Consider the following 56,392-nt stretch of genomic DNA (forward strand, 5'->3'; position numbering starts at 1 on the left):
CGCAGGCCGGCCTTGGCCAACGCCTTGCGCGTGGCCGGTGCAGGACCGGTGAGCATGATGGTGGGATCGGTGCTGGTCACCGCCGTGGCGACAATCCGCGCGCGCGGCTGCAAGCCGAGCTCGCGCCCTTTGGCCTCGGAGCCAATCAACATCAAGGCAGCGCCATCGACAATCCCGGAGCTGTTGCCCGGTGTGTGCACATGCTGGATGCGTTCCACTTGGCTGTGGACCCGCAACGCGGTGGCGTCGAAGCCCATCTGGCCGATCATTTCGAAACTCGGCTTGAGCTTGCCGAGGCCTTCGAGGGTGGAGTCGCCACGGATAAATTCGTCATGGTCGAGCAGCACAATGCCGTTCTGGTCCTGCACCGCGATCAGCGACTTGTTGAAGGATCCGTCTGCTCGTGCCCTGGCGGCTTTCTGCTGGGACTGTAGGGCAAAGGTGTCCACGTCCTGGCGGGTGAAGCCTTCCAGGGTAGCGATCAGGTCGGCACCAATGCCCTGCGGCGTGAAGTGGCTGTGCAGGTTGGTTTGCGGGTCGAGAACCCAGGCGCCACCGTCGCTGCCCATTGGCACGCGGGACATGGACTCGACGCCGCCAACCACCACCAGGTCCTCAAAGCCGGAACGCACTTTCATCGCCCCGAGGTTGACGGCCTCCAGGCCCGAGGCGCAGAAGCGGTTGACCTGCACGCCGGCAACGCTGATGTCCCAGTCCGCTACCAGTGCGGCGGTCTTGGCGATATCGGCGCCCTGGTCGCCCACTGGGGTGACGCACCCGAGCACGATGTCATCCACCTGACGGGTGTCGAGGTCGCTGCGTTGCGCCAGCGCCCTGAGCAAACCGGCGACCAGATTGACCGGCTTGACGCTGTACAGGGCGCCGTCGGCCTTGCCTTTGCCTCGGGGCGTGCGTATCGCATCAAAGATCAAAGCTTGGGTCATGATGGCCTCGAACCACAGTGGGTGTAGGCCCCTACCTTAAGCCCGATTGACACGGTTTCAATGACGGATGCGCTCATTGCTTTTGACCCCCTCGCTCGGACGAACGGTAGGCAGCTACGGGAAACCCTGGGTTAATCGTTTTAGCTGTCTAGCCTCGGGGTTGGCGCCAAGATGGCACTACGCCTCATGCCGTTTTAAGCGGATAAAGTGCTTAGCTGATATGAAATGGATCTATGCGCCGAAGAACGACGGCTCTAAGGTTGAATCTGTAAGAAGCTGCTGCCGGGTTTTGCTGGAGCGGTTGTAAGAAAAGTTTCACGCCAGGTCGCGATACTGGATCAACCGGTACGCATTTGACGTTCAGGAATAACAACAAAAGGCAGTCAGCCATGTTCAAACATTCGAAAGTACGTCAGGCGGGACTTATTTTGTTCGCCACCACACTGATTCTGATCTTGCCCAATTTAACCAAGGTTATCGGGTGACGACTCGACCTAATTATTCCGTGCGTACACAGCATCGGGATTACAGCGTTTGGCAGCACCTGCCGGGGCATTGCGTATAGCCGTCCTGTTGCAGGGGCTGTCTTTTTGCGCGCAGATTTGCGCTATCGTAGTTCTCCCGTCCCCTCGAAACGGCCTGCCCTTTGAAATCTATCCTCGCCTTGCTCGCGCTGTTGCTGACCCTGCCCGCTTCGGCGGCGCAACTGACCATCGAACTGGACCACGCCAGCAAGACTTGGCAGACGGCGGAGCTACTCAAGCACCCGGATGCGCGGACGGTGCAGATCGTCGATGACGTTTCCTACAAGCGCACCATGACCTACCGCGCAGTGCCCTTGGCGAGTCTCCTACCGGGCCTGAAACCTGCGAGCCATGTGCAAGCGGTGGCCCTCGACGGTTTTGCCGCCGAACTCGCCGTCGCGCCACTGTTGGAAAACACCGGCGCTCGCGCCTGGCTGGCGGTGGAAGACCCGGCCCATCCATGGCCTGCGCTGGGAGATGGCAAACCGAGCGCGGGGCCGTTCTACCTTGTGTGGACCGATCCGCAGGCCGGGCATATCAGCCCGGAACAGTGGCCGTTTCAGATATCCAGCATCAAGCAGCTGCAGACCGTTGTCGAGCGCTTTCCGGCGCTGCTGCCTGATCCGAAACTGGCCGCAAATAGCCCGATCAACCAAGGCTTCGCGGTGTTCCAGAAAAATTGCCTGGCCTGCCACCGCCTAAACGGGGCGGGCGATGCGCAGATGGGGCCGGACTTGAATATCCCGTACAGCCCTACCGAGTATTTCGGTGGTGATTTTCTCAAGCGTTACATTCGTGACCCTCAGAGCCTGCGACGTTGGCCGCAGGCGAAGATGCCGGCGTTCTCGGCCAGTGTGCTACCGGACCATGAGTTGGATTTGCTGGTGGGATATTTGCAGCATATGGCGGGGCGCAAACAGCAGCCTTGAGGCTCGCGCAGATCAGAAGTGGGAGGGGGCTTGCTCCCGACAGCAGTGTGTCAGTCAGCTTATCGGTAACTGACACACCGCCATCGGGAGCAAGCCCCTCCCACATTTTGGATTGAGTACAGTCAGTCGGCCCGGCGCACGGCAGGCCGCATTGCAAAACCTCCTGAAACAACACAGCCCCCTCCCACACTGGGATTGGGTTGTATTTAAGATTATTGCTGCTGCACGGAAACCACCGGCGTCGGTGCGACAAACACCTTGGCATGCATCTGCTCATGCCCTCCCCCACGGCGCATGCCCCGCACCGGGCAGGCGTCCAGGTAGTCCAGGCCCACGGCGAGTTTCAGGTGCCGCTCCGGCCGGGCCAATTGGTTGGTCACGTCAAAACTGTACCAAGCGTTATCCAGCCAGGCTTCGGCCCAGGCATGGCTGGCCAGGTGCGCGCTGTCTTCGGTGTACAGATACCCTGATACGTATCGCGCCGGGATGCCCAGGCTGCGCGCACAGGCCAGGAACGCATGGGTATGGTCCTGGCACACGCCCGCGCGGCCGGCGAAGGCCTCGGCAGCGCAGGTGTCGACGTCCGTGGCGCCCGGCGTGTAGACCATCGATTGGTTAAGGGCATGCATCAGGTCGATCAGTGCCGTGCGGTCGCGACGCTGGTGGCAGTGTTGCTGGGCAAAACCGCGCAGGGCTTCGTCGGGCTCGGTCAGGCGCGTGCCGCGCAGGAACGGAAAGGCCGACTGGCTCTCGTGTTCAGCCTCACTCAATTCGTCGATATCCACCTGGCCACGGGCGCCGATGATGATGGCGTCGTGAGGTTCGTCCAGGGTCAGCACATGCAGGATGTTGCCGAATGGGTCCACTTGCGCCCGTACGGGGCGCGGCAGATCGAGCTGCCAGCTCAGCACACGCTGACGCTCGCTGTCGTGGGGCGTCAGGCGCAGATATTGGATGCTGGCGCGCACCTGGTCTTGGTAGTGGTAGGTGGTTTCGTGGCTGATGGAGAGTCTCATGCCGCCTCCAGGTAGGAGCTGTAGATGGCGTCGCCCAACTGGCGGACCAAGGGGATAAAGTCGGTCAGCCAGGCGTGCAGGCCTTCCTCGAGGATTTCATCGATGGCGGTAAAGCGCAGACGCGCGTCCATCTCGGCGGCCAGGCGCTGGGCCGGGCGACCGTTGAGGCCCGGCAGGCTGGCGAGGATCTGGTCGATCTCTTCGCTGCAGGCCCGTAGCGAGCGCGGAACATCAGCGCGCAGCAGCAACAGTTCGGCGACTTGCCGGGCGCCCGGCGCATCCCGATAAATCTCGGTATAGGCCTCGAACGACGACAATGCCCGCAGCAACGCACTCCATTGATAGTAGGCGTGGGCCGTGCCATCGCTGACCGTTGCAGCCTGGTCGCCGGCCATTTCGTAACGCGCGTCCAGCAGGCGCAGGGTGTTGTCGGCGCGCTCGATGAAGGTGCCCAAGCGGATAAAGCGAAACGCATCGTTACGCATGATGGTGCCGTAGGTGGCGCCGCGGAACAGGTGCGAGCGCTCCTTGACCCATTCGCAAAACCGGCTCATGCCGTAGCGGCTCAAGCCCTGTTGGGCGATATCGCGAATATCCAGCCAGGTAGCGTTGATGTTTTCCCACATGTCGGCGGTAATCCGCCCACGTACCGCATGGGCGCTGGCCCGTGCGGCGCCAAGGCAGCTGTAGATGCTGGCCGGGTTGGCAGCGTCCAGGGCGAAAAAGTGCAGCAGGCGTTCGGCATGCAGTTCACCGTGGCGCTCGTGGTAATCCTCCAGGGTGCCGGTGATCAACAGCGGCATGGCCAATTCGTGCAGACCATCGCCGCGCCCGTCCTGGGGCATCAGCGACAGCGAATAACTGACATCGAGCATGCGCGCGAGGTTTTCCGCGCGCTCCAGGTAGCGCGACATCCAATACAAATCCGAGGCAGTTCTACTCAACATGTGTCAATCCTCGACCACCCAGGTGTCTTTGGTGCCGCCGCCCTGGGACGAGTTGACCACCAGCGAACCTTCGCGCAGCGCCACCCGGGTCAGGCCACCGGGCACCACGCGGGTTTCCTTGCCCGACAGCACGAACGGGCGCAGGTCGATATGCCGCGGGGCAATGCCGTTTTCGACGAACGTCGGGCAGGTGGACAAACACAGGGTTGGCTGGGCGATGTAGGCGTGGGGCTTGGCCTTGATGCGTGCGCGGAAGGCTTCGATTTCCGCCGCGGTGGACGCCGGGCCCACCAGCATGCCGTAGCCGCCGGAGCCTTGGGTTTCCTTGACCACCAACTCGGGCAGGTTGGCCAGTACGTGGGACAATTCATCGGGCTTACGGCATTGAAACGTCGGAACGTTCTGCAGGATCGGTTCTTCATCCAGGTAAAAACGGATCATCTCGGTAACGAATGGGTACACAGACTTGTCATCCGCCACCCCGGTGCCGATGGCATTGGCCAGCACCACGTTGCCCGAGCGGTAGGCGGCAAGCAGGCCCGGTACGCCGAGCATGGACGCCGGATTGAAAGCCAGCGGGTCGAGAAACGCGTCGTCGAGACGGCGATAAATCACGTCCACCGCTTTGGGGCCGTCGGTGGTGCGCATAAACACGCGGTCATCACGCACGAACAAATCGGCGCCTTCCACCAGCTCCACGCCCATTTCCCGGGCGAGGAAGGCATGTTCAAAGAAAGCACTGTTGAAACGCCCAGGGGTCAGCACTACCACGCTGGGGTTATCCAGGGGGCTGGAACTCTTCAGGGTGTCGAGCAACAGGTTGGGGTAATGGTCAATCGGCGCGATACGCTGGGCCGCGAACAGCTCGGGAAACAGGCGCATCATCATCTTGCGGTCTTCAAGCATGTAGCTGACGCCGCTCGGCGTACGCAAGTTGTCCTCCAGCACGTAGTAAGTGCCGTCGCCATCGCGTACGAGGTCTACCCCGGAAACGTGGGAATACAGATCACGGTGCAGGTCCAGGCCCTGCATTGCCAACTGGTATTGCTCGTTGGCCAGTACCTGTTCGGCGGGGATGATCCCGGCCTTGATGATGCGTTGTTCGTGGTAGAGGTCGGCGAGGAACATGTTCAACGCCTTGACCCGCTGGATACAGCCGCGCTCGACCATGTGCCATTCGCTCGCCGGGATGCTGCGGGGGATGGTGTCGAAGGGGATCAAGCGCTCCGTCCCTTGCTCGTCGCCATACAGCGTGAAGGTGATTCCGGCACGATGGAACAGCAAATCGGCCTCGCGTCGACGCTGGGCCAGCAGTTCGGCAGGGGTGTCGGCCAGCCAACGGGCGAACTCGCGGTAATGGGGACGAACCTGCCCTGCCCCATCGTACATTTCATCGTAATAAGTGCGGATCATGCCGTACTCCTTGTCACCCGGACGACAGACCCTTCGCAAGGCCCGTGCCAGCGGCATAAACACTTTCAAATCAAAGGATTGGATAAGCCCCGAATTCCCCTCGCACCGTCCTGGTGCGCGAAATGACAGCAGCCCTGCCACACGCCTCATCGTAATGCGGCGTTGGACTATCAACAGCATAGTCAGCGTTGATTTCATTGCCCGCGCACTTCTGCGGATAATCGCGCTCATCAGCTGAACAGGACATGTCTTACAGCTAAACCTTTTGTACAACCAGTAACGTGCCAGCTCGTGTGATCGGCTCCTCGATCTTCCCCTTCAGCCACCCTTTCGGGTGGCTTTTTTTGCGTGCAGGAAAGTGCACGTTCCGAACATGTTTGCCGAGCCCAAACAAAATCGGCCGACCCAAAAGGTCAGCCGATACGCTGTGTTGCTCATAAACGCTACATGGGTAACCCACGCACCTCCTGCTTGACGCCCCAGCCTTCGATAATTCCGCCCAACGGCTCCACCACTGCCTCAAAGTCCTGCTCGAAGTCTCCTATGCCGTCGTACGTTGCAGACATGATTTTGCTCAGTTCCAGGTACCAGGCACCGTCGTCGCGGGCGCTGACCTGGGCGTTCAGGGATTCTCCGCGAAATCGACCCGCAGCCCTGCGCGCCCGTTCTTCATCCGGGAAAATCGCGTAGAACTCGATGGGGTGAAAACGTGAAAAGTCAAAGCCGCCTTCTTTCATGCGGCGCAGAACGTTGGTGCTGATGTCTTCTTGATAGGCTGTGCTCATGAAACGTCCTCCTCAGACTGATGGATAGACTTTCCGTGCTTCCTGAAACCCGCGCGCTGCTGGCGCGGGCACCACGGCAATAACGACACCGCAGGAAAACAAGCATGTAGCTGACAAGACCAGACCTTAGCGATTCATTCGCTGATCTCGATTGCAGAGTAACGCGAAGCTATCACCTCTACCAGAGGTGCATGGATCGCTTACAGGGAATATTCAGGCGCAGGGTTCGACCTTGAGGTCTTTGATACCATTTTGATCGTGCAAGCTCTTGACCGTGGGATCAGGGACACGATCGGCAAGATCGTTGAGGTCCAACTTTTCCAATACCGGCGACACACGCACGCGCACCAGCTGTGCAGCTTCTTCCAGCGTCGGCTCATGATCGCAGTCAAACTGCTCGACTTCCGGCTCGCCACGGTCATTGATGAAAGAAATGTTCCACTTCGGCATCGGTGCCTCCTCGATAAAACCCATGTGTGGGCTCACATCTATCTGGACCTTGAGGCTTCACCAAACGTTCCACTCAAGGCAGGAGGCACCGGATCGGCCGCGTTTACTTCTCGGCGTGTTCCTTCAGCGCTTTGAGCGTGTTGAACGGTGCTTCTACCACGAACTTGTTGGCCAACCACGACGGCACGCTGCCGCCGGGCTCGGTGTGCACCTGGTAGGTCACTTCGGTCTCGTTGGCGCCTTTGGGCACCAGCTTCCAGAAACCTTCCACCTGGGCGACCCGGACATAGCCTTTTTCTTCCGGCTTGTACGTCGGCACCCCTTGCAACGTGCGGGTAACGCTACCGTCAGCGGCCTTGGTGGTGGTGACATGGATATACGAATCGCGATCCGTCACAGGGAACGGTGCCTTGAATTGGGTGTAGGTCCAGGCCTCATCGCCTTTCTTGTCGACCAGTTTCTGGGATTTGCACTCATGGATCCACGAGCAGGCGCCAGCGACATCTTCCTGCAGGGCCTGGATCTTCGCCACGGGCGCCTTGATCAGAGCCACACCGCGATAGGCCTTGTACTTGGAGCCGGCCACTTCGCTCAGGGACACCTTGATGCCGTCCTCATTCTTGGCGTCTTGCCAATCCTCAGCCTGGGCAGCGCCAGCGAACATCATCGTAAAACCGCATACCACAGCCATTCGTTTCAGCGAACCCATCGTTGTATTCCTTGTTGTTGAAGTTCCGATAGTAAAGCCCATCAAGCCGCCGTCATCTGCTCCCACCAACCGATCAGGCGGATCGCATCGGCCTGGTCGTTGCCGCAGACTTCGATATCTGCCTTGAAATCACTGCACACCGCTGGCCGCTCCGCTTGGCCGAACAGTTGGCATAGCTGTTCGACCGACAAGTGCAGGCAGCGTTCGCCCGCAGGTTTGCCGTGGGGCATTCCCGGTAGGGGCGAACTGATGGAGGGGGCAATGCAGCAAGCGCCACAGCCTTCACGGCATTTCATGACCAACAGGTCCTCGACGACTCAATGGGATGGCCGGGCTAGAGTACGCCCTTAAACAGCCGTTTTAAAATGGTCCAACAGGGGTTTTTCGTACAAAACAGAAGTGACCGACCAGTCTACGACCGGTGGTCAGTGGCGCGGCTCACTGATGATCGTGGGTTTATTGCTTGAATTCAAAATCCAGCGCGGCACCTTCCACGTCACGTCGCTCTTCGTTGCGCAACTGCAGCTTCATCTCGTTGCTGAGCAAGCGGCCGTTGATCTGGAACGCGCTGTTGTCGGACGGTTTTTCACTGAACATCGGCGGCAATAACGGCACGCTCTTGGGTTTGGGCATGGTGCCGATGGGTTGCAGCAGCCTGACCATGTCCGAGGGCAGGGACAGGTCCAACTGTGCCGGTGGCAGCTTGGTCTGGGCGACTTCGTGGGCAGACTTGGACTTGCTCGCAATCGGTGCGCGCTTCTTTACCTTGGCGGTTTTTTTCTTCGCCTGCGGTGCCGGCTTTTTCGCAGCGGTCTTCTGTTCGACGCTTGCAGCAGGCTTGGTGTCCGTCACAGGCGCGGCCGCCAGCGCAGTGCCGACGTTGCATAGACTTATCAAGCCAACCATCCAGACAGCGCGAAAAATAGAGGTCATATCGCCAACAGCATTAACGGCAGAAGGCCATATGCTCGCTTGTTGTGCGTGGCATGACAAGCACAGAGATCAATCTTGTCCCCCTTTATGCCCCTCAAAGGCCCGCCGCCGTCTCCTGGCATAACTGGCTGGCAAGCATCCCCAGGGTCATCAGCGCACGCTCTGCCTCGCGGTTCCACGGGGTGCCGCAATTGAGACGGATACAGTGGTTGAACTGTTCCGTATTACTGAAGATCAGCCCCGGCGCGATACTGATGCCCTGTTGCAGGGCACGCACATGCAGTTCCTGGGTATTGACCCGTCCCGGCAAACTGACCCACAAAATGAAGCCGCCGGTCGGACGGGTCATCTGAGTGCCTTCGGGGAAATATTGCTGCACCGCCAGCTGGAAAGCGCTGAGGTTTTTGCGGTATTCCTGGCGAATGTAACGCAGGTGCCGGTCGTAACCACCGTTCTCCAGGTACGCAGCAACGCCCATCTGTGTGACGCTGCACGCAGAGTGGGTGCTGAACATCTGCAAACGCTGGATTTCCTGCTGATACTTACCGGCGATCATCCAGCCGATGCGCACGCCGGGGGATAAGGTCTTGGAAAAACTCGAGCAGTAGATGACCCGGTCAAGACGGTCATAGGCTTTCAGGGCCTTGGTGCGGCCCAGTTCGAACATCAACTCGCCGTAGATATCATCCTCGACAATTTGAATATCGAAATCCGAGGCCAGGCGCAGCAACTGTTTCTGCCGCTCTTCGGGCATGGTGCCGCCCAAGGGGTTGCTCAGGCGCGTGGTCAATACCAGCGCCTTGATCGACCACTGGTTGGCGGCCAGTTGCAAGGCCTCCAGGCTCATGCCGGTGGCCGGGTCGCTGGGAATCTCGATGACCTTGAGGCCCAGCAGGTCGGCCAGTTGCAGCAAGCCGTAGTAGGTCGGTGACTCAGCGGCGATCAGGTCACCGGGGCGCGTCAGCACGCGCAGCGACATCTGTAATGCATCGACGCAGCCGTGGGTGATCACCACTTCGGACGGGTCCACCACCACGCCGGCATCGCGCATGCGAATCGCCACCTGGCGGCGTAGCGGTTCGAAACCGGGGCTGAACATGTAACTGAATGCACGCGGGCTCTGGAAACGCGTGACCTTGGCCAACTGCTGGTGCAACGCCCGTACCGGCAGGTAATCCACACTCGGCACCGCCGCGCCCAAGGGAAATACGCCTTCACGGCGCGACTCGACCAGCACTTGCTGGATGATGCTGCTGCGGGTGACCAACCCCGGGCGTTCAACCCGCGCAATGTCTGGGGTTGGCGCCGTGAGTGCCGGCGTCTGGTGCACGTAATAGCCCGACTGCGGGCGCGCCCGGATCAGCCCCTGGTCTTCCAGATTGGCGTAGGCCTGCAGCACCGTGGCATGGCTCACGTTGAGCTGAGAGCTCATCTTGCGCACCGAAGGCACACGCTCCCCCGGCTGATAAACACCACGCCGAATATCCTCAGCCAGTTGCTGGGCGATACGTTGGTAGAGCAACAGATTGGTCATGACGCAGCACTCGATTTCACGGGTATTTTATTTTTGTGTGAAACATACCGGCACAGTTTAGAAGTGTACGGGGACAGTTGCCACAATAGTCGAGCGCGGGAAGGAGTGACAGAAAAAACTGTAGGGGTCGTGAATAGAATTTTCAGGTGTATACAGAAAAATGTGGGAGGGGGCTTGCTCCCGATAGCGGTGGTTCAGTCAACACTTCAGTGACTGACACTCTGCCATCGGGAGCAAGCCCCCTCCCACATTTTGAGTTGCGCCAGACTTCAGCGAGCGGCGCCCAGTTGGCCTTTTTCGTCGGAGAACACAATTTCCACGCGGCGGTTCTGCGCGCGGCCACGTTCGGACGCATTGGCCTCCACGGGGTATTTGTCGCCATACCCTTCGACCTGAATGCGTTTTTCGTCGATGCCCAGGTCAATCAGCACATCCGCCACCGATTGCGCGCGGTCATGGGACAGGGTCAGGTTGTCGTGCTCGCCCCCGGTGTTGTCGGTGTAGCCCTCGATGCGCACCGTGCGCCTGGGGTTCAGTTGCAGGAACTGCACGATCTTCAACACCGTGCGGTTGGCCGAGTTCTGCAACTCGGCTTCGCCGGTATCGAACAGTACGTCGCCCAGGGTCATCACCAGGCCACGGTCGGTCTGGGTGGTCAGGCTGGCGATTTGCTGTTCGACCCACTTGCCCTGCTGCTGCACGCTGGCCAGCTTGCTCTCACGCAAGGCCAGTTGCAGGCGTTGGCGCTCCAACTCGAGTTTGGCCAGGCGCTCGGCGTTAAGTCCCTGCTCGGTGTGTTCACGGGCAATGGCACTGTAGCGTTGGCTCAGGTAGGCGTAGTGCACCACGTCGGCGCCGCTGCCCCAGTAGCTGGACAGGCGATCGGCACGCGCCAGGGACTCACCGGCGCGGATTACATCCTTGGGCGCGAAACGCAATACATTGGCGTCTTCCTTGACCCGCTGAAAGTCACTGCTGGCCTGTTGCAGTGCCTGCTCACCAGTGGGCTGGCTGGCGCAACCGCCCAACGCTACGCTGCTCAGCAGCAATACAGCGCTCAAACCACGCATCGTCGGGCTCATTGGGCTTCTCCCAGCTGCAACTGCTTGCGCAGGCGGGCGATGCGGGTGTTGACCACGTTCAATTGCTCCTGGCTCTTGCCGGTCAGCACCTTGGCCTCGGCCAGGCGCGCATCCAGCTCAGCCTGCTCGGCCCGCATGCGCGCGTGTTTGTAGGACTGGTCGGCCATGTCGGCCCTGGCTCTGGCAAATTTGTCTTCGGCTTGTTTCAGCTCGGTCGATTCATCGGCATTGGCGCCGACTGCGCTGGCTTGCTCCAGGGCTTGCTGGGTCAGGCGCATTTGTTCGGTCGGCGCAGGATCGGTGGCGCATCCCGCCAGAGCGACAACGGCAAAGGCCGCGAAAAGAGGTCGAAGAGTCACTGAAAATCCCTACTTTGTTGGGGTGCCGACGGCTTGTTGCAATTGCGCCTTCCAGCGCTCGAGATTGCGCTGCAACGCGGTTTCCGCCACACCGGACGCGGGCAATTCTGTCATCTTTTTGGCCAGCTGTCCGCGCAGCCACGGATCATTGCAGGCGGAATTGTGGGAAATCGCCAGGTACAGGCCGGGCTGATCGATCGGTATGTCGCGCGCCACCAGGTCATCGCTCATACCCAGGCTCTGGGCCATGGCCATGCCGGAATAGCGGCTGGCGAGCACATAGTCCACCTCCCCCAGCAACAGTTTCTGGAACGCCGGCGTCAGGCCAGGCAGACGCTGCAGGGTCAATTGCTGGCTGGCAACGGTTTCGAACCCGGCACTCAAGCGCGCGCGCTCCGATACGGCCCCCTTGTGGCCCTGCAAGTCGGCAGCGGTGCTATAGACCAAAGACGAGTCCTTGCGCGTCCAGACCAGGTAATCGATCTGCATCAAGGCCGGGTGTATGTAGTCGAGGGTTTGCAACTCGCCGAGGTTCAACGGCGCATCGGCGAGCACATCCATGCGTCCGCTGCGCACTTCATCCAGAGCCAGGGAGCGCTTGCCGCCGTAAAGCAGGTCGATTTTCAGGCCGAGGTCCGTGGCCACCTGTTGCAACACATCGGCGGTGGCGCCGATCAGGTGGGTCGGGTCCTGCGGGTCGCGCCACAGCAACGGCGGTGCGTCCGGGCTGCCGGTGATTACCAGGCGCTCGCATTTGCCGGCCGCCAGCGACAATGTCGGCAGCAGCGTAAGGCCCAGTAGCAGGATCAAAGGACGCAATTGCATGGCGAGGTGCTCCCACACGTCAAAAAAAACCCGGTCACAAGACCGGGCTCTTTATAAGTGAAGCGACTGGATTAGACCAGCTTCTCCAACTCGGGGATGGCTTCGAACAAGTCCGCCACCAGGCCGTAATCAGCCACCTGGAAGATCGGTGCTTCTTCGTCCTTGTTGATCGCAACGATCACCTTGGAGTCTTTCATACCGGCCAAATGCTGGATCGCGCCGGAAATACCGACGGCGATGTACAGCTGGGGTGCCACGATCTTGCCGGTCTGGCCGACCTGCATGTCGTTGGGTACGAAGCCTGCGTCGACGGCCGCGCGCGAGGCGCCGACCGCCGCGCCCAGCTTGTCGGCCAGGGCGTACAGGTGCTTGAAGTTGTCGCCGTTCTGCATGCCGCGCCCACCGGAAACGACGATCTTGGCAGCAGTCAGTTCCGGACGATCGGACTTGGCCAGTTCCTCGCCAACGAAGCTCGAAGTGCCAGCGTCGTGGGCGGCGGCAACCGCTTCAACCGATGCCGAACCACCTTCGGCGGCAACCGGGTCGAACCCGGTGGCGCGTACGGTGATGACTTTGATCGCAGCGTTGGACTGTACGGTAGCGATGGCGTTACCGGCGTAGATCGGGCGCTTGAAGGTGTCGGCGCTCTCAACCGAGATGATCTCGGAGATCTGGTCAACGTCCAGCTGCGCGGCAACGCGTGGCAGGATGTTTTTGCCGTTGGACGTGGCGGCGGCCAGGATGTGGCTGTAGCCAGCGCCCAGCTCTGCAACCAGAGGGGCAACGTTTTCCGGTAGCTGATGCGCGTAGGCAGCATTGTCAGCGTTCAGGACTTTGCTCACACCGGCGATTTTCGCGGCGGCTTCAGCCACGGCGCCAGCGCCCTGGCCTGCTACCAATACGTGGATGTCGCCACCGATTTTAACGGCTGCGGCCACGGTGTTCAGGGTGGCCGGGGCCAGCACTTTGTTGTCGTGTTCTGCGATTACCAAGATAGTCATGGTTAGATTACCTTCGCTTCGTTTTTCAGTTTCTCGACCAGTTCAGCCACCGATTTGACCTTGATGCCCGCGCTGCGTGCAGCCGGCGCTTCGACTTTCACGGTCTTGTTGGTAGAGGCGGTGGAAACGCCCAAAGCGTCTGGAGTCAGCACTTCAAGAGGCTTCTTCTTGGCTTTCATGATGTTTGGCAGAGACGCATAGCGCGGCTCGTTCAAACGCAGGTCGGTGGTGACGATGGCCGGCAGGTTCAGGGAAACTGTCTGCGCGCCGCCGTCGATTTCACGGGTCACGGCAACCTTGTCGCCGCTCACTTCCACTTTGGAAGCGAAGGTGCCCTGGCCGTAACCGGTCAGTGCAGCCAGCATCTGGCCGGTCTGGTTGTTGTCGCTGTCGATGGCTTGCTTGCCAAGGATCACCAACTGAGGCTGTTCCTTGTCGACAACGGCCTTGAGCAACTTGGCCACGGCCAGGGAGGTCAGCTCTTCAGCGGACTCGACCAGGATGGCGCGGTCGGCGCCCAGTGCCAGGGCGGTACGCAACTGTTCCTGGGCAGTGGTCGGGCCGATGGAAACCACGACGATCTCGGTCGCCACGCCTTTCTCTTTCAGGCGTACGGCTTCTTCCACGGCGATTTCACAGAATGGGTTCATCGACATCTTGACGTTAGCCAGGTCGACGCCGGAATTGTCCGCCTTGACGCGAACTTTCACGTTGTAATCGACAACGCGTTTGACAGCTACAAGAACCTTCATGGATTCCTCGTTACTCTCCGGTGAAAAGAAAGTCGCCTAGGCAAGCCTGGCGGTTGATGCTCATCGGCACACAAGGGCACCTCCAAAAACGTCAGCGGATGACTCGGCGATGGAAAAATGATGACCGTTCGTCAGGGGTGACTGAGAAGTCATTCTTTATCGCAGTGTGTAAACTGCGCGCCAGCATACGGCGCGCGTCACCTGTGGTGCTTTTGGACGTGCTCTTGAAACCTGCAGTCTGCCTACGGTAAGCGCAAAACCGACCGTATATTGACCGGAACGCCTATTCTGGTCAATACGGCAAAATGGTCAGTCATAAGCCGCGTTGCTTTGATTTACCTAGGCTGCGGGCAATTCAAACAAACGTTTGTATTGGACGCTGCCAGTGGTGTAGATATAATGCGCCACCCAGAGAGAAAGGTGGGTCTTGCCGTTGCTGCAGGGCCGTACCGAACCTCCACCCATTAGAAAAAAAGCCTGTTGAGCCTTGAGTAGGAGATAGCCTGTGGAACGCGAATACATGGAATTCGACGTGGTCATCGTCGGCGCCGGCCCGGCTGGCCTGTCCGCCGCCTGCCGACTGAAGCAGAAGGCCGCCGAAGCCGGTAAGGAAATCAGCGTCTGCGTGGTCGAGAAGGGCTCCGAAGTGGGCGCACACATCCTCTCTGGCGCGGTCTTCGAACCGCGCGCGCTGAACGAACTGTTCCCGGACTGGAAAGCTCTCGGCGCCCCACTCAACACGCCGGTGGTGCGTGACGACATCTATGTACTGCGCAGCAGCGAGACCTCCACCAAGGTTCCGGACTTCTTTGTGCCCAAGACCATGCACAACGAAGGCAACTACATCATCTCCCTGGGCAACCTGTGCCGCTGGCTCGCCCAGCAGGCCGAGAACCTGGGCGTGGAAATCTACCCGGGCTTCGCCGCCCAGGAAGCGCTGTTCGATGAAAACGGCGTGGTGCGTGGCATCATCACCGGCGACCTCGGCGTCGACCGCGAAGGCAAGCCCAAGGAAGGCCTGTACACGCCGGGCATGGAATTGCGCGGCAAGTACACGCTGTTCGCCGAAGGCTGCCGCGGGCATATCGGCAAGCAACTGATCCAGCGTTTCAACCTGGACAGCGACGCTGACGCCCAGCATTACGGCATCGGTCTCAAGGAAATCTGGGACATCGACCCGGCCAAACATCAGCCAGGCCTGGTGGTGCACACCGCCGGTTGGCCGCTGGATATCATGGGCAACGAGAACACCGGTGGCTCGTTCCTTTATCACCTGGAAAACAACCAGGTGGTGGTCGGCCTGATCGTCGACCTGTCCTACAGCAACACCTTCCTGTCGCCGTTCGATGAATTCCAGCGCCTCAAGCACCACCCGGTGCTGGCCCAATACCTGGAAGGCGGCAAGCGTGTCAGCTACGGCGCCCGCGCTATCGCCAAAGGCGGGCTGAACTCGCTGCCGAAGATGATCTTCAAGGGCGGCGCGCTGATCGGGTGCGACCTCGGCACCCTGAACTTCTCCAAGATCAAAGGCAGCCACACCGCGATGAAGTCCGGCATGCTCGCCGCCGACGCCGTGGCCGACCGCCTGTTTGCCGAATCCGAAGGCGGTGATGAACTCACCGGGTATGTCGACAGCTTCAAAGCCAGCTGGCTGTACGAAGAACTGTTCGCCAGCCGCAATTTCGGCGCAGCGGTGCACAAATACGGCGCCATCCTCGGCGGCGGCTTCAACTGGCTCGACCAGAATATTTTTGGCGGCAAGATCCCCTTCACCCTGCGCGACACCACGCCGGACTACGCCTGCCTCAAGCTGGCCAAAGACAGCCAGAAGATCGACTACCCCAAACCCGACGGCAAGCTGAGCTTCGACAAGCTGAGCTCGGTGTTCATCTCCGGAACCAACCACGAAGAAGAACAGCCGTGCCACCTGAAACTCAAGGACCCGAGCATCCCGATCGGCACCAACCTGCCGCTCTACGATGAACCGGCGCAGCGCTACTGCCCGGCCGGCGTGTATGAAGTCGTGACTAAAGAAGACGGTGAGAAACGCTTCCAGATCAACGCCCAGAACTGCGTGCACTGCAAGACCTGTGACATCAAGGACCCTTCGCAGAACATCACCTGGGTGACACCGGAAGGTGCGGGTGGGCCGACTTACCCGAATATGTAAGCCAAAACGAGGCTCCCCAAGTGGGAGCCTTTTTTATGGCCAACATCAATTAAAAATGTGGGAGGGGGCTTGCTCCCGATGGCGGTGGATCAGTCAGCCAATTTGTGACTGATACACCGCTATCGGGGGCAAGCCCCCTCCCACATTTGGATCCCGTTGAGCCAGGGAGAATCAGGCAGCCCGCTCTTCACCAGGATTGCGCAGGAAGTAGCGCTTGTACTCGCGACTGAACTGCGAGGTGCTCTGATAACCCACGCTGTGCGCCGCCTGCGCCACGCCCATGCCGTCGACCAGCAACAACTGCTGCGCCTTCAGCAGCCGCAGGCGCTTGAGATACTGCACCGGCGACAACAGCGTGCAGCGCTTGAAGTGTTCGTGAAAGGTCGATGCGCTCATGTGCGCATAACCGGCCAGCGTCTCGATGTTCAGCGGCTCGGCGTAATGGGCATGCAGGTGGTTCAAGGACGTGGCAATCCGCGAAAACTGCCCCTGCTGTTCCACCAACGCACGCAACACATCGGCCTGGGGCCCACGCAACGCCATGAACAATAATTCGCGCACCCGCGCCGGGCCCATGATCCGGCTCTCCAGCGGATCGTGCAGGCACTGCAACAGCCGTTCGACGCACCCGCGCATGGCGTCATCGAGCACCACCGAACTCATCGACTCCAGGGTCTGCGCAGCCGGCGGCGGCCCGGCTTGCATGCCCATGGCCATCACCAACTCACCCAACACCACCCGATCGATACCCACTGTGACGCCCAACAGCGGCGCGCCGGGCGCCATGGCGAAGGTCTCGCATTCGAACGGCACGGGCATCGCCTGGATCAGGTAATGCCCGGCGCCATATTCCAGGGTACGCGGGCCCAGGTAGGCGACCTTGCTGCCTTGGGCCACGAACATCAGGCTCGGCTCGTAGATCTGCGGCCCGCGCGCCACATCGCAACTGGCGCGCAGCACTTGCACGCCAGGCAGATGGGTTGGGGAAAAACCGTCGCGGGACGCGAGCCCCTCAATCAAGGAAACCAGCGTGGCGTTGGCGTCGACGTGGCGGGTCAGCAGCATGGCAAAAAACTTCGCGAAAAAGGGATGAGAGCATCATCGCAGGTCTGGCTGCGGATGCATCCAAACACTGGGCACTCCCGGACGAATAGGCATGAGACTCGGAGCAATCGCCATGGCCGCTGATTCGGTCGACAGGGAGAATGGCCCGCCTCACTGTTCATTGCTTTTTGCGAGGTTTCTTCATGTACACCGCCATCGGTTACGCCGCCCAGTCGGCCACTACTCCCCTCGCCCCCATGTCGTTCGAGCGCCGTAGCCCGCGTGCCGATGACGTGGCTATCGAGATTCTCTACTGCGGCGTGTGCCACTCCGATATCCACCAGGCGCGCAACGAATGGGGCATTGCCGTTTACCCATTGATGCCCGGCCACGAGATCGTCGGCAAGGTCACCGCCGTCGGCGCCAGTGTTACCGCGCACAAGGTCGGTGATCTGGTGGGCGTGGGTTGCATGGTCGACTCATGCCGCCACTGCGAAGCCTGCCAATCGGACCTCGAGCAATACTGCCTCGAGGGCCCGACCATGACCTACGCCACCCCGGACCGCGTGGACGGCAGCAACACCATGGGCGGCTACTCCGACAGCATCGTGGTCAGCGAGCACTTTGTGGTGAAGATCCCGGCCAAGCTCGACCTGGCCAGCGCTGCGCCGATTCTCTGCGCGGGCATCACCACGTACTCGCCGCTCAAACACTACGGCGTCAAAGCCGGCGACAAGGTCGGGATCCTCGGCATGGGCGGCCTGGGCCATATGGGTATCAAGTTCGCCAAGGCCATGGGCGCCGAAGTGACACTGTTCACACGCTCGGCGAGCAAAGCCGAAGAAGGCCGTCGCCAGGGCGCCGACCATGTGATCGTGTCCACCGATGCCGAGCAGATGAAAGCCGCCGCCGGGCATTTCGACTTCCTGCTCGACACCATCCCGGTGCAGCATGACCTGAACCCCTACCTGGATGTACTGCGCTTTGACGGCGTGCATATCCTGGTCGGTTTGATCGAGCCGGTAGACCCGCCCGTCAATGCCGCCAAACTGGTATTGGGCCGTAAGGTGCTGGCCGGCTCGCTGATCGGCGGCATTGCCGAAACTCAGGAAGTCCTGGATTTCTGCGCCGAGCATGGGATCACCTGCGACATCGAGATGCTCGACATCCGCCAGATCAACGAGGCTTACACGCGGATGATTGCCGGTGACGTGAAGTATCGCTTCGTCATCGACATGGCGACCCTAAAGGCCTGATCAGGCCTTCGCGCCCAGTTCCGCCGAGAGCCGAGCCGCGACCTGTTTGATCACAGGGATCAGCTCGGCCATTTTCTCCAGCGGCATGTAGGGCACGGTACTGGCGATGCTGATGCCGGCGACGATTCGCCGGCTGGCATCGCGCACCGGTGCCGCGACGCAACGAATCGACGGTTCGTTGTCTTCCAGATCGAACGCATAACCGCCCACCACGTATTCATGCATGCGCTGCTCGAACTGCGCCCAGGATTGCTCGGGGTGCTTCGGCCACTGCAGGTTCTTGCCCCCCGCCGGCAAGCTGACGTGGTACAGGCGCTGCCATTCTTCCACGCCGTCATCCAACATCAGCGCCTTGCCGATGCCGGTGCGCGCCAGTGGCATGCGATGGCCCACCCGCGAGCGCATTTCCGGTCCGTTACGACCGGGGTTCTTGTGCAGGTAGAGCACCTCGTCGTATTCGCGAATCGCCAGGTGGATGGTGTCGCCGGTGAGGGCTGACAACTCGTCCAGGTAAGGCACCGCCAGGTTGACCAAGGGCAGTTCTTCGCGCGCCTGGAAGCCCAACTCGATCAGCTTCGGCCCCAGCAGGTAACCGACTTGCGGCACCACGCGCAGGTAACGCTCCTCCACCAGGCAACTGGCCAGGCGGTGCGTGGTGCTGCGGGTGGTGCCGATGCGCCGGGCGATCTCCTTGAGATCCCGCGCGCCCGCCGCCACCGCTTGCACCACGCCCAGTCCGCGCAGCAGGGTCTGGGTGCCGGTGGGGGCAGTGTCTTTGACGGGGGTGTGGGGGTTTTCCAGCATATCGGGCCTATTGGGAAGTACGAAAACGGCGTCATTATGGCAAAAGCTGCCTCTGGATACAGGGGAGATCAAATGTGGGAGGGGGCTTGCCCCCGATGGCGGTCTGTCAGTAACAGATGGGCAAACTGGCACACCGCTATCGGGAGCAAGCCCCCTCCCACACTTTGATCTTCATATGGCAAGGATCTAGCGTTGCTTCATGCGGTCGATGATGACGGCCAATAGCAGAATCGAACCCCGGATCACGTACTGGTAAAACGTGTCGATGTTTTTCAGGTTCATCGCATTCTCGATGATCGCCAGAATCAACACCCCGGCAATCACATGGCGGATCATGCCGATACCGCCGCTCAGCGACACCCCGCCCAGCACGCACGCCGATATCACCGTCAGCTCAAAGCCCTGGCCGATCATCGGCTGGCCCGAGGTCATGCGCGAGGCCAGGATCACCCCGGCCAGGGCGCCGATCAGACCGTGCACGGCAAAGATGATGATCTTGGTACGGTCAACGTTGACCCCGGCCAGCAGCGCCGCTTCCTGGTTGCCGCCAATCGCCATGGTGTTGCGCCCATAGGTGGTGTAGTTGAGCAGCCAGCCAAAGAACACAAAGCACAACACGGTAATGATGATCGGCACCGGCACGCCCATCAGTTGGCCGTTGCCGAACACAAAAAAGCGCTCGTCCATCACCCCCACCGCCTTGCCGTTGGAGAAGATGTAGGCCAGGCCGCGCACAATCTGCATGGTCGCCAGGGTGGTGATCAGCGCATTGATGCGCAGTTTGGCGATGACAATGCCGTTGATCAGCCCCACCAGCAGGCCCATGGCCAGGGCTGCCGACACGCCGAGCACCACGCTGTCGGTATCTCGGATCACAATCCCCGCCACCACGCCGGCGCAGGCAATCACCGAGCCCACCGACAAGTCGAAGTGCCCCGACGCCAGGCAGAACAGCATGGTGCACGCAGCGATGCCCACAGTCGAAATCGCCAGGCCCAGCCCGCGCATGTTCAGCGGCGACAGGAAGTTGTCGATAAACAGCGCGCTGAGCACGAAAATGCCCAGCGCCGCCAATAGCATCACCCAGTCATCCAGGAATTTGCGCTGGTTGAAACCCGGCCAGAAGCCCTTTGCAGTTTTTACCTCAGACATACCCGTACCCTCGTATTCTTCAAGCCCGCGTACGCGGGAGTGCCAGTTGCAACAGCCGTGCTTCATCCGCCTGTTCGCGGGGTAGCTCGCCGGTGAGGGTGCCTTCGCTCATCACCAGGATGCGGTCGGAAATGCCCATTACTTCCATCAGGTCGCTGGACACCACGATCACCGCAATGCCCTGCGCCGCGAGGTTGTGAATGATCTGATAGATCTCCGACTTGGCGCCGATGTCGATACCGCGCGTGGGCTCGTCCAGCAGCAGCACTTTCATCGGCATCGACAACCAGCGGCCGAGAATGGCCTTTTGTTGGTTGCCGCCGGACAGGTACATGATTTTCTGCTCGGCGTTCGGCGTTTTCACCCTGAGCGCCTTGATCTGCGTGTCGGCGTTGCCCTTCTCCCAGTGATCGCGCAACAGCCAGCCAAATGCCGCGTGGGCGCCACGGGCACTGATGTTGATGTTCTCGGCGACGCTGGCGAGGGGAATGATGCCCTCCTTTTTGCGGTCCTCAGGGCACAGCAGTACACCACCGGCGATGGCATCGCGCGGGGAGCGCAGGTGCAGGTTTTCTCCGCAGAGTTCCAACTGCCCCGCCGTCTTGCGTTCAAGGCCGCTGAGCAGGCGCAGCAGCTCGGTACGCCCTGCGCCGACCAAGCCAAACAGGCCGAGAATCTCGCCCTTGTGCACCTGGAAACTCACCGGTTCACGCAAGCCCGGCCCGAGCAGGCCGTCGACCTTGAGCGCGACATCGCCCTGCTGCCGTGGCCGGTAGTCGTAGATGTCCTGGATATCGCGGCCGACCATGCAGGTCACCAACTGGTCGTGGGTCAATGTGCCCATGTCGTCGAAGGTGCGCACAAAGCGGCCATCCTTGAATACCGTCACCGCGTCGCAGATGCGGAACACTTCTTCCATGCGATGCGACACGTACAGCACCACTTTGCCTTCATCGCGCAGGCGCGTGATGATCGCCATCAACCGATCGATTTCGCGGGCAGACAAACTGCTGGTCGGCTCGTCGAAGGCGATCACATGGGCGCCACGGGACAGCGCCTTGGCGATTTCCACCAGTTGGCGCTGGCCCAGGGACAGGCGCCCCAGCTTTTCCTGGGGGTCGATTTCATCGGCCAGGCCCTTGAGACACGCCAGCGCCTGCTGGCGCAGCAAACCACCGTTGACCACACCAAAGCGCGACGGCATATGCCCGAGGAAGAGGTTTTCGGCCACGGTCATTTCCGGCACCAGGTGCAGCTCTTGGTGGATCACCGCGACGCCGCTGGCAATGCTGTCGGCGGCGCTCTTGAACGCCATGGTCTGCTCGCCGATCTGCAGCGTGCCACTGCTGGGGATATAGGCGCCGCCGAGGATCTTCAGCAGCGTCGACTTGCCCGCGCCGTTCTCGCCCATCAGCGCATGCACCGAGTGCGGCCGCGCTTCAAAGCTGATCTGCGCCAGGGCTTTCACACCGGGAAACTCCTTGCCGATGCCGTTGAAACGCAAGGCCGCGCCGGTCATTTCCACAGGCCGATTTTGGTCAGTTCTTCCTGGAAGTTGGCGCGGGTGATCAAGGTCACTTCGTCCATGGCGGTGTATTTAGCCGGCTCCTTGCCGGTGGTGACCCACTCGTACATCGCCAACGCGGTGTTGTAGCCCTCGATATGCGGGCTGGGCAGCATCGAGCCGAAGAAGCCGCTGTCGGCTTTCTTCAATTCGCCGATGGCGTCAGTGCCATTGATGCCGATGCCGATCACATTAGCCGCCGCGAAACCGGCGCTTTCGGTAGCACGTACGCCACCCAGCACGGTGTTGTCGTTCATGCCGCCGATGATCAGGTTTTTCGCGCCACTGGGCAGCTTGACCAGCGCCGAGTTGGTGGCGTCCATGCTGCCTGGGACGTCGAGGGTTTTCAGCGCGGCGGTGAGGATATGGTCCTTGGGAATGCCGGCTTCTTCCAGGGATTTGATCGAGCCGTCGGTGCGTTTCTTGCCGGTGTCGAGTTCGTTATAGGTGTTGATCACCGCGTAGGTGTCCTTCCAGTCCCAACCGCGTTTTTTCGCTTCGGCAGCCATGGCGGCGCCCTGCTTCTGGCCCACTTCAAACGCGGCCATGCCCAGGTACGGCACGTCCTCCATGAAGTTGCCCTTGGCATCGACGAAGCGGTCGTCCACGGCCATTACTTTCAAGCCGTTGACCTTGGCCTTGGCGACAATCGCCGGGCCCAGGGACACATCCGGCGGGCAGATCACGAAGCCCTTGGCGCCGTTGGCCGCCAGGCTGTCGATGGCCGAAAGGGTTTTCTCACCGTCGGGCACGGCGATCTTGATCACAGTGAAACCGTGCTCCTTGCCGGCTTTTTCGGCGAAGGCCCATTCGGTCTGGAACCAGGGTTCTTCGGCCTGCTTGACCAGAAAGCCGATCTTCACTTCCTCAGCGGATACGAACCCACTGAACGCCATCGCAAGCGCCACAGCGCCGAGTGTTTTCTTGAACATGGACCACCTCATTGTTGTTATTGGAAAACGCTTTAGTCGTGGTACATCACCGACCGCCCGCCATCGATCATCAGGCAGGTGGCATTGATAAAGGGCGCCTCGTCGGTCGCCAGAAACAGCGCGGTCATCGCCACCTCGATGGGCTGGCCGATGCGCTTGGGCGGGTGCAGGTCGAACGCACGCTGACGCTCCGCAGAGGGGTCAGGGAACCCGTTCCAGTAGTCGACGTTGAGCTGGGTTTCGATATAGCCCGGCGCAATGGCATTCACGCGAATCCCCTTGGGCGCGTATTCGATGCCAAGGGCGCGGGTAAGGCCAAGCAGGCCGTGCTTGGCTACAGGGTAAGGAAAGCAGCCGGGAATGATGTGGCTGGAATGGGTGGAAGCAATATTGATGATGTTGCCGATGCCCTGCTCGATCATGTGCGGCAGCACCGAGCGGCAACCGTACCAGGCGCCGTCAAGGTCAATGGCGAAGCAGCGGCGCCAGTCTTCGTCGGTCATTTCCAGCGGGTCGCGAAACACATTGACCCCGGCGCAGTTGACCAGCACGTCCACGCGGCCGAAGCGCTCGATGGCCACATTGACCAGCGTCTGCCATTGCTCTTTGGAGGTGATATCGACGGCCTGCGCGACAATCTCGGCGCCACGCTCGCGCCAATGGGCCGCGACTTTTTCGACTTTGTCCGCCTGGATATCCGCGATCACCAACCGCGCCTGCTGCGCCTGGAAGCAGGCGACGATTGCCTCGCCAATGCCTTGTGCGGCGCCGGTGATGATCACCACCTTGTGCTTGAGGCGCTCGCCGTAAGTCGGCTCGGGCACGGCGGGTAAGGACAACGGTTGTGCCTGCATCGCTTCACCTGTTTTATTTTTGGCAGTGAGTGCTGATGCAGGCGACTATAAACCCAGACCTTGAAATATCTCAATATATAAATTTACGTCCCACAATGTGAGCAAACACATTAAAAAGCCGGCCATGGAATAGCCGGCTCCGGGGCGCCTGTCAGCCTTGGGCGAAATCCCTCAGTGCATCGCCTTCCATGCGATAGCGCACCCATTCTTCCTGGGGCTGCGCGCCAATGGATTTGTAGAAGGCAATCGCCGGCTCGTTCCAGTCCAGCACGCTCCATTCGAAGCGGCCACAGCCGTTGTCACAGGCGATCTTTGCGAGGTGGCGCAGCAACTTCTTGCCCGCCCCGCCGCCACGTTGTTCCGGGTTGATATAAAGGTCTTCCAGGTAAAGACAGTTGCTGCCCAGCCAAGTGGAATAGCTGAAAAAGAACACCGCAAAGCCAATCGGCAAGCCGTCGCGCAAACAGATCAGGCCGTGGGCGGTGGCGCCCTCGCTGAACAGGCTGCGCTCTATATCCACCACGCTGGCGATCACTTCGTGCCGGGCTTTTTCATACTCGGCCAGTTCCGTGATGAAGGTCAGAATCTGCGCAGCATCGCTGGGTACGGCGGGGCGAATCTCGATGGTCATGGGTGCGCCTTGGGCAAGTTCAAAGCCCACATACTAAGACGCTTTGATGACCGATTGCAGCGCATTTTCCATGTGGCGGGCACACAAAATCTTACAGGTCACGCAAGACCGTTCGTCGCCATCAAGGCACGAACCGCAATTTGGGGCTGACCAATACAGGGTAAGGACATCAATCATATGGAGACACCCTCATGAAAAATTCCAAATTGGCTGCCCTCGCTCTCACCGGCCTGTTGTCTGCAGCGTCGCTGAGCGCCATTGCCGCGACTTCGTCTACCGGCACGACGGACCCAGTCGGCTCCCCACCAAGCCCTGCCACCCAGGAATCCCAGGATTCCATGGGCACAGGCCTGGACACCAATGGCGGCGCGATCATCGACAACACCAACGGCGCCGACCCTCGCACCCAGGGTCACGATACCCAGCGTCAGGCACCTGCCGCCGTCGGTAACGGCAAAATGGGCCCTTCGGTCAATGAGCCGAAGATCAATAAAGGCGACGACTCGAATCTGCCGGGCGCACCGAAGCAACCGGCGCCTTGATGCATCCCCAGCACGATCAGCACCCGATCATTTCCCAGTGAAGAGGTACACATGAACGTCGATACAAACCTTGAAAAAGAAGTCCTCACCCGCCTGCTGCATGCCCATCCGCAAGGCTTGGGCAAGGAGGTGCTGGACAACTACCGCGGCGAAAAAGAAGTCGCCAGTGTCTTGGCGCACTTGCAGGACCGCGGGCTGATCAGGGATGGGCATGTGACCACTGACGACGCCGGTGAATATTCGTTGAACCTGCCGATCAAGTTGACCGCGTCGGGTGTAGAAGAAGCGCGCAAGCTCGAAGAACCATCCGTTCAGTGATTCATTTCTGGTCTGGCCCCGCAGCTGGGGCCAGAAGGAGTTTTAGCGATGCCTCGTGGAAGCAAAGCCAAATACACCACCGAACAGAAACGCAAGGCCGCTCATATCGAAGACAGTTATGAGCACAAGGGCGTGTCCAAGGAAGAAGCCGAAGCCCGTGCCTGGGCTACCGTGAACAGGCAGTCTGGCGGCGGCGAAAAGGCCGGATCCGGCAAACGCAAAGCGCCAGCGAAGAAGGCCCAGGATCGCCAGGATTCTGCGAAGCGCGCGGCAGCCAGCCGTGAGGGACAGCCTCGCAGCAGCCGCGCGTCGCTAGGCACGCAAACCAAGCAAAGCCTGATGAAAGAAGCGCGGGCCAAGGATATTCCCGGGCGTTCGACCATGCGTAAGGATGAGTTGATCGAAGCGCTACGCAAGGCCGGTTGAAAAACACCGAACAAATGTGGGAGGGGGCTTGCTCCCGATGGCGGTGGGTCAGCCAGTTCATCTATAGCTGACCCACTGCCATCGGGAGCAAGCCCCCTCCCACATTTTGATGTGTGTTTATTCAGAAACTAATGCGTCGACCTCGGCGGTGCCAGGGGAAGTTGCCGGCCCCCAGCGCATCACCGCCAGCGCCGCTGCCGCATTCGCTCGACGGGCCGCCTCAACCGGTTTCAAGCCCTTTGCCAATCCGGCAATGAATACCCCCGCATGCGCATCCCCTGCACCATTGCTATCCACTGCCTGCACCCTGAAACCGGGCACATGCTTGATATCGCCCACCTGCCCCACCCAGCAACCATTCGGCCCATCGCGCACCACCAATAGCGTCTCGGCCGGCAGGTGTCGACTCAGTTCGGGCAACGCGGCGGCGATATCCATGGCCCCGGTGAATGCCAGGGCTTCAGGGCCGTTGCTGGTCCAGATATCGATACGCGGCAACAACGCGCGCATCAAGGCCGAGTCCGGCGCCTTGACCAGCGGGCCCGGATCGAACACCACCATCACCTTGCGCGGCAGCGCCAGCAACCAGTCGATCAGTGGCTGCGCCTTGCCTTCAAGCAGCAGGCTGTAACCACTGACATACACGTAATCGTCGGCACGCGGGACGATGCCGGCGAGGTCTTCGGCACTGAGTTCACCCTCAGCACCCAGATGGGAAATGAACGTGCGCTCGGTGGTGGCCTCGGTCAGGGCCACGCACAAACCCGTGTCCTTGCCGCTGCTCGCCGGCAGTGCCATCTCGATACCTTCGGCCTGCATCGCAGCGCGGGCCAGGTCACCAAATCGGCCGCTGCCGTGCCGCCCCAGGTAAACCACCGGCAGGCCATTGCGCCGCGCCGCAGCCATGACGTTAAAGCCGCCACCGGCTTCGAAACGGGCAGAGCTGGCCAGCACGTCGCCACCGCTCGCCGGTAACCTATCCAGGGCCATGACCAGGTCAACGATGACCTGCCCGGTGTGCAGCAATCTAGACATTAGGGCTCTCGACTAAAGCCGCACGCCGATCGGCCGCGCCGCCCAATACTGCGTACACCCCGCCGGCTACCAGGAAGGTGACGACCCAGCCGAGGCCGTTATGGCCGAGCCAGGAGTCGGACAGCGGCCCGGCAAACCAGATGTTGTCGGCGGTGGTGCCGATGGTGGTGAAGCTGAACCCCAGCACGATGGCCAACGCCCACGCGCCAAACGCGCGCCACTCCACACCGCCGCGATACCAGTAGGCGCTGCTCGAGCTGACATCCAGCAAATCCGTGGGGCTGTAGTAGTGACGGTGAATCAGGTCGACCACGAAAATCCCCACCCAGGCGGTGATCGGTACCGCCAGCAACGAGATAAAGGTAATGAACGGGCCGTAGAAGCTGTCGGCGATCAGCATGAAATAAATGGAGCCGGCAAAAATCGCCACGATGTCGACGATCACCGCATGCACACGCTTGACCTTCAAGCCCAGGGTCAGGGTGGTAAGACCGGCGGAATACACCGACAGGTTATTCGACAACAGCAGCCCGCCGAACGCGGTGATCAAGTAAGGCACCGCCATCCAGGTCGGCAGCATGTCGCGGATCGCAATGATCGGGTCCGTGGCCGACGCCAGGTCGTTGTTACCCACCGACAGCAGGCCGCCAAGGGTGATCAGCAACACCAGCGGAATGCCCGCGCCGAACGCGGCGGAGGCCACCAGGCGCACCGCCTTGACGCTGCGATGCTGGTAACGCGACATGTCGGCACCGGCGTTGGCCCAACCGATACCGGTGCCGGCCGCCATGGTGCCGACGCCGATGATCATGGCACTCAGCGGCGCCGGGGTGGCGTTGAACACCGCGCTCCAATCGATGGTGGCGCAGAGGAAGCCGCCCACCAGGATATTCAGGGCGCCGAACACGTAGGTCGCCCATTTCTGGATCACCAGCAAGGTGGCATGGCCCAGGCCGGAAACGGCCAGGGTCAGCAGCACGAAGAGGCCGATGAAGATCAGGGTAAGCAACGGCGCGCTTTTCGCTTCTACCGGGGAACCGAACAGGATCGAGCACAGCGACAGCAACACAAAGGCGGCCGTGGTGGTGTTGACCGTTTCCCAGCCCAGGCGCGACATCAGCGACACCAGGGTCGGCCCGATATTGCCGCGTACGCCGAAGATGGCGCGGGACAAGGTCAGGCTGGGAGCGCGGCCACGGCGACCGGCGATGGAGATGATGCCCACCACCGCAAAAGAGCCGGCAGCGCCGAGGACCGCGACGATGATCGCCTGCCAGATGGCCAGGCCACGAAACGCCACCAGCGTGGCGCCGAGCGGCAAGCCGAGGATGCTGATATTGGCCGCGAACCATACCCAGAACAGCTGCAGCGGATGCCCGTTGCACTCGTCTTCCGGGACCGTTTCGATGCCGCGCGTTTCCAATTGCCCGGCGCCTTGGCCGGAAGAGGGGCTGCTCATGTGGGGGCTCCTGATGCTTTATTGTTGTGGTTGTGGCAACGCGTCAATGACTCAACGCAACGCGAGCAGGCTTTGCACCAGCGGTTGCAGGTCCAGGCCATTCACGCGTTTGACCTGCTCGACCATCGCGTGCGGCCAGCACTGCATGCCCAGACAGGCACCGAGCATGGCGCCGAGGATCGCAGCGATGGTGTCGGTGTCGCCCCCCAGGCTCGCGGCCAGGCACAGCGCCTCGAAGGCGTTCATGTCACCCGACGCGACTTGCTGCGCGAGGGCGAACGACACCACCACCGATTCCTGGGACGCGACGGAGGTGCCGATCAATTCATAGAGCAAGTCGGCGAACAGCGCGGTGTCGCCGCTGCCGACGCTCAGGGTGCGGGCCCAACTGATGCGGGTGGCGATGCGTCCGCCGGCTATCCAGTGGCCGTGGTGTTCGGCCTTTTGCGCAACCTGAGTGCCGATGTTGAGCGCTTCGCCCAGGTCTACGCCGTTGATGCCGGCCGAAACCACCGCCGCGACCGCTGCCGCGCTGGCAATGCCCAGGCTGGTGTTGTGGGTGACCTGGCAGGCCTGGATCACCGCCTGGATAAACCGCGCCGGGTCGCTGACATCGGCGGCGATGCCGACCGGCGTGATGCGCATGGCCGCGCCATTGGTGGTGCCGTAGCGCCCGGATTCTTCGGGAGTGTGCCCGGCGAGAATCATGTCGATCGCACGCTTGGTGGACGGCCCGAGCAAATCCTGGGAGCCCTTGGCGCGCATGGCCGCTTCCCAGTCGATCAGGCGTCGGGCGAGCACACTGGGTTCGATAATGCCGTAGCCTTCCACCAACAACTCACCGACCAGAATCGCCTGTTCGGTGTCATCGGTGATGGAACCGGCGGGCATGTTCGGCGCGATGGGTTGATCGGGGCCAGCGTCGTGCAGGGCGGTGATCGCACCGAAACGCTGCCGGACTTGCTCACGGCTCAAGGATTGGGTGGGCATGCCCAGCGCATCGCCCAGGGCCAGGCCATAGAAAGCGCCCAGCGCGCGAATTTCAGCAGTCATTTGGAAGCCCCGAATTGCAGGTGCAAACGAAAGTGCAGCGGGTCGAGCAAGCTTTCAACATGCTCCATGAAACGCTCACGACGGTCATAGGTTGTGCGCGAGGCCTTGAGAAATACCGTGCCGGCCGGACGTCCGAGCAACAGCGCGTCGTCATCGCTCAGGGCCTCGGCGCCAAGCCATTGGTCGCCTGCGGCGCCTACATAGCCATAGGCCGCCAGGGTGATGGTCAGGGAATTGTCGATCAGGCCGATGCGGGGCAGGCTTTCCAGGTCGCCGGTGGCGGGCATCAGCGAGCGTTCCAGGGACACCGCCGTACCGTCGGCCGTGCGTCGCAGGCGGTCGAGGGCAATGAAGTGTTCGCTGCCGAAACGGCTGGCCAAGTCAGGGCGCGTCACCGCTTCGAAGCGCAACACCTCAGTGCTCACCTGCGCGCCGGTATCCGCCAGGGCCTGGGCCCATCCGTGGCGCTGGTCGAGCCCCATACCGTCAAACGTGACGATGGAGCCGACACCGCTTTGGGTGGCGATGTAGTTGCGACGCTTGAGCTCAGCCAGCGCTTCGCGCAGCGTGCCACGACTGACCGCAAACTCTTCGGCCAGTTGATGCTCACCGGGCAACAGGAAGCCGTCGGCAATCACCCCACCCTCGATACGGCGGATGAGTTCGTCGACGACGCGTTTTTTCTTATCGAATCGAACATGTCTAATCATGTACAAATTGATACCCGAAAGCCGACCTTCCCAGCAAGCGAATTATTGCAGGACAGTCAGAAAACCGGCCTCAGGGCTCCAGGCCAATCGGGTAAAACTCCCCGTTGCTCCAGACGCCAAGCCAGTTTTGACCATTGATCGGACGGCTCACGGCCAGCTCGACCAATTGGTAGAACGCGTTGCGGTGCACCAGGGCCTCGAGGTTGCTGCGCACCCGCAGGTAAGGCGCCGGTTCCTCGGTGAGCGGATCGATCACCACACGCAGCGGGTGTTCAGGGCCGGCGTCGATCTGTTCGTCGACATTGGTGGTAAACGTAAGCACCTGGCTCTCGCCCTGCCCTTGCACCTCGAGCGTGACGGCGACGAAGGGCGCGTCATCGACGCGGATGCCGACCTTCTCCACGGGCGTCACCAGGAAATAATCATCGCCATCGCGGCGGATGATGTTGGAGAACAACTTGACCATGGGTTTGCGCCCGATAGGCGTGCCCTGATAGAACCAGGTGCCATCACGGGCGATGCGCATGTCGATATGGCCGCAGAAATCCGGGTTCCACAGATGCACCGGCGCCGGCCCTTTACCTTTGGGCAGTTGCGCCAACAGGTCGTTGGCCTTGGCGGTATCGGTCATGGGGGTCTCCTCAGGCTTACTGATCACTCATGCCCAGCAAGTTCCGGGCGTACTGGGCCAGGGGTCGGGCGATCAGATCTTGTGGCGAGTTGTCGTGGAACGTCAGTAAACCGCCACGACTGCGAATACGTGCAGTATCAATCAAATACTGGGTACTGGTCTCGATCAACATGATTTGGATCACGCCGCTGTCCAGGCCAAGGCGGTCCAGGGCTTGCTGGTCGGTCCACTCATCGGCGTTGCCGATACGGTCGTCGGCTGCCGCAAAACGGCAATACAGCAAGTAATGAGCCCCGGCCGCGCGCGCTTCGGCCATGGCCTGTTCAAGGCCTTCGGGCTGACGGGCGCGACGCACCATGGGGAAATATTCGACGAAGCCGTTGAAGGCTTCTTCGGCTACCACGTTCGGTCGCGGATACGCGCTACCGGGCGGCACGAAAGCGCCCTGGGCGATAAAGATAAAGGAGTCCGGCTGCACACGGACCGAGGCGGTGCGGCGCGTATCGCTGTGGTCGAGCAAACCGGCGTCGCTCATCTGATAGCGGGTGCCTTCGGCCATATCGCTGACGGTCATGCAACCACTCAGCGCCAACGACGCCAGCAACAAAACCAGACTACGCATCCTATTCCTCCAGAAGCCGGTGACGGAAAACCGGCGAATGGGCGTGAGATGCAGAATCTGCGCCAGCTTGAATCAAATGTGGGAGGGGGCTTGCTCCCGATAGCGGTGTATCAGCCAGCTTATCTTTAGCTGACACACCGCCATCGGGAGCAAGCCCCCTCCCACAGGGGATGTGCGCTGACTGACTGGCATTCGAGCAAATCAGCCGCCAATGATCTTCATCACCGTCGCGCCGCCCGAGAACGCTACTTCCTGCTTGTCGCCCAGGGCCTTCATCAACAGCCCCTGCAACGCCGGCAGTGCCTGGTGGCGCGGCTGGTCCAGCAGGTCGCCGACGTAGTGACGGTTGCTCGACGACAGGCAGCCATGCAACCAGCCCGTGGAGGACAGACGCAAGCGCGAGCAGGTACGGCAGAACGGCACGCTTTCATTGGCGATCACGCCAAAGAAGCCCTTGCCCGGCACTTCATAGCGCACGGCCGTGGCGTCGACAGGCGCATTGGCTTGCAGGTATTCGTGGTGTTCGCCGATCAGGCTGAGCAATTGTTGCAGGCTGACGAATTGCTGCAGGAACGCGTTGGAGTCCTTCGCCAAGTGCCCCATGCGCATCAACTCGATAAAGCGCAGCTCGTAGCCCCGCTCCAGGCAGTAATCGAGCAAGGGCATCACCTGGTCCAGGTTCTGGCCACGCAGGGGCACCATATTGACCTTGATCTTGATCCCGGCCGCGCGGGCCTGGTCCATACCGTCGAGCACAGTGGCCAGGTCGCCACCGCGGGCGATACTGCGGAAAGCGTCGGCGTCCAGGGTGTCGAGGGAAACGTTGATGCGCCGGATGCCCGCGTCTACCAGCAGCGGCAGCTTGCGCGCCAGCAACTGGCCGTTGGTGGTCAGGCTGATATCGCTGAGCCCCATCTGCCCCACGGCGTCCATGAAGGCTTCCAGCTTGGGACTTACCAGCGGCTCACCACCGGTAATGCGCAAGCGGTCGATGCCCGCCGCTTCGATCAGATAAGCCACGCCTCGCGCCATCGCCTGGGCCGAGAGTTCGTCCTGGGCAGCCACCAGCCGCTTGCCGTTGGGCACGCAGTAGGTACATGCGTAATTGCAGGCTGAGGTCAGGCTGATCCGCAAATTGCGAAACCGCCTGCCTTGACGATCAACGATCATGAACCACTCCGGCAGAGGATATTTCGGGCGTGCTAGAAGCTGACTTATAAATCAGCTTTTAGCAAGATCCTTGCCTGAGTATATTCCTAGGGTACTGCGCCTGGCAGTAAATCATTGAGCCATCAGCGTGATGAATGACTCAGGCAGTGGGTGCTTCGCCAGCTTTTTCCGGGCCAGGCAAGTCAGCGCTGTGCTTGCGCTTGTTGCCCATGCGCACGCCGATGTCCATCAGGAACTGAAAGAAGCCTTCCTGGTCTTCCAGCACATTGCTCCAGAATGGTGAGTGGTACAGCGCGACAGCGCCATGCACCAGCGCCCAGGCGGCGCAGTAGTGGAAGTACGGCGGCACGTCTTCGAGCTTGCCTTCACTGATACGGCCCTTGATCAGCAAGGTCAGGCGTTCAAAGTTCGAGGCGCGGATCTTGTGCAGTTCCTCGACCATTTCCGGCACTTGATGGCCCTTGACGACCTTTTCTTCCAGGCGGTCAAACAGGCGGTAGCGCTGCGGGTCGCGCATGCGGAACTCGAAATAGGCTCGGGACAAGGCTTCTTTGTCTTTGTCGACATCGGCCGAATGCAGCAGCTCGTTCAAGTCGCGCTCGTAGTCGAGCATCAGGCGCAGGTAAATCTCGGCCTTGGATTTGAAGTGCTTGTAGATCGTGCCTTTGCCGATACCCACGGCATCCGCGATCATCTCGACGGTGACGCTGTCTTCGCCTTGTTCGAGGAACAATTTGAGTGCGGTGTCGAGAATTTCCTGCTCACGGCGGCGAAACTCACGGACCTTACGGGGTTCTTTATGCATGAGGAAGAGGTCTGCAAAGGTCGGAATAGGGAGGGTTTCGCGCGCCATGGATACGTGGCGATACGATTTACCCGATGCGAGGGATTATCCCGACTGAACGGTCGTTGGGCAACGCCTATGTGAACCCGTTATGCACTTAACTTTCAATACGCCAACGATCTTGGCGATATCAGTCAGAAACAATACGCACCGCTCGACCCGAGCATCCTGTGCAATGAGAACTCAAGCGAAGAGCGCGTATTCCAAATCTGTTTAAAAAACGACCAATCGACACTGGACTGAATCGGATAGTGATCAATACTTCAAGTGTCGGCGCGACATCTCCCCCAAGTGACGCGTCGACCTGGGTACCGACGGACTGTGTGCCCTTGTTTTACTCCTAATGGTCTTAGCCCGGATTCACCCCCCAGAACCCGGGTTTTTTTTGCCTGCAATTTGAGCGCGATCAGCAGGCAACATGGGCCAGTGGAAACAAACGCCTGAAGTTCTCAGTGGTCTGCTCGGCGAAGCGCTCGTAGGACTCACCGCGCAGCATTGCCAGATAATCCGCCACGTCACGCACATACTCGGGCAGGTTCGGCTTGCCGCGATGGGGGATCGGCGCCAGGTATGGCGAGTCGGTTTCCACCAGCAGCCGGTCGGCAGGCACCTGGCGGGCGACATCACGCAGCGCGTCGGCATTGCGAAAGGTAACGATGCCCGACAGGGAAATATAGAAGCCCAGGTCCAGGGCAGCCTTGGCCATCTCCCAATCCTCGGTAAAGCAATGCAATACACCCGCCTGGGGCAGCGCGGCTTCACGCAACAGCGCCAGGGTATCGGCGCGAGCCCCACGGGTGTGGACGATCACCGGTTTGCCGGTCTGTTGCGCGGCCTGCAGGTGCAGGCGGAACGAGGCCTGCTGCAGGTCGGCGGCTTCGGGCTCGTAGTGGTAATCCAGACCGGTTTCGCCGATGGCGACGACGCGCGGGTGATTGAGCTCGCCCAACAGCCAGTCCAGGGCCGGTGCTTCGCCGGGTTTGAGATCCAGCGGGTGGATACCCACCGAACAATCCACGTCGGCGTAGCGATCGGCGAGGGCTTTGACGTCGGCGGCGTTTTCGGCACTGACGCCGATGCACAGGAAGTGCCCTACCCCGCGCTGGCGCGCAGCCTCAAGGGCGGCGTCAAGGGAGCCGCCGTGCTGAGCGAGGTCGAGTCGATCAAGGTGACAGTGGGAATCTACGAGCATGGGTCTCTACAACTTGAGTGACGGAACGTGTCTGGCCAACGATACACCCGCTGGCCACGGAAATTAACGCCGGCCGAGCAGACCGACCCACTGCACCAGTAGCGCTTCGAGCAAGAGCACGCGGTTGAGGTTGGCCTTGCCGAGCACCTTCTGGCGCTGGGCGAGGATCCAGTCCTGAATGCTCAACACCTTGTCCTGGGCACTTTTCTGCGCCAGGTATTGCACCACCTTGCGCATGTCCGGCAGGCCCAGGCCGTTTTCGTCCTGGGTCAGCTGGTAGCGCAGGATCAGGCTGGACCAGTCGCAGAACCAGTCGAACAGCAGCAACAGGGGAATGTCCTTCCACGCAGTTTCGGCCAATTGCGTGGCGGACAGTTCCTGTTTGATCAGCTTCTTCACCCCGTCCACGACCAGTGCACGTTGCTCGCGCACGCCCTGGGCTTGCAGCTTCACCGCAGCCAAAGGGGAACCGGCGGCCAGGGTCAGCAATTCAACCCGTTCTTCTGCCGTGCAGTCCGGCAGCGCCTGCGCCAGCCATTGCAGGCTCATGGCCTCGCTCGGCAACGGGCACGCCTGCTGCACGCAACGGCTGCGGATAGTCGGCAACAAGCGGCTGGACTGATGGCTCACCAGCAATAGCACGGTGTCGCCGGACGGTTCTTCAAGGCTTTTGAGCAAGGCGTTGGCGGCGTTGATGTTCATCGCCTCCACCGGCTCGATCAGCACCACCTTGCGCCCGCCCATCTGCGCGGTTTGCACCACGAAACTGACGAGGTCACGGACCTGGTCGACCTTGATCGCTTTGTCCGCTTCCTCAGGTTCCAGCACATAGTTGTCAGGGTGGCTACCCGCCTTCAGCAGCAGGCAGGATTTGCATGCGCCGCAGGCTTCCAGGCCGACCGGGCGCTGGCACAACAAGCTGGCCATCAAGCGTTCGGCAAGGGCGCGCTTGCCGATGCCTGTCGGGCCGTGCAGCAAATAGGCGTGGGCGTGCTGGGCACGGCCGGCCAATTGTTGCCAGAGGCCGTCCTGCCACGGATAGGCATCAGCCACGGGCGCGCTCCAGCAGGGTGGGCAACAGCGCATCGATGGCGTGCTGCACCTGCACCAGCGGCTGAGCCGCATCGAGCAGGTGATAACGCGCAGGCTCCGCCTTGGCACGCGCGAGGAACGCAGCGCGCACAGCGTCGAAAAACCCCTGGCCTTCCAGCTCGAAACGATCCAGGCGGCCGCGTGCACTGGCGCGGGCCATCCCCACTTCTACCGGCAGGTCGAACAGCAGGGTCAGGTCTGGACGCAGAGCGCCCTGCACGAAGGCTTCCAGGGCAGCGATACGTTCCAGGCACAACCCACGACCACCGCCCTGGTAGGCGTAGGTGGAGTCAGTGAAACGGTCGCAGATCACCACGGCGCCGCGTGCCAGCGCCGGTCGGATGACCTCGGCCAAATGCTGGGCACGGGCGGCGAACACCAGCAGCAGCTCGGTGTCCGGGTTCATTGGCTCATCACCCGGCGCCAGCAATACTTCACGGATGCGCTCGGCCAGCGGCGTACCGCCAGGCTCGCGGGTCAACACCACTTCGATGCCCGCAGCACGCAGGCGCTCGGCCAGGTAGTCGCGGTTGGTGCTTTTGCCGGCGCCTTCCGGGCCTTCGAGGGTTATAAACAAGCCAGTCACAGGCAGTCCTTAGTCAGAGTCATTGCGGGCTTTGCGGGGCGTTGGTGTCCGGCGCAGGCTCTGCCGGTACGTCAACCGGTGGCACCGCGTCGTCCAGCGGCTTGACCGCCGGTGCCGGGCTGGAACGGTAATCGGCACGGCGCTTGAGTTGAAACTCACGCACGGCGGCATTATGCGCATCCAGGTCATCCGAGAAAATATGGCTGCCATCGCCACGGGCGACGAAATACAGGCTGCTGCCCGGCACCGGGTTCAGCGCGGCATGAATCGCCTCGCGACCGACCATGGCGATGGGTGTCGGCGGCAGGCCGGCGATCATGTAGGTGTTGTAGGGGTTGGCTTCCTTGAGATGGGCGCGGGTCAACTTGCCGTTGTAGCGCTCACCCAGGCCGTAGATCACCGTGGGATCGGTCTGCAACATCATGCCCAACTTCAGGCGACGCACGAACACACCGGCAATTTGCCCGCGCTCTTCGGGCACACCGGTTTCCTTTTCCACCAGGGAGGCCATGATCAGCGCTTGATAAGGCTCAGTGTAAGGCGCATCAGGCGCGCGCCTGCTCCATTCCTGGGCCAGCACATCATCGAGGCGGTTGTAGGCTTTCTTCAGGAATTCGACATCGGTCATGCCGCGCACGAAACGGTAGGTGTCGGGAAAGAAGCGGCCTTCAGGGAACACGCCAGGATGGCCGAGCTTGTCCATCACTTCGCTGTCACTGAGGCCCGAGAGGCTCTGCACGATCTTGTCATGCTTGGCCAGGGCCGAGCGTACCTGGCGAAAGTTCCACCCCTCCACCAGGGTCAGGCTGTATTGCACCACTTCCCCACGCTGCCACAGGCCGATCAGGCCTTCGGCGGTCATGCCTGGGGTCATCCGGTATTCGCCGCTGTGCAGCGGCTGACCCTCGAGGTTGAAACGCCAATAAAGACGCAGCCAGAAGGCACCGTCGAGCACGCCATCGGCTTCCAGACGATTGAAGGTGCCAGTGGGCGTCGCCCCTGCCGGCACATCGAGCAATTGCTCCTGGGTCAGATGCAACGGCTGTTTCAAGGCAGCGTTGTATTTCCAGGCGCAAAAGCCCACCAGCAAAGCCGCCGAGCACACACCGATCAGCAGCAGTACAACCAGTTTTCGTATCACTCAAATATCCAATAGCGCGCGAACAATGCCCTGCAGTTTACGGGTGAGCGGGCCAACCGACCAGCTCATCCCAGCGCACTCGCATACCGGCCAGATGCCATAAACGCTGTTGCACACAAAGACTTCGTCGGCCTGCTGCAACTGTTCGAGGCTGATGTCGGCCACAGCCACCGGGACGCCCAGCACTTGCGCCTGGGCCAGCAGCTCGGCGCGCATCACGCCGGCAACGCCGCAACGCTTCAGATCAGCGGTTAGTAACAAGCCGTTGCGCACCAGGAACAGGTTGCTGAACACACCTTCGATGACACGACCGGACGTATCCAGCATCAAGCCTTCGGCATGCTCGGCATCCCGCCATTCGGCGCGGGCAATCACCTGCTCAAGACGGTTGAGGTGTTTGAGCCCGGCCAGCAGCGGTTGTTCGGCCAAGCGGGTGACACACGCAAACAGGCGGATGCCGTCGGTTCCATGGGTTTCGGGATAAGCGGCAGGCGGACTGCCCTGCAAGATACGGCGCGCAGCGGCCTCGGGGTCGATGCCATAACCGCGCTGGCTGTCGCCACGGGTCAGGATCAACTTGAGCACGCCATCGCCAAGGGCTGTGGCATAGGCCAGCACCTCGCTACGGACCAGCCCGTGATCTGTGGCTAACCCGAGGCGCCTGCAGCCCTCATGGAGGCGCTGCAGATGACGGTCAAGCAGCACCGGCTGTCCGGCCTTGACCGCGATGGTTTCAAACACCCCATCGCCATACGCCAGGCCGCGATCTTTCAGGGGCACGCTGTCCGCTGGCTGACCGTCGACCCAGCTGTGCATCACTCGGCGAACCGGCGGAACACCAGCGAGCCGTTAGTGCCACCAAAACCGAACGAGTTGGAGATCACCACGTCGATCGGCATCGGTTGCGCTTCGTGAGGCACGAAGTTCAGGTCGCAACCTTCGTCCGGCTCATCGAGGTTGATGGTCGGCGGAGCGACCTGGTCCTTGATGGCCATGACACTGAAGATCGCCTCGACCGCGCCCGCCGCGCCCAGCAGATGGCCGGTCATGGACTTGGTGGAGCTGACGGCCAGCTTATAGGCATGCTCGCCGAACACCGACTTGATGGCCTCGGCTTCCGCCAGGTCGCCGGTTGGCGTCGAAGTGCCATGGGCATTGATGTACTGCACCTGGTCCGCGTTGACCTTCGCATCGCGCAAGGCGTTGGTGATGCAACGCGCGGCACCGGCACCGTCGGCCGGTGGCGAGGTCATGTGGTAGGCGTCGCCGCTCATGCCAAAGCCGATCAGCTCGGCATAGATGGTGGCACCGCGCGCCTTGGCATGCTCCAACTCTTCCAGCACCAGGGCGCCGGCACCGTCGGACAGTACGAAACCGTCGCGGCCTTTGTCCCACGGACGGCTGGCACGGGTCGGTTCGTCGTTGCGGGTCGACAGCGCACGGGACGCGCCGAAGCCGCCCATGCCCAGGCCGCAGGCGGCCATCTCGGCGCCGCCGGCGATCATCACGTCGGCTTCATCGTAGGCGATATTGCGCGCCGCCATGCCGATGCAGTGAGTGCCCGTGGTGCACGCCGTTGCGATGGCGTAGTTAGGCCCCTGTGCGCCCAGGTGGATCGACAGGAAACCGGAAATCATATTGATGATCGAGCCCGGCACGAAGAACGGTGAAATTCGACGGGGGCCGGAATCGTGCAGCGTGCGGCTGGTTTCTTCGATATTGGTCAGGCCACCAATACCCGAACCCATGGCCACGCCGATGCGCTCACGGTTGGCGTCGGTGACCTCCAGGCCGGCATTGCGCACCGCCTGAAAACCGGCTGCCAGGCCGTACTGAATGAACAGGTCGAGCTTGCGGGATTCCTTGATCGAGAGGTATTCCTCGACATTGAAACCCTTTACCGAGCCGCCAAAACGGGTGGAATAGGCAGAAAGGTCCGTGTGTTCGATCAGACCGATACCACTGTGGCCAGCCAGAATGCCCTGCCAACTGCTTGGCACATCCGTGCCCAGTGGCGACAACATACCCATACCGGTGACTACGACGCGTCTACGCGACACAGCACTCTCCTTTTTCTAATGACGACACTTTGCTTCGCAGCGTACTTTTCGTCACCGCTTAAAGAAAAAACCGCACGCCGTTACAGCAGTGCGGTTTTTCCCTGACAGCAAGCGACGACTACAAACTATTACGCCTGGTGGGCAGTAACGTAGTCGATAGCAGCTTGAACAGTAGTGATTTTTTCAGCTTCTTCGTCCGGGATTTCGGTCTCGAATTCCTCTTCCAGAGCCATCACCAGCTCAACGGTGTCAAGGGAATCGGCACCCAGGTCTTCTACGAAGGAAGCAGTGTTGGTCACTTCTTCTTCTTTGACGCCCAGTTGCTCGGCAACGATTTTCTTGACGCGCTCTTCGATGGTGCTCATACCTTGTTTAACTCCTAATGGACAAATTCAGGCAGCTGGCCAGTGGGTAAGTGTATAGAAAGCCATTTCAGCTTTTCAACTGAAAGCTTCACCCTGTACCCGCTCTGCCACCTGCCTATAAATTAAGTTGCAGCTTTATAACGGATTTTAGACAGCTCGTATGACATATTTTTGAAGCGATCCGTCACAATTTAACTCATGTACATCCCGCCGTTCACTGGAATTGTAGCCCCAGTCACGTATGCCGCACCGTCAGATGCCAGGAAAGTGACCACATTCGCGATCTCTTGAGCCTGGCCCAGACGGCCCAGCGGAATCTGCGTCAGCAAGGCTTCACGCTGTGCTTCCGGCAGTTCGCGGGTCATATCGGTGTCGATGAACCCTGGAGCCACCGAGTTTACCGTAATCGACCGCGAACCGACTTCACGCGCCAGTGCACGGCTGAAACCTTCCAGACCGGCCTTGGCGGAGGCGTAGTTTACTTGGCCGGCGTTGCCCATGGCACCCACTACGGAGCCAATATTGATAATTCGGCCCCAACGCGCCTTGGTCATGCCGCGCAAAACGCCCTTGGACAGGCGGAACAGACTGTTCAGGTTGGTATCGACCACGTCGTACCATTCGTCGTCTTTCATGCGCATCATCAGGTTATCGCGGGTGATACCGGCATTGTTCACCAGAATCGCCGGCGCACCGAACTGAGCGGTGATCTCAGCCAGCACTGCCGCCACGGACGCATCACTGGTCACATTCAGCTCAAGGCCGGTGCCCTGCACGCCGTTTTCCTTGAGGGTCGCGGCGATACGCTCGGCGCCCGAAGCGGAAGTGGCGGTGCCGATCACAACGGCGCCCTGACGGCCCAGCTCCAGGGCGATGGCCTGGCCGATGCCACGGCTTGCGCCGGTAACCAGTGCAACTTTACCTTGCAGACTCATGCAGGCTTCTCCTAAGTACAAAATCGGGATTAAGCGTTCAGGCCAGTGCCGCGAGCGGCAGCGAAGGCTTCAGGGGTATTGAGGTTGGCAGTCGACACACCGTCGGCGCAGCGCTTGTTCAGGCCGGCCAGGACTTTGCCCGGACCGCACTCGACCAGCTCGGTGGCGCCGTTGGCGGCCAGGGTCTGCACCGATTCCACCCAGCGTACCGGCTTGTAGAGCTGCTCCAGCAGGTCGCGCTTGAGGGTGTCCAGGTCAGGGGCAACCGCCGCGCTGACGTTCTGCACCAGCGGGATCTGCGGCGCCTGCCAGTTGATGGCAGCGATAGACTCGGCAAAACGCTCGGCGGCCGGGCGCATCAGTTCGCAGTGCGACGGCACGCTGACCGGCAACGGCAGCGCACGCTTGGCGCCACGGGCCTTGCAGCCTTCGATGGCGCGTTCGACCGCCGCCTTGGCACCGGCGATGACCACTTGACCAGGGGAGTTGAAGTTGACCGCGCTGACCACTTCGCCCTGGGCCGCTTCGGCACAGGCTTCGATCACCACGGCGTCGTCCAGGCCCAGGATAGCGGCCATGCCGCCCTGCCCGGCCGGAACGGCTTCCTGCATCAATTGACCACGACGCTCGACCAGTTTGACCGCTTCAGCGAGGGTCAGGCTGCCCGCCGCGACCAGCGCGCTGTATTCGCCCAGGCTGTGGCCGGCAACGAATGCCGGGCGCGCGCCGCCTTCGGCCAGCCACAAGCGCCACAGGGCGATCGAAGCGGTCAGGATGGCCGGCTGGGTCTTATCGGTTTGATTGAGTTGCTCTTCCGGCCCCTGCTGGGTCAACGCCCACAGGTCGTAACCCAGTGCGTCGGAAGCTTCCTTGAAGGTGTCCAGGATCAGCGGGTATTGCGCGCCCAGCTCGGCCAACATGCCGAGGGACTGCGAACCCTGCCCTGGAAAGACGAATGCGAGGGATGTAGACATGTAACAAGCCCCTAATGATCTTGTCGTCGGAAAGAGGCGCCCCTACGGTGGGAGCGCACGAAACTGACAGATTGGATGGTCAATTGAACTGGCCGGTCACATTTAAGCACTCCCGGGCCAATTCGCCTAAGGCAACAGATCCTCGAGACGGCCGTGCAAACGTTGCGGCAGTTTTTCCTGAATCTCGATCACGGCCCGCGCAATGGCACTTTGAAAACCTTCCACACCAGCCGAACCGTGGCTTTTCACCACAATGCCCTGCAAACCCAGAAAACTCGCGCCATTGTGCCTGGCCGGGGCCAGGTCGGCCTGCAGACGGCGCATCAATGGCAGCGCCAGGGCGCCGACAGCACGCGACAGCAGGTTCTGTTTGAACAGTGCTTCAATGCGCGTGGCGATCATGGTCGCCAGGCCTTCGCTGGATTTGAGCAGGATATTGCCGACGAACCCATCGCACACCACCACATCCGCTTCGCCCCGGTACAAACCGTCACCTTCGACAAAACCGATGTAGTTCAAGCCTCGCGCGCCCTGCAGCAACGCAGCGGCGAGCTTGACCTGCTGGTTGCCCTTGATGTCTTCGGTGCCGATGTTCAGCAAGGCTACGCGTGGCCGTACCACGCCCAGCGCTTCGGCCGCCACCGAGCCCATCACGGCGAACTGGAACAGGTGCTCGGCACTGCAGTCGACGTTCGCCCCCAGGTCCAGCAACTGGCAATAACCTTTCTGCGTCGGAATCGCCGCCACCATCGCCGGCCGGTCGATGCCCGGCAGCGTCTTGAGCACATGCCGCGACAGAGCCATCAGCGCGCCCGTATTGCCGGCACTGACACAGGCTTGCACCTTGCCGTCGCGCAGCAATTGCAACGCCACGCGCATGGACGAGTCGGGCTTGCCGCGCAGGGCCGCTGCCGGTTTTTCGTCCATGGTGATGGCTTCGCTGGCCGCTGTAACCGTCAGGCGCGCACGATCCACCGCCGGGTAGCTGGCAATCAGTTCTTCAAGTAGGGAGGGTTGACCAACGAGGGTCAGGTGCAGCGAGGGCGTTGCAGACAGGCTGGCAATGCAGGCCTGAACAATGCTGCGGGGACCGAAGTCCCCGCCCATTGCGTCAATCGCGATGACTTGAGCAGACAAGTGATTACTCGTCAGCGCCCTTGTCGATCACTTTACGGCCACGGTATACGCCTTCTGGCGATACGTGGTGACGCAGGTGAATTTCACCGGTGGTTTTTTCTACAGACAGAGTGCTTGCCGTCAGGGCATCGTGCGAACGACGCATGTCACGGGCAGAGCGGGATTTTTTGTTCTGCTGAACAGCCATAATTGATTAACTCCTAAACGTTTGGGTCACGCTTTAACTGCGCCAATACACTGAACGGGTTGGACCGCGTTACCTCGTCCTCGCTCGGTTCGGGCTCGTCATCGAGACCCGCCGGCTGCTGGCATTCTTCCGGATGATGAGCAGGCACAATGGGCAAGGCGAGCAAAAGCTCCTCCTCGATCAGTGCATGCAGATCCAAAGGATCTTCGCCCAGTTCCAGCACGTCATAACCTTTCGGCAACGACTGGGTATTCGCACCCTCCTTCACCACGGCATAACTGCATTCGCTGTGGATCGGCAGGGTGACCAGCTCAAGACAACGCTGGCAAACCATCTTGACTTCGGTGTCGATAAAACTGTGGATTACCACAGACTTACGTTCATCTCGTTCAAAAACGAATTTGGCCTGGACCGCACCGACAGTGTCGGAAAGCGAGTCGCAGAGTCTCTCCAAATCGGCCAGCGGCAATTCACCTTGAAGGGAAGTGCCACGATCAGCCAATTTGCGCGGGTCAACGTGAGGTGGAATCGGGTCATTCAACATAGGCGCAGCATTATAGGGATGCCCCCAGCCATGTCAAAGGAAATTCAGCCCTGTGCGTCAGCCGGTCACGCCGCTAGAATCTGCGGCTGCCTTGAGGAGACGTCCATGCTGCCTTTATTACTTGCGTCCAGCTCGGTTTATCGCCGGGAATTACTGAGCCGCCTGCACTTGCCGTTCACCTGCGGCGCACCGGATATCGATGAAAGCCATCGCCCGGATGAATCCGCCATTGCGCTGGTCAAGCGCCTGGCCGAAGAGAAAGCGCGCGCCCTCGCCGCCAGCCATCCCGGACACCTGATCATCGGTTCGGATCAGGTGGCTGCGCTTGAAGGACGGATTATCGGCAAGCCGCACACCTTCGAAAACGCCCGCGAGCAATTGCTGGCAGCCAGCGGCAAGCGTGTGAGCTTCCTCACCGGACTGGCGCTGCTCAATAGCGATACCGGGCACTGCCAGGTCGACTGCATCCCTTTTAGCGTGCACATGCGCGAACTGAGCGTTGAACGCATCGAACGCTACCTGCGGGTCGAGCAGCCGTATGACTGCGCGGGCAGCTTCAAGGCCGAAGGCCTGGGCGTGAGCCTGTTCCAGAGCACCGAAGGGCCGGATGCGACCAGCCTTGTGGGCCTGCCGCTGATTCGCCTGGTAGATATGCTGCTGGCGGAAGGTGTGCAAATCCCCTAGATACGCCACAAATCCAAATGTGGGAGGGGGCTTGCTCCCGATGGCAGTGTGTCAGCCACAGATAAGCTGGCTGATCCACCGCTATCGGGGGCAAGCCCCCTCCCACATTTTGTCCTGCGTCTACTTTGAGCTATCAGCGCAGGGTCGGGCCCTGGAAGCCCATGTACAGGGCCAGCTTCTCAGCCACACTGGCGCCCAGTTTTTTGGAGAAGCGATCAAACGGCGATTCCTCAACCGTAAAATCCACCAGTTCCTTCTCGCCAATCACATCCCGTGCTACCGAACTGGCACTGCCCAGACCGTCGATCAAGCCCAGCGGCAGCGCTTGCTCACCCGACCACACGAGGCCGGAGAACAGCTCTGGATGGTCCTTGTCCTTGAGCCGATCGCCGCGCCCTTGCTTGACGCTGGCAATGAACTGACGATGGGTGGTATCGAGCACGCCCTGCCAGAACTGGGTTTCATCAGCCTTTTGCGGCTGGAACGGGTCGAGGAACGCCTTGTGCTCCCCCGACGTGTAGGTGCGACGCTCCACGCCCAGCTTTTCCATGGTGCCGACAAAACCGTAGCCGGCCGCCGTCACGCCAATAGAGCCGACCAGGCTGGCCTTGTCCGCATAGATCTGGTCGGCAGCGCTGGCGATGTAATAGGCACCCGAGGCCCCCAGGTCCGAGATCACCGCATACAGCTTGGTATCTGGATGCAGAGCGCGCAGACGGCGAATCTCGTCATACACATAACCCGACTGCACCGGGCTGCCACCGGGGCTATTGATGCGCAGGACCACGCCTTTGACCTTGGGGTCTTCAAACGCAGCGCGCAAGCTGCTGACGATATTGTCGGCGCTGGCGGGCTCCTTGTCGGCAATCACCCCGCGCACTTCGATCAAGGCGGTGTAGTGGCTGCCACGGGTGGCGCTTTTTTCCATGTCCATCAGCGGGCTGAACAACGCCAGCATGCCCAACAGATACACGAAGGTCAGCAGCTTGAAGAAAATCCCCCAACGCCGTGAACGACGCTGCTCCTGCACGCTGGCCAACAAGGTCTTTTCCAGCAACTTCCAGCTTTTGTCGTCGCTGCTATCGGCCTTTTCAGGCGCTTTCCACTCGTCACTCATGCCATTAACCCCAGCAAAGACTTATTGAGCCCGACCGAGCCAGGCCTGCAGTTCAGAAAAATGATCGATCGTCAGCCTGGGCTCATATTGCTGCAAGGCTTCGGGCGCCTGGGCGCCGTAGCTGACCGCCACGCTGTCCATGCCGGCATTGCGCGCCATCATCAGGTCGAAGGACGCGTCCCCCACCATCAGTGCCTGGCGCGGCGCTACACCGCAGTGAGCCAGGATCTGCTCCAGCATCAGAGGGTGGGGTTTGCTGGCGGTTTCATCCGCGGCACGGGTGATGTCGAAATAATCGTCCCAGCCATGTGCCTTGAGCACGCGGTCAAGCCCGCGCCGGGCCTTGCCGGTGGCCACGGCGAGGTAATAGCCCTGGGCACGGAACGCCTCCAGGGACTGCCTCACACCGTCGAACAGCGGGGAAGGCTCGGCTTCCAGGGCGATGTAGTGATCCGCGTAGTGCTGTCGAAACGCGATCAGCTGCGAGTCGTCGATCAGTGGGTACAGGGTGCGGATGGCCTCGGGCAAGCCCAGGCCGATGATGCCCTTGACCGCCAGGTCGCTGCACGGCTCGAAGCCGGAACGGGTCGAGGCCATGTGCATCGACTCGACAATCCGCCCTATGGAGTTGGCCAGCGTTCCATCCCAGTCGAAGATCAGCAGCTTGTAATCAAGGCGCGACACTCAAACGCTCCACGGTCTTGGCCCACATCTCGTCGACTGGCGCCTGCAACTTCAACTCACCGCCATCGGGCAGCGGCACGGTCAGCATGTAGGCGTGCAGGAACAGGCGCTTGCCGCCCAGGTCGCGAATTTCTTTGGAGAAATCCTCGTCGCCGTATTTGGTATCACCGGCAATGCAATGGCCAGCGTGCAGGGTGTGCACGCGAATCTGGTGGGTACGCCCGGTGACCGGCTTGGCCTCGACCAAGGTGGCGAAGTCGCCGAAGCGGCGCAGCACCTTGAACAGGGTCAGGGCCTCTTTGCCCTCCTCGTCCACTTCCACCATACGTTCACCGGAGCGCAGGTTGCTTTTCTGCAACGGCGCTCGCACGCTCTTGATCGAGCTGGCCCAGTTACCTCGCACCAGCGCCATGTAGCGCTTGTCCACGCCATCGCCACGCAGGGCGGTGTGCAGGTGACGCAACATGCTGCGCTTCTTGGCGATCATCAACAGGCCGGAGGTGTCGCGGTCCAGTCGGTGGACCAGCTCCAGCTCCTTGGCATCCGGGCGCAACTGACGAAAGGCTTCGATCACGCCGAACGTCAGGCCGCTGCCGCCATGAACGGCAATGCCGCAGGGTTTGTTGATCACGATGAGTTTGTTATCTTCGAACACGATCGAGGCTTCCAGGCGCTGCAGCAGGCCCTGGGCCAGCGGCACCGGCTCGTCGCGCTCGGGCACACGCACTGGCGGCACCCGGACGATATCGCCCGCCTGCAACTTGTACTCAGGCTTGATCCGGCCTTTGTTCACGCGCACCTCGCCTTTGCGCAAGATGCGGTAAATCAAGGTCTTGGGCACGCCTTTGAGCCTGGCCAGGAGAAAATTATCGATGCGTTGGCCGGCATATTCCGGCGAGACCTCGAGCAGCTGGACGCTGGGGGTCTGGGGGGCGGTAGTCGTCATGGCGGCGATGATAACAATTTTTTATGGAATTGAAGCACTTAATCATTGCTGCTATAGTCGCGAACGCCGCCAAAAGCGGCCTGGACAGAGGACTTGCGGCAAACTGCCGGCCCTGACCATCGCAATTCATCAGGACGCGAGGCCGTCCTACGGGGCGTTCGCCACCTTGGAAGGCTTGAGATTGTAACAAGCGCAGGTGACATGAGGCCTGAAGCGAGTGCGCAAAGCAGAGTGAATACTCGCCTTGCGCGCCGATATTTACGGCCAGTTCACAAAGTGCAGTCAGTCTCGGGCCAGACCATGGCGAATGCTTCGGAAACAACGCCTGTTAAGAGCTGAGTGCGAGCGCAGTCGCCCACACCTAGTCTTGTTTAGCCATGAGCGTGGACTCCCCATTGGAGAACACGGTAAATGCCAACCCGCTGCGGATTCTGCGCGCGGCAGCACCCGAATTATCAGGGATACGTGTAGGGTGGAGATGCACAACCGTCGGACCGTGTAGCACTAGGCTTATATTTAGACGCTTCATCTCGTCCACAGTCGCCGGTTGATTCCTCCTCCTGACCTTAGCTTTTGTTGAAGTGGTGCCTTTGTCACCACCGCTAACAAGCAGGACGCGTCCGTCGCGATACCCGCCCAATTGGCAGGTTTTGCTGGACACTGGAGTGGCCAACCACTCTTGACGCACCTGACACCGACCGTGAGAAGTCGTGTGTGCCGAACGCCGTTTCCGGCAGCCCGGAAACCGACGGTACAACATGAAAAGAATGCTGATTAACGCAACCCAACCCGAAGAGTTGCGTGTTGCACTGGTAGATGGCCAACGCCTCTACGACCTGGATATCGAATCCGGTGCCCGCGAGCAAAAGAAGGCCAACATCTATAAAGGCCGTATTACTCGCATCGAACCTAGCCTTGAGGCTGCCTTTGTCGATTTCGGCTCCGAGCGCCACGGCTTCCTGCCCCTCAAAGAAATCTCCCGCGAATACTTCAAGAAGGCCCCCGAAGGCCGGGTGAACATCAAGGACGTCCTGAGCGAAGGCCAGGAAGTCATCGTTCAGGTCGAGAAAGAAGAACGTGGCAACAAGGGCGCTGCCCTGACCACCTTCATCAGCCTGGCTGGCCGTTACCTGGTGCTGATGCCGAACAACCCGCGTGCCGGCGGTATTTCCCGTCGCATCGAAGGCGAAGAGCGCAACGAACTGCGTGAAGCGCTCAACGGCTTGATCGCACCGGCCGACATGGGCCTGATCGTGCGCACTGCAGGCCTGGGCCGCAGCAGCGAAGAAATGCAGTGGGACCTCGACTACCTGCTGCAACTCTGGACCGCCATCAAAGAAGCATCCCTGGATCGCTCCGCGCCCTTCCTGATCTACCAGGAAAGCAACGTGATCATCCGCGCCATCCGCGATTACCTGCGCCAGGACATCGGCGAAGTGCTGATCGACAGCGTTGAAGCCCAGGACGAAGCCCTGACCTTCATCCGCCAGGTGATGCCGCAGTACGCCAGCAAGATCAAGCTGTACGAAGACAGCGTTCCGCTGTTCAACCGTTTCCAGATCGAAAGCCAGATCGAGACCGCTTTCCAGCGCGTAGTCGAACTGCCTTCCGGCGGCTCCATCGTGATCGACCCGACCGAAGCTCTGGTGTCCATCGACATCAACTCGGCGCGCGCCACGAAGGGCAGCGACATCGAAGAAACCGCCCTGCAGACCAACCTGGAAGCGGCTGAAGAAATCGCCCGCCAACTGCGCCTGCGTGACATCGGCGGCCTGATCGTGATCGACTTCATCGACATGACCCCGGCCAAGAACCAGCGCGCCGTGGAAGAGAAAGTCCGCGAATGCCTGGAAGCTGACCGTGCCCGCGTGCAGGTCGGCCGCATCTCGCGCTTCGGCCTGCTGGAAATGTCCCGTCAGCGCCTGCGCCCATCCCTGGGTGAAAGCAGCGGCATCGTCTGCCCGCGTTGCAATGGCACCGGCATCATCCGTGACGTTGAATCGCTGTCGCTCGCGATCCTGCGCCTGATCGAAGAAGAAGCCTTGAAAGACCGCACCGCCGAAGTTCGCGCACAAGTGCCGATTCCGGTTGCCGCCTTCCTGCTCAACGAAAAACGCAACTCGATCACCAAGATCGAACTGCGCACCCGCGCCCGTATCGTCATCCTGCCGAACGATCACCTCGAGACGCCGCACTTCGAAGTGCAGCGCCTGCGCGATGACAGCCCGGAAGCCCACAGCGGCCAATCCAGCTACGAAATCGCCGCTGCCGCTGCCGAAGTGGAAGAAGTCCAGCCAGCCGCCGCGACCCGCACCCTGGTCCGCCAGGAAGCCGCGGTGAAGACCGCACCGGCCCGTGCCAACGCACCGGTTCCGGTTGAAGCCGCCGCTCCGGTTGCCGCGCCGGCCGCCCTGCCTGAGCCAAGCCTGTTCAAAGGCCTGGTGAAATCCCTGGTCAGCCTGTTCGCCACCAAGGAAGAGCCCGCCGCACCGGTTGTGGTTGAAAAAACCGCCGCCGAACGCCCTGCGCGCAACGAAGAGCGTCGCAACGGTCGTCAGCAGAGCCGTAACCGCAACGGTCGCCGCGACGAAGAGCGCAAGCCGCGCGAAGAACGTGCTCCGCGTGAAGAACGCGCGCCACGTGAAGAGCGTGCACCTCGCGAAGCCCGTGAAGAAACCCCGACCGTAGCCCGTGAAGAACGCGCACCTCGCGAGGAGCGTGCACCGCGCACTCCACGTGCCCCACGTGAAGACCGCAAGCCGCGCGGCGAGCGTGAAGAACGTGTGCGCGAACTGCGCGAGCCTCTGGACGCGGCACCTGCCGTTGCCGCAGCCGCAGCCGCAACCACCGAAGAACGCCCGGCTCGTCAGCCGCGTGAAGAACGCGCGCCACGTGAGGAACGCCAACCACGTGCTCCGCGTGAAGAGCGTCAACCGCGCGCCGAACAAGCCGCTGCCGCCAGCGAAGAAGAAGTGCTGACCGGCGAAGAGCAACTGCAGGAAGATGGCCAGGACAACGCCGAAGGCGATCGTCCACGCCGCCGCTCCCGTGGTCAGCGTCGTCGCAGCAACCGTCGTGAGCGTCAGCGTGATGCCAACGGCAACGTGATCGAAGGCTCGGAAGAAGCCGGCGAGCACGCAGAAGCTGGCAACCACGAACCGACCGGTGACGAACTGGCTGCCGGCCTGGCCGTGACTGCCGCTGTGGCCAGCTCGGTCATCAGCGCACCGGCTGAAGCCCAGGCTCATGAGCAGGCTGAACGCGCTACCGCCGCTGTCGAAGATAATGCTGCTTTCGAAGAGACCGCTACGGTAGAAGCGCCCGTTGCCGAGACTCCAGTGGTTGAAGCACCGGTGGTGGAAGCCACTACCCCAATCGAAACCCCAGTGGTTCCGGAAGTGGAAGTAGCACCGGTTCGCGACGCTCAACCCGTGACCGAAGTGGTTGCCGTTGAAGTCGCCCCGGTCGTCGAGCCTGAGCCAGTGGTTCAAGCGCCCGAGCAAGCACCGGTTGCTGAAGAAGCTGCTCCAGTGGTGCGTGAAGTTCGCGAAGAACAGACCGCCTTCCAATGGACCGCCGAACCTGCCGCTCCGGTTGAAGCGCCTGCGCCTGCGCCGGTGGTAGAGGAAGCGCCAACTCCGGTTGCCGAAGTCGTGGTTGCCGAGCCTGCCCCAGTGGTTGAGCCGTCCCCTGTGATCGAGCCAACGGCGGTCGTAGAGCCTGCGCCAGTCGTGGAAGCCCCGGTGGTAGCCGAAGTCGCCGCTCCGGTGGTTGAAGCTGCACCGGCAAGCGCCCTGACTGAAAACGGCCGTGCACCGAACGACCCACGTGAAGTGCGTCGCCGCCGCAAGGAAGCCGAGGCTGCCGCTGCTGCTGCAGCGTTAGAGCAAAAGGCCCAGGAAGAAGAGCACGAGCCTAAACCCCTCGTCTGATTCCATCGGCTATTAAAAAGCCCCGCCTGAGCAATCAGGCGGGGCTTTTTTTTGCAAAAAAATCAAACACACGGCTGTTCAAAGGTGGGAGGGGGCTTGCTCCCTCCCACATCAGTCGGCGCTGAAACTCAACTGTTGCGGCACATCCACATCCCATAGCACGCCAGGATCATCCACCGGCACGCCTCGCACCTGTGCCAGTGCAAACAAAGCCTTCGCGCCACGGTCGCCGGCCAATGCCATCAATGCAGGCCCAAATACACGGCCGAAAGCGACTGGATGCCCATACTGTCCGGCATGCACCGGCACAGTGATGCTTCCCGGATCGGCCAGCACACGCTCGATCGTCGCGGAACGAATAAACGGCATATCCCCCAGTACCACTAGCCAGCCCTCTGCCGAAGCACTGGCCGTGACAGCGGCGGCAATGCTATCGCCCATACCGGCCGATTCCAGCAGCAGGACCTTACAACCATGTGCCTCTGCCAACCGAATCACCTCAAGGCGTTCCGGTGAAGTCACCACCCAACGCTCAACAAGCGTCGCCGGCAGGTTCACCAACACCTGCTCGATAACCGCTCGTGTCACGCCGTCCAGGCCGACGCAATCGGCCAGCAATTTATCCCGGTCGGCACCGGCCTCAGCGCGGAAGCGACTGCCCTGCCCCGCCGCCAGCACTATTGCCGTCACTGTCACTGTGCAGCCACCGGCAGCGGCTTTTTCTGCAAGGGCGCCACGCCGTTCTTGATCGCGACGATTTCCGCCATGAGCGACAGTGCGATTTCCGCCGGCGTATGGCTGCCGATGTGCAAACCGATGGGCCCATGCAAGCGCGCGATTGCGTCCGCCGACAAGCCCAGCGCCGCCAGGTTTTCCCGACGTTTCAGCGTATTGACCCGCGAGCCCAGGGCGCCAATGTAGAACGCGCTGGAATTCAACGCCGTGAGCAAAGCCATATCGTCCAGGCGCGGATCGTGGGTCAGGCAGACAACCGCCGTGCGTTCGTCGGTCTGGATATTCAACACCGCTTCATCGGGCATGCCCGGCACGAAGCGGCCGTGTTGTTCCTCCCAACCGTAGACAAACTCTTCGCGCGGGTCGCAGATCAGCACTTCGAAGTCGAGCAGGCGCGCCATTTCCGCGACGTAGCGCGACAGTTGCCCAGCGCCGATCAGCAGCAGGCGCCAGCGCGGCCCATAGATGGCGCGCAGGCACTGGCCGTCAAAGGTCACCACATCGGTCTTGCTCGCAGGGCTGAGGGTCACTTTGCCGGTGGCCAGGTTCAGCTCCCGCGCGACAATCTGATGATCCTCGCAGCGCGCCAGCAATTGCTCCACCCAGGCCCACTCTTCCACCCGTTCTTCGGTCAGGCGCAGGGTGCCGCCGCAGGGCAGGCCAAAACGCGCCGCCTCATCGCGAGTAACGCCGTAGGTCACCAGCTGCACGGGCGGGCCGTCGGCGGGTAAACGGCCATCCTGCAGGCGTGCGATCAAGTCGTCCTCGATGCAGCCGCCGGACACCGAACCGATCACCACCCCGTCGCCGCGCAAGGCCAACATCGCTCCCGGTGGGCGCGGCGCGCTGCCCCACGTCTGCACCACGCTGTACAACACCACGCGTTGCCCGGCGCGGCGCCATTGCAGCACGCTGCGCAAGACATTCAGATCCACACTGTCCATCAGGCCTTCGCCTCCTGCCAACCCTGCAATTGATAGCGTACCGGCAGGTTACGGATGCGCTGGCCGGTCGCTGCGAAGATCGCGTTGCACAACGCCGGCGCAATCGGCGGTACGCCGGGCTCGCCGACACCGCCCAACGGCACCTCGCCGGTCGGAGTCACCAGGTGCACGGCGATCTGCTTGGGCGCCAGGGACATGCGCGCCACTTCGTACATATGAAAATTGTCCTGCTGGACCTTACCGTCCTTGAAGCTGATCTCGCCCAGCACCGCGTTGCCCAGGCCCATCACACACGCGCCCTCGAACTGCGAGCGGATGCGTTCCGGGTTGATCTGCGGGCCGCAGTCCACGGCGATATCGACCTTGTGCACAATCAGCGTGCCGTCGTCTTTGACTTCCACCTCGATCACCGCTGCCACATAGGTGACGAAACTGTAGTGCACCGCCAGCCCCAGACCACGCCCCTTGGGCAGCTTGCGCCCCCAGCCGGCGGCCTTGGCGGCAGTTTCCAGTACGCCACGCAGGCGCGCGGTGTCGATCGGGTAACGCTCGGGGGATTCGCCGTAGTTCCACTCGTCGCTCAAGGTTTTCGGATCGATCTGACGGTCCGGGCCGAGCAACTTGAGCTGGTACTGCAACGGGTCCTGGCCGGCCTTGTGCGCCAGCTCATCGACAAAACTCTGGATGGCAAAACCGTGGGGAATGTTTGACACCGAACGGTACCAACCCACACGGGTATGCGCCGCCGCTTCAGGGTTTTCCAGGCGCACGTTGGGAATGGCGTAAGCCATATTGGTAAAGCCCATGCCCAGTTCGAATGCGGCTTCGTGGTTCATGCCCGGCGCGAACAGCGCGGTAATGCTTGGCGCTACCGTGCGGTGCAGCCAGGCGGCAGGCAGGCCGTCTTTATTCAGGCCGGCCTTGAGGTATTCGGCGGACACGGTATGAAAGTAGGAATTGTGGATATCGTCTTCACGGGTCCACTGTACGCGCACGGCTTTGCCCGGAAATTGTTTGGCCAGCACGGCGGCTTCGATGATGAAGTCCGGCTTGGATTTGCGCCCGAAGCCACCGCCCAGCAAGGTCACGTGCACCGTGACGTTATCGAAGGGCACGCCCAGGCGCTCAGCGATACGCTCGCGAGTGACTTGCGGTGCCTGGCTCGGCGCCCAGGCTTCGCACTGGCCCTTGTCGAAACGGGCGACGGCGACCATCGGCTCCATCGGCGACTGCGCCAGGTGCGGCAGGTAGTAGGCGGCCTCCAAGGTGCTGTCGGCATCGCCCATGGCCTGGTCGAGGGTGCCGGTGTTGCGCACCACTTTGCCGGGCTGGCGGGCGGCGGCCTCCAGCTCCTTGCGGTAATCGACGGAGTTGTAGCCGGCGTTGACGCCGTCGTCCCACACGATGTTCAGCGCGTCACGGCCCTTGATCGCCGCCCAGGTATTGCTGGCCACCACGGCCACGCCACCGAGAGGCTGGAATTCGGAGGGGATCGGCCGGCTTTCGATTTCCAGCACCTTGATCACGCCAGGGACTTTCATCGCGGCACTGGCATCGAAGGATTTGACCTTGCCGCCATATACCTTCGGCCGTGCGATGGTGGCGTAGAGCATGCCGTCGAAATGCACGTCGGCACCGTAGACGGCGCTGCCGTTGACGATGTCGACGCCATCGATGGCCTTGACGCCTTCTTTGCCGATATAGCGAAATTCCGTCGGCTGCTTGAGGCGCAGGCTGTCGCGTGCGGGAACGGCCAGCGCACCGGCCGCAGTGGCCAACTCGCCATAGCCCAGCTCACGACCGCTCGGTTGGTGGATCACCTTGTGCAATTGCGCACGGCACTCGCTGACCGGGACCTTCCACTGCTCGGCAGCGGCCTGCTCCAGCATCGCCCGCACACTGGCGCCGCAACGCCGCATCGGCTCGTACCAATGGCGCATGCTGCGCGAGCCGTCGGTGTCCTGGTTGCCATAACGCACCTCATCACCCGGCGCTTGCTGGACCTTCACCTTGGCCCAATCGGCCTCCAGCTCGTCGGCCACCACCAGGCTGAGGCTGGTGCGCACGCCCTGGCCCATCTCCGAACGGTTGCACACCACGGTCACCGTGCCGTCGGTGGCGATGCTGACGTAGACCTTGGGGTCGTCGATCAGCCCATGGGGCATTGCATCGCCGCCATATTGCTTGACCGCATCAGCCGCGAAAGCGTCAGGCAGGCCCCAGCTGGCGGCGATCACCAGCACACCGGTGGCCCCCGCGCCTTTGAGAAAGCCGCGACGACTGAGGTTATTCAGCACGAAATCAGCGGGTAACCGGCTCATGCCTTGGCCCCCAGGTGCGTGGCCGCCTGACGGATCGCGGTCTTGATCCGGTTGTAGGTGCCGCAGCGGCAGATGTTGCCGACCATCGCCTCTTCGATCTGCTCATCACTGGGGTTGGGGTGGGTTTTCAGCAGCGCGGTGGCCGACATGATCTGCCCGCCCTGGCAATAGCCGCATTGGGCGACGGCGGTGTCGAGCCAGGCTTGCTGCACCACCTGGCCGACAGGATCGGTGTGCAGGTTGTCGATGGTGCTGATGGCCTGGCCTTTGACTGCGCCGATCGGGGTGATGCAACTGCGCGCGGGCGCACCGTCGATGTGAATGGTGCAGGCGCCGCACAGGCCCATGCCGCAACCGAACTTGGTGCCGTTGTAGCCCGCCACATCGCGAATCGCCCACAACAGCGGCATATCCTCGGTGACGTCCAGTTGATGGTCTTGGCCGTTGAGTTTCAGGGTAATCATGGGCACGCCCGCCTGTTCATTGCATGGTTAGGGGCGAGCAATCTGTTGCAAGAGGTCACGCGGTTCGGTGCGCACAGATTGGCTCAGGCTGAGGAGGCTCTCTTGTGAAGACAGGTCTTCACCGGGCCTTTGGTGGAGCATCCACGTAATGTAAACCAAAACGCTCGAAAGTCACCGCGCGCAAACGCAAACGCCCCGAACGGGTCGGGGCGTTTGCGGATAACCGAGCGGCGCAGGTTCACGCCATCAGCGGCTTACTTGATGACAGGCGCAGGGCCTTCGGCCACGCCCAGGTCGTCTTCCTGGCGGGTGTCGGAGATACCAGTACCGCCGGACGCCAGTTCGCTTTGCAGCTTGTCGGTGTCCAGTTCCTTGACCCACTTGGCTACAACGAGGGTGGCCACTGCGTTACCCACCAGGTTGGTCAGCGCACGGGCTTCGGACATGAAGCGGTCGATACCCAGGATCAGCGCCAGGCCGGCAACCGGCAAGTGGCCTACGGCCGACAGGGTGGCAGCCAATACGATGAAACCACTGCCCGTCACACCCGCAGCGCCCTTGGAGGAGAGCAGCAGCACCAGCAGCAGGGTGATCTGGTGGGTGATGTCCATGTGCGTGTCGGTCGCCTGGGCGATGAACACGGCGGCCATGGTCAGGTAGATCGAGGTACCGTCGAGGTTGAACGAGTAGCCGGTTGGGATCACCAGGCCGACCACGGATTTCTTCGCGCCCAGACGCTCCATCTTGATCAGCATGCGTGGCAGCGCAGACTCGGAAGACGACGTGCCCAGCACGATCAGCAGCTCTTCACGGATGTAGCGGATCAGCTTGATCACGCTGAAACCGTGGGCGCGGCAGATAGCGCCGAGCACCACCAGCACGAACAGCAGGCAGGTGATATAGAAGCAGATCATCAACTGGCCCAACTGCAC

58 protein-coding genes (2 of these 58 cut by a window edge) are annotated in these 56,392 nt (G+C 61.3%); 8 read left to right on the forward strand and 50 right to left on the reverse strand.

What is annotated here, in order from left to right:
- Window positions 1-944, reverse strand: the 5' portion of a protein-coding gene (locus C4J88_RS19970) for an acetyl-CoA C-acetyltransferase (RefSeq protein ID WP_124407929.1). The gene continues 262 nt to the left of window position 1, outside the view; the window shows 944 of its 1,206 coding nt (coding positions 1-944); the start codon lies at window positions 942-944; its stop codon lies off the left edge, out of view.
- 646 nt (window positions 945-1,590) lie between these two features.
- Between C4J88_RS19970 and C4J88_RS19975 the strand changes: the two genes are divergently transcribed.
- Window positions 1,591-2,397: a cytochrome c gene (locus tag C4J88_RS19975; RefSeq protein WP_124407930.1), complete on the forward strand. Its 807-nt coding sequence runs from the start codon at window positions 1,591-1,593 to the stop codon at window positions 2,395-2,397.
- A gap of 212 nt (window positions 2,398-2,609) precedes the next feature.
- Here the strand turns inward: C4J88_RS19975 and C4J88_RS19980 are convergent, their stop codons facing one another.
- The 14 genes from C4J88_RS19980 to C4J88_RS20045 all read right to left on the reverse strand — a co-directional run bounded on the left by C4J88_RS19980 (window position 2,610) and on the right by C4J88_RS20045 (window position 14,203).
- A complete protein-coding gene (locus tag C4J88_RS19980; protein WP_124367992.1) occupies window positions 2,610-3,413 on the reverse strand; it encodes a transglutaminase family protein in 804 nt (267 codons plus the stop codon).
- Window positions 3,410-4,360, reverse strand: a complete 951-nt coding sequence (locus C4J88_RS19985) for an alpha-E domain-containing protein (protein WP_124363975.1) — start codon at window positions 4,358-4,360, stop codon at window positions 3,410-3,412. The genes C4J88_RS19980 and C4J88_RS19985 overlap by 4 nt, the downstream gene beginning before the upstream one ends.
- 3 nt (window positions 4,361-4,363) lie before the next feature.
- On the reverse strand, window positions 4,364-5,773 hold the full coding sequence (locus C4J88_RS19990; protein ID WP_124367993.1) for a circularly permuted type 2 ATP-grasp protein: 1,410 nt from the start codon (window positions 5,771-5,773) through the stop codon (window positions 4,364-4,366).
- A 443-nt stretch (window positions 5,774-6,216) separates the two neighbouring features.
- On the reverse strand, window positions 6,217-6,558 hold the full coding sequence (locus C4J88_RS19995; protein WP_057721151.1) for a ribonuclease E inhibitor RraB: 342 nt from the start codon (window positions 6,556-6,558) through the stop codon (window positions 6,217-6,219).
- Window positions 6,559-6,771: 213 nt separating this feature from the next.
- The gene (locus tag C4J88_RS20000) at window positions 6,772-7,032 is read right to left on the reverse strand and encodes a hypothetical protein (protein WP_124407931.1); all 261 of its coding nucleotides are present in this window, start codon (window positions 7,030-7,032) and stop codon (window positions 6,772-6,774) included.
- Window positions 7,033-7,111: 79 nt separating this feature from the next.
- A complete protein-coding gene (locus C4J88_RS20005; protein ID WP_124407932.1) occupies window positions 7,112-7,717 on the reverse strand; it encodes an START domain-containing protein in 606 nt (201 codons plus the stop codon).
- Between the two features lie 41 nt (window positions 7,718-7,758).
- A complete protein-coding gene (locus tag C4J88_RS20010; protein WP_124404994.1) occupies window positions 7,759-8,013 on the reverse strand; it encodes a YkgJ family cysteine cluster protein in 255 nt (84 codons plus the stop codon).
- A 160-nt stretch (window positions 8,014-8,173) separates the two neighbouring features.
- Window positions 8,174-8,650, reverse strand: a complete 477-nt coding sequence (locus tag C4J88_RS20015; protein ID WP_124367997.1) for a translation initiation factor 2 — start codon at window positions 8,648-8,650, stop codon at window positions 8,174-8,176.
- Between the two features lie 94 nt (window positions 8,651-8,744).
- A complete protein-coding gene (locus C4J88_RS20020; protein WP_124363981.1) occupies window positions 8,745-10,184 on the reverse strand; it encodes a PLP-dependent aminotransferase family protein in 1,440 nt (479 codons plus the stop codon).
- 269 nt (window positions 10,185-10,453) lie between these two features.
- A complete protein-coding gene (locus tag C4J88_RS20025; protein WP_124371553.1) occupies window positions 10,454-11,266 on the reverse strand; it encodes an OmpA family protein in 813 nt (270 codons plus the stop codon).
- Window positions 11,263-11,625 (reverse strand): DUF4398 domain-containing protein, encoded by a 363-nt coding sequence (locus C4J88_RS20030; protein WP_124368000.1) that lies wholly within the window; start codon window positions 11,623-11,625, stop codon window positions 11,263-11,265. The genes C4J88_RS20025 and C4J88_RS20030 overlap by 4 nt, the downstream gene beginning before the upstream one ends.
- A gap of 9 nt (window positions 11,626-11,634) precedes the next feature.
- On the reverse strand, window positions 11,635-12,450 hold the full coding sequence (locus C4J88_RS20035) for an ABC transporter substrate-binding protein (RefSeq protein WP_124407933.1): 816 nt from the start codon (window positions 12,448-12,450) through the stop codon (window positions 11,635-11,637).
- 71 nt (window positions 12,451-12,521) lie between these two features.
- Entirely contained in the window at window positions 12,522-13,451 is a 930-nt protein-coding gene (locus C4J88_RS20040) for an electron transfer flavoprotein subunit alpha/FixB family protein (protein ID WP_124371556.1), read from the reverse strand.
- 2 nt (window positions 13,452-13,453) lie between these two features.
- Window positions 13,454-14,203 (reverse strand): electron transfer flavoprotein subunit beta/FixA family protein, encoded by a 750-nt coding sequence (locus C4J88_RS20045; protein WP_124407934.1) that lies wholly within the window; start codon window positions 14,201-14,203, stop codon window positions 13,454-13,456.
- Between the two features lie 505 nt (window positions 14,204-14,708).
- On the opposite strand from C4J88_RS20045, the gene C4J88_RS20050 reads away from it, so the two are divergent.
- Window positions 14,709-16,373 carry an electron transfer flavoprotein-ubiquinone oxidoreductase gene (locus C4J88_RS20050; RefSeq protein WP_124407935.1) on the forward strand — a complete coding sequence of 555 codons (1,665 nt, stop codon included), beginning with the start codon at window positions 14,709-14,711 and terminating at the stop codon, window positions 16,371-16,373.
- Between the two features lie 171 nt (window positions 16,374-16,544).
- On the opposite strand, the gene C4J88_RS20055 is transcribed toward C4J88_RS20050, so the two are convergent.
- Complete coding sequence (locus C4J88_RS20055; RefSeq protein WP_124368005.1) at window positions 16,545-17,438, reverse strand: AraC family transcriptional regulator; 894 nt, start codon at window positions 17,436-17,438, stop codon at window positions 16,545-16,547.
- Window positions 17,439-17,620: 182 nt separating this feature from the next.
- On the opposite strand from C4J88_RS20055, the gene C4J88_RS20060 reads away from it, so the two are divergent.
- Window positions 17,621-18,673: an NAD(P)-dependent alcohol dehydrogenase gene (locus C4J88_RS20060; protein ID WP_124371559.1), complete on the forward strand. Its 1,053-nt coding sequence runs from the start codon at window positions 17,621-17,623 to the stop codon at window positions 18,671-18,673.
- Here the strand turns inward: C4J88_RS20060 and C4J88_RS20065 are convergent, their stop codons facing one another.
- From C4J88_RS20065 to C4J88_RS20090, 6 genes are all read right to left on the reverse strand, one after another.
- Window positions 18,674-19,477, reverse strand: coding sequence for an IclR family transcriptional regulator (locus C4J88_RS20065; protein ID WP_124407936.1), 804 nt, complete (start codon window positions 19,475-19,477; stop codon window positions 18,674-18,676). It abuts the gene before it with no gap.
- 186 nt (window positions 19,478-19,663) lie between these two features.
- A complete protein-coding gene (araH, locus tag C4J88_RS20070; protein ID WP_124363990.1) occupies window positions 19,664-20,629 on the reverse strand; it encodes an L-arabinose ABC transporter permease AraH in 966 nt (321 codons plus the stop codon).
- A 19-nt stretch (window positions 20,630-20,648) separates the two neighbouring features.
- Window positions 20,649-22,148: an L-arabinose ABC transporter ATP-binding protein AraG gene (araG, locus tag C4J88_RS20075; RefSeq protein WP_124407937.1), complete on the reverse strand. Its 1,500-nt coding sequence runs from the start codon at window positions 22,146-22,148 to the stop codon at window positions 20,649-20,651.
- Window positions 22,145-23,125: a substrate-binding domain-containing protein gene (locus tag C4J88_RS20080; protein ID WP_124405006.1), complete on the reverse strand. Its 981-nt coding sequence runs from the start codon at window positions 23,123-23,125 to the stop codon at window positions 22,145-22,147. The genes araG and C4J88_RS20080 overlap by 4 nt, the downstream gene beginning before the upstream one ends.
- 32 nt (window positions 23,126-23,157) lie before the next feature.
- Window positions 23,158-23,979, reverse strand: coding sequence for an SDR family oxidoreductase (locus tag C4J88_RS20085; RefSeq protein ID WP_124407938.1), 822 nt, complete (start codon window positions 23,977-23,979; stop codon window positions 23,158-23,160).
- A gap of 151 nt (window positions 23,980-24,130) precedes the next feature.
- Window positions 24,131-24,610 (reverse strand): GNAT family N-acetyltransferase, encoded by a 480-nt coding sequence (locus C4J88_RS20090; RefSeq protein WP_034128422.1) that lies wholly within the window; start codon window positions 24,608-24,610, stop codon window positions 24,131-24,133.
- Between the two features lie 191 nt (window positions 24,611-24,801).
- On the opposite strand from C4J88_RS20090, the gene C4J88_RS20095 reads away from it, so the two are divergent.
- The 3 genes from C4J88_RS20095 to C4J88_RS20105 are packed head-to-tail and all read left to right on the forward strand — an operon-like array spanning window position 24,802 to window position 25,896.
- Window positions 24,802-25,152 (forward strand): hypothetical protein, encoded by a 351-nt coding sequence (locus C4J88_RS20095; protein ID WP_124363994.1) that lies wholly within the window; start codon window positions 24,802-24,804, stop codon window positions 25,150-25,152.
- A 51-nt stretch (window positions 25,153-25,203) separates the two neighbouring features.
- Window positions 25,204-25,470 (forward strand): hypothetical protein, encoded by a 267-nt coding sequence (locus C4J88_RS20100; RefSeq protein WP_124368013.1) that lies wholly within the window; start codon window positions 25,204-25,206, stop codon window positions 25,468-25,470.
- Between the two features lie 48 nt (window positions 25,471-25,518).
- On the forward strand, window positions 25,519-25,896 hold the full coding sequence (locus C4J88_RS20105) for a Rho termination factor N-terminal domain-containing protein (RefSeq protein WP_124407939.1): 378 nt from the start codon (window positions 25,519-25,521) through the stop codon (window positions 25,894-25,896).
- Window positions 25,897-26,013: 117 nt separating this feature from the next.
- Here C4J88_RS20105 and C4J88_RS20110 read toward each other — a convergent pair whose 3' ends face one another.
- The 20 genes from C4J88_RS20110 to C4J88_RS20205 all read right to left on the reverse strand — a co-directional run bounded on the left by C4J88_RS20110 (window position 26,014) and on the right by C4J88_RS20205 (window position 43,633).
- Complete coding sequence (locus tag C4J88_RS20110) at window positions 26,014-26,931, reverse strand: PfkB family carbohydrate kinase (protein WP_124407940.1); 918 nt, start codon at window positions 26,929-26,931, stop codon at window positions 26,014-26,016.
- Complete coding sequence (locus tag C4J88_RS20115) at window positions 26,924-28,390, reverse strand: cytosine permease (RefSeq protein ID WP_124407941.1); 1,467 nt, start codon at window positions 28,388-28,390, stop codon at window positions 26,924-26,926. Before C4J88_RS20115 ends, C4J88_RS20110 begins: the two co-directional genes overlap by 8 nt.
- A gap of 51 nt (window positions 28,391-28,441) precedes the next feature.
- Complete coding sequence (locus C4J88_RS20120; protein WP_124407942.1) at window positions 28,442-29,443, reverse strand: ADP-ribosylglycohydrolase family protein; 1,002 nt, start codon at window positions 29,441-29,443, stop codon at window positions 28,442-28,444.
- The gene (locus C4J88_RS20125; protein ID WP_124368018.1) at window positions 29,440-30,153 is read right to left on the reverse strand and encodes a GntR family transcriptional regulator; all 714 of its coding nucleotides are present in this window, start codon (window positions 30,151-30,153) and stop codon (window positions 29,440-29,442) included. Before C4J88_RS20125 ends, C4J88_RS20120 begins: the two co-directional genes overlap by 4 nt.
- Window positions 30,154-30,223: 70 nt before the next feature.
- Window positions 30,224-30,784: a DUF1285 domain-containing protein gene (locus C4J88_RS20130; RefSeq protein WP_124407943.1), complete on the reverse strand. Its 561-nt coding sequence runs from the start codon at window positions 30,782-30,784 to the stop codon at window positions 30,224-30,226.
- 16 nt (window positions 30,785-30,800) lie between these two features.
- Window positions 30,801-31,406, reverse strand: coding sequence for a DUF4823 domain-containing protein (locus C4J88_RS20135; protein WP_124368019.1), 606 nt, complete (start codon window positions 31,404-31,406; stop codon window positions 30,801-30,803).
- A 201-nt stretch (window positions 31,407-31,607) separates the two neighbouring features.
- Window positions 31,608-32,576: a GTP 3',8-cyclase MoaA gene (locus tag C4J88_RS20140; RefSeq protein ID WP_124368020.1), complete on the reverse strand. Its 969-nt coding sequence runs from the start codon at window positions 32,574-32,576 to the stop codon at window positions 31,608-31,610.
- A gap of 139 nt (window positions 32,577-32,715) precedes the next feature.
- Complete coding sequence (locus C4J88_RS20145; RefSeq protein ID WP_124368021.1) at window positions 32,716-33,381, reverse strand: TetR/AcrR family transcriptional regulator; 666 nt, start codon at window positions 33,379-33,381, stop codon at window positions 32,716-32,718.
- Between the two features lie 445 nt (window positions 33,382-33,826).
- Window positions 33,827-34,612 carry a TatD family hydrolase gene (locus C4J88_RS20150; protein WP_124364005.1) on the reverse strand — a complete coding sequence of 262 codons (786 nt, stop codon included), beginning with the start codon at window positions 34,610-34,612 and terminating at the stop codon, window positions 33,827-33,829.
- A 63-nt stretch (window positions 34,613-34,675) separates the two neighbouring features.
- Window positions 34,676-35,665, reverse strand: a complete 990-nt coding sequence (locus C4J88_RS20155) for a DNA polymerase III subunit delta' (protein ID WP_124407944.1) — start codon at window positions 35,663-35,665, stop codon at window positions 34,676-34,678.
- Window positions 35,658-36,290 carry a dTMP kinase gene (gene tmk / locus C4J88_RS20160; protein WP_124407945.1) on the reverse strand — a complete coding sequence of 211 codons (633 nt, stop codon included), beginning with the start codon at window positions 36,288-36,290 and terminating at the stop codon, window positions 35,658-35,660. The genes C4J88_RS20155 and tmk overlap by 8 nt, the downstream gene beginning before the upstream one ends.
- Before the next feature lie 19 nt (window positions 36,291-36,309).
- A complete protein-coding gene (gene mltG / locus C4J88_RS20165) occupies window positions 36,310-37,431 on the reverse strand; it encodes an endolytic transglycosylase MltG (RefSeq protein ID WP_124407946.1) in 1,122 nt (373 codons plus the stop codon).
- The gene (pabC, locus tag C4J88_RS20170) at window positions 37,432-38,247 is read right to left on the reverse strand and encodes an aminodeoxychorismate lyase (RefSeq protein WP_124407947.1); all 816 of its coding nucleotides are present in this window, start codon (window positions 38,245-38,247) and stop codon (window positions 37,432-37,434) included. It lies immediately after the preceding gene.
- Window positions 38,247-39,491, reverse strand: a complete 1,245-nt coding sequence (fabF, locus tag C4J88_RS20175; protein WP_124364010.1) for a beta-ketoacyl-ACP synthase II — start codon at window positions 39,489-39,491, stop codon at window positions 38,247-38,249. Before fabF ends, pabC begins: the two co-directional genes overlap by 1 nt.
- Window positions 39,492-39,619: 128 nt before the next feature.
- The gene (gene acpP / locus C4J88_RS20180) at window positions 39,620-39,856 is read right to left on the reverse strand and encodes an acyl carrier protein (RefSeq protein WP_010566559.1); all 237 of its coding nucleotides are present in this window, start codon (window positions 39,854-39,856) and stop codon (window positions 39,620-39,622) included.
- 191 nt (window positions 39,857-40,047) lie between these two features.
- On the reverse strand, window positions 40,048-40,791 hold the full coding sequence (fabG, locus tag C4J88_RS20185; protein WP_124368026.1) for a 3-oxoacyl-ACP reductase FabG: 744 nt from the start codon (window positions 40,789-40,791) through the stop codon (window positions 40,048-40,050).
- A 29-nt stretch (window positions 40,792-40,820) separates the two neighbouring features.
- Window positions 40,821-41,765 (reverse strand): ACP S-malonyltransferase, encoded by a 945-nt coding sequence (gene fabD, locus C4J88_RS20190; protein ID WP_124368027.1) that lies wholly within the window; start codon window positions 41,763-41,765, stop codon window positions 40,821-40,823.
- A 126-nt stretch (window positions 41,766-41,891) separates the two neighbouring features.
- A complete protein-coding gene (plsX, locus tag C4J88_RS20195) occupies window positions 41,892-42,902 on the reverse strand; it encodes a phosphate acyltransferase PlsX (protein ID WP_124407948.1) in 1,011 nt (336 codons plus the stop codon).
- Window positions 42,903-42,906: 4 nt separating this feature from the next.
- Window positions 42,907-43,089, reverse strand: a complete 183-nt coding sequence (gene rpmF, locus C4J88_RS20200) for a 50S ribosomal protein L32 (protein ID WP_008152339.1) — start codon at window positions 43,087-43,089, stop codon at window positions 42,907-42,909.
- Window positions 43,090-43,102: 13 nt separating this feature from the next.
- Window positions 43,103-43,633, reverse strand: a complete 531-nt coding sequence (locus C4J88_RS20205) for a YceD family protein (protein ID WP_124364014.1) — start codon at window positions 43,631-43,633, stop codon at window positions 43,103-43,105.
- Between the two features lie 105 nt (window positions 43,634-43,738).
- Between C4J88_RS20205 and C4J88_RS20210 the strand changes: the two genes are divergently transcribed.
- A complete protein-coding gene (locus tag C4J88_RS20210; RefSeq protein WP_124407949.1) occupies window positions 43,739-44,317 on the forward strand; it encodes a nucleoside triphosphate pyrophosphatase in 579 nt (192 codons plus the stop codon).
- A gap of 133 nt (window positions 44,318-44,450) precedes the next feature.
- Here the strand turns inward: C4J88_RS20210 and C4J88_RS20215 are convergent, their stop codons facing one another.
- Genes C4J88_RS20215 through rluC form a run of 3 tightly spaced genes read right to left on the reverse strand, consistent with a single transcriptional unit; the run spans window position 44,451 to window position 47,064 of the window.
- Window positions 44,451-45,434 carry a S49 family peptidase gene (locus C4J88_RS20215; protein WP_124407950.1) on the reverse strand — a complete coding sequence of 328 codons (984 nt, stop codon included), beginning with the start codon at window positions 45,432-45,434 and terminating at the stop codon, window positions 44,451-44,453.
- A gap of 21 nt (window positions 45,435-45,455) precedes the next feature.
- A complete protein-coding gene (locus C4J88_RS20220; protein ID WP_124407951.1) occupies window positions 45,456-46,118 on the reverse strand; it encodes an HAD-IA family hydrolase in 663 nt (220 codons plus the stop codon).
- Entirely contained in the window at window positions 46,105-47,064 is a 960-nt protein-coding gene (gene rluC / locus C4J88_RS20225; RefSeq protein WP_032886795.1) for a 23S rRNA pseudouridine(955/2504/2580) synthase RluC, read from the reverse strand. Before rluC ends, C4J88_RS20220 begins: the two co-directional genes overlap by 14 nt.
- Window positions 47,065-47,822: 758 nt before the next feature.
- Between rluC and rne the strand changes: the two genes are divergently transcribed.
- On the forward strand, window positions 47,823-50,996 hold the full coding sequence (gene rne / locus C4J88_RS20230) for a ribonuclease E (RefSeq protein WP_218567105.1): 3,174 nt from the start codon (window positions 47,823-47,825) through the stop codon (window positions 50,994-50,996).
- Window positions 50,997-51,107: 111 nt separating this feature from the next.
- Here the strand turns inward: rne and C4J88_RS20235 are convergent, their stop codons facing one another.
- The 5 genes from C4J88_RS20235 to C4J88_RS20255 form a co-directional block, all read right to left on the reverse strand.
- Window positions 51,108-51,692, reverse strand: a complete 585-nt coding sequence (locus C4J88_RS20235) for an NTP transferase domain-containing protein (RefSeq protein WP_124407953.1) — start codon at window positions 51,690-51,692, stop codon at window positions 51,108-51,110.
- The gene (locus C4J88_RS20240; protein WP_124368034.1) at window positions 51,689-52,675 is read right to left on the reverse strand and encodes an XdhC family protein; all 987 of its coding nucleotides are present in this window, start codon (window positions 52,673-52,675) and stop codon (window positions 51,689-51,691) included. Before C4J88_RS20240 ends, C4J88_RS20235 begins: the two co-directional genes overlap by 4 nt.
- Entirely contained in the window at window positions 52,675-54,996 is a 2,322-nt protein-coding gene (locus C4J88_RS20245; RefSeq protein WP_124407954.1) for a xanthine dehydrogenase family protein molybdopterin-binding subunit, read from the reverse strand. The genes C4J88_RS20240 and C4J88_RS20245 overlap by 1 nt, the downstream gene beginning before the upstream one ends.
- A complete protein-coding gene (locus C4J88_RS20250) occupies window positions 54,993-55,460 on the reverse strand; it encodes a (2Fe-2S)-binding protein (protein WP_124405028.1) in 468 nt (155 codons plus the stop codon). Before C4J88_RS20250 ends, C4J88_RS20245 begins: the two co-directional genes overlap by 4 nt.
- Window positions 55,461-55,714: 254 nt before the next feature.
- Window positions 55,715-56,392, reverse strand: partial view of a dicarboxylate/amino acid:cation symporter gene (locus tag C4J88_RS20255; protein WP_124407955.1) — the 3' portion only. The gene runs 654 nt beyond the window's last position; only the last 678 of its 1,332 coding nucleotides appear in the window; its start codon lies beyond the right edge, outside the window — the gene reads right to left on this strand; it ends in the stop codon at window positions 55,715-55,717.

The organism is Pseudomonas sp. R4-39-08 (genome assembly GCF_003852275.1).
Lineage (GTDB): Bacteria > Pseudomonadota > Gammaproteobacteria > Pseudomonadales > Pseudomonadaceae > Aquipseudomonas.

Coding starts and splice junctions, on each gene's coding strand:
- C4J88_RS19980 (WP_124367992.1), bottom strand. CDS start 3,413: ATGAGACTCTCCATCAGCCACGAAACCACCTACCACTACCAAGACCAG.
- C4J88_RS19985 (WP_124363975.1), bottom strand. CDS start 4,360: ATGTTGAGTAGAACTGCCTCGGATTTGTATTGGATGTCGCGCTACCTG.
- C4J88_RS19990 (WP_124367993.1), bottom strand. CDS start 5,773: ATGATCCGCACTTATTACGATGAAATGTACGATGGGGCAGGGCAGGTT.
- C4J88_RS19995 (WP_057721151.1), bottom strand. CDS start 6,558: ATGAGCACAGCCTATCAAGAAGACATCAGCACCAACGTTCTGCGCCGC.
- C4J88_RS20000 (WP_124407931.1), bottom strand. CDS start 7,032: ATGGGTTTTATCGAGGAGGCACCGATGCCGAAGTGGAACATTTCTTTC.
- C4J88_RS20005 (WP_124407932.1), bottom strand. CDS start 7,717: ATGGGTTCGCTGAAACGAATGGCTGTGGTATGCGGTTTTACGATGATG.
- C4J88_RS20010 (WP_124404994.1), bottom strand. CDS start 8,013: ATGAAATGCCGTGAAGGCTGTGGCGCTTGCTGCATTGCCCCCTCCATC.
- C4J88_RS20015 (WP_124367997.1), bottom strand. CDS start 8,650: ATGACCTCTATTTTTCGCGCTGTCTGGATGGTTGGCTTGATAAGTCTA.
- C4J88_RS20020 (WP_124363981.1), bottom strand. CDS start 10,184: ATGACCAATCTGTTGCTCTACCAACGTATCGCCCAGCAACTGGCTGAG.
- C4J88_RS20025 (WP_124371553.1), bottom strand. CDS start 11,266: ATGAGCCCGACGATGCGTGGTTTGAGCGCTGTATTGCTGCTGAGCAGC.
- C4J88_RS20035 (WP_124407933.1), bottom strand. CDS start 12,450: ATGCAATTGCGTCCTTTGATCCTGCTACTGGGCCTTACGCTGCTGCCG.
- C4J88_RS20040 (WP_124371556.1), bottom strand. CDS start 13,451: ATGACTATCTTGGTAATCGCAGAACACGACAACAAAGTGCTGGCCCCG.
- C4J88_RS20045 (WP_124407934.1), bottom strand. CDS start 14,203: ATGAAGGTTCTTGTAGCTGTCAAACGCGTTGTCGATTACAACGTGAAA.
- C4J88_RS20055 (WP_124368005.1), bottom strand. CDS start 17,438: ATGCTGCTGACCCGCCACGTCGACGCCAACGCCACGCTGGTTTCCTTG.
- C4J88_RS20060 (WP_124371559.1), top strand. CDS start 17,621: ATGTACACCGCCATCGGTTACGCCGCCCAGTCGGCCACTACTCCCCTC.
- C4J88_RS20065 (WP_124407936.1), bottom strand. CDS start 19,477: ATGCTGGAAAACCCCCACACCCCCGTCAAAGACACTGCCCCCACCGGC.
- araH (WP_124363990.1), bottom strand. CDS start 20,629: ATGTCTGAGGTAAAAACTGCAAAGGGCTTCTGGCCGGGTTTCAACCAG.
- araG (WP_124407937.1), bottom strand. CDS start 22,148: ATGACCGGCGCGGCCTTGCGTTTCAACGGCATCGGCAAGGAGTTTCCC.
- C4J88_RS20080 (WP_124405006.1), bottom strand. CDS start 23,125: ATGTTCAAGAAAACACTCGGCGCTGTGGCGCTTGCGATGGCGTTCAGT.
- C4J88_RS20085 (WP_124407938.1), bottom strand. CDS start 23,979: ATGCAGGCACAACCGTTGTCCTTACCCGCCGTGCCCGAGCCGACTTAC.
- C4J88_RS20090 (WP_034128422.1), bottom strand. CDS start 24,610: ATGACCATCGAGATTCGCCCCGCCGTACCCAGCGATGCTGCGCAGATT.
- C4J88_RS20095 (WP_124363994.1), top strand. CDS start 24,802: ATGAAAAATTCCAAATTGGCTGCCCTCGCTCTCACCGGCCTGTTGTCT.
- C4J88_RS20100 (WP_124368013.1), top strand. CDS start 25,204: ATGAACGTCGATACAAACCTTGAAAAAGAAGTCCTCACCCGCCTGCTG.
- C4J88_RS20105 (WP_124407939.1), top strand. CDS start 25,519: ATGCCTCGTGGAAGCAAAGCCAAATACACCACCGAACAGAAACGCAAG.
- C4J88_RS20110 (WP_124407940.1), bottom strand. CDS start 26,931: ATGTCTAGATTGCTGCACACCGGGCAGGTCATCGTTGACCTGGTCATG.
- C4J88_RS20115 (WP_124407941.1), bottom strand. CDS start 28,390: ATGAGCAGCCCCTCTTCCGGCCAAGGCGCCGGGCAATTGGAAACGCGC.
- C4J88_RS20120 (WP_124407942.1), bottom strand. CDS start 29,443: ATGACTGCTGAAATTCGCGCGCTGGGCGCTTTCTATGGCCTGGCCCTG.
- C4J88_RS20125 (WP_124368018.1), bottom strand. CDS start 30,153: ATGATTAGACATGTTCGATTCGATAAGAAAAAACGCGTCGTCGACGAA.
- C4J88_RS20130 (WP_124407943.1), bottom strand. CDS start 30,784: ATGACCGATACCGCCAAGGCCAACGACCTGTTGGCGCAACTGCCCAAA.
- C4J88_RS20135 (WP_124368019.1), bottom strand. CDS start 31,406: ATGCGTAGTCTGGTTTTGTTGCTGGCGTCGTTGGCGCTGAGTGGTTGC.
- C4J88_RS20140 (WP_124368020.1), bottom strand. CDS start 32,576: ATGATCGTTGATCGTCAAGGCAGGCGGTTTCGCAATTTGCGGATCAGC.
- C4J88_RS20145 (WP_124368021.1), bottom strand. CDS start 33,381: ATGCATAAAGAACCCCGTAAGGTCCGTGAGTTTCGCCGCCGTGAGCAG.
- C4J88_RS20150 (WP_124364005.1), bottom strand. CDS start 34,612: ATGCTCGTAGATTCCCACTGTCACCTTGATCGACTCGACCTCGCTCAG.
- pabC (WP_124407947.1), bottom strand. CDS start 38,247: ATGCACAGCTGGGTCGACGGTCAGCCAGCGGACAGCGTGCCCCTGAAA.
- acpP (WP_010566559.1), bottom strand. CDS start 39,856: ATGAGCACCATCGAAGAGCGCGTCAAGAAAATCGTTGCCGAGCAACTG.
- fabG (WP_124368026.1), bottom strand. CDS start 40,791: ATGAGTCTGCAAGGTAAAGTTGCACTGGTTACCGGCGCAAGCCGTGGC.
- fabD (WP_124368027.1), bottom strand. CDS start 41,765: ATGTCTACATCCCTCGCATTCGTCTTTCCAGGGCAGGGTTCGCAGTCC.
- rpmF (WP_008152339.1), bottom strand. CDS start 43,089: ATGGCTGTTCAGCAGAACAAAAAATCCCGCTCTGCCCGTGACATGCGT.
- C4J88_RS20205 (WP_124364014.1), bottom strand. CDS start 43,633: ATGTTGAATGACCCGATTCCACCTCACGTTGACCCGCGCAAATTGGCT.
- C4J88_RS20210 (WP_124407949.1), top strand. CDS start 43,739: ATGCTGCCTTTATTACTTGCGTCCAGCTCGGTTTATCGCCGGGAATTA.
- C4J88_RS20215 (WP_124407950.1), bottom strand. CDS start 45,434: ATGAGTGACGAGTGGAAAGCGCCTGAAAAGGCCGATAGCAGCGACGAC.
- rluC (WP_032886795.1), bottom strand. CDS start 47,064: ATGACGACTACCGCCCCCCAGACCCCCAGCGTCCAGCTGCTCGAGGTC.
- rne (WP_218567105.1), top strand. CDS start 47,823: ATGAAAAGAATGCTGATTAACGCAACCCAACCCGAAGAGTTGCGTGTT.
- C4J88_RS20240 (WP_124368034.1), bottom strand. CDS start 52,675: ATGGACAGTGTGGATCTGAATGTCTTGCGCAGCGTGCTGCAATGGCGC.
- C4J88_RS20245 (WP_124407954.1), bottom strand. CDS start 54,996: ATGAGCCGGTTACCCGCTGATTTCGTGCTGAATAACCTCAGTCGTCGC.
- C4J88_RS20250 (WP_124405028.1), bottom strand. CDS start 55,460: ATGATTACCCTGAAACTCAACGGCCAAGACCATCAACTGGACGTCACC.